Origin of the sequence: Pseudomonas sp. TYF_14, assembly GCF_043105275.1 — a bacterium.
Classification (GTDB): domain Bacteria; phylum Pseudomonadota; class Gammaproteobacteria; order Pseudomonadales; family Pseudomonadaceae; genus Aquipseudomonas; species Aquipseudomonas alloputida.
The window spans coordinates 1-56,426 of sequence record NZ_JBICLK010000032.1 but is presented as its reverse complement, the minus strand read 5'-3'; the positions used below and the strand labels follow the sequence as shown (position 1 = coordinate 56,426).

The following is a 56,426-nucleotide window of genomic DNA, read 5'->3' as shown; positions in this document are numbered from 1 at the left end:
CCAGGGCGATGCGCTCGCTGGCCTGGGCGGTGAGGTCGCGGGTGTAGGCTTCGACGCGGTTGCGGCCCTTGGCCTTGGAGCGGTACATGGCGGCGTCGGCGTTGCGGATGAGTGTGGAGACGTCGGTGCCATCCTGTGGGTAGAGGCTGATGCCGATGCTGGCGCTGGTGAAAAACTCATGCTCGCCGGCCTGGAACGGTGCGTTGAAGCAGGCCAGTAGTTTGTTGGCGATAGTGCTGGCGTCACTGGGCTTGTGCAAGCCGGGCAGCAGAATGATGAACTCGTCGCCACCCAGGCGGGCTACGGTGTCAACGTCGCGTACCTGCTCTTTCAGGCGCTGGGCGATGCCCTTGAGCAGCAGGTCGCCGACCGGGTGGCCAAGGCTGTCGTTGATGTGCTTGAAGCGGTCGAGGTCCAGGAACAGCACTGCGCCCTGGCGGTTGGACACCTGCGCACAGGTGAGTACGCCCTGTAGCCGGTTTTCGAACAAGGTGCGATTGGGCAGGCCGGTCAGCGGGTCGTGGTGGGCTTGATAGTCGAGTTTGGCCTGGGCGTGCTTGATGCTGGAGATGTCTGCAAAAACCGCCACGAAGTGGGTGATCTCGCGGTCGCTGTTGCGCACGGCGCTTATGGTCAGCCAGCTTGGGTAAAGTTCGCCGTTCTTGCGCTTGTTGTAGATTTCGCCCTGCCAGTGGCCCTCGGCGGTAAGCTGGTGCCACATGGCCAGGTAGAAAGCGCTGTCGTGCTGGCCAGAGGCGAGCAGGCGCGGGGTCTGGCCGAGGGCCTCGATCTCGCTGTAGCCGGTGATTTCGCTGAAGGCGCGGTTGACGGCACTGATGCGCTGGTCAATGTCGGTAATCAGCACCCCTTCGGCAGTGTTCTCGAACACCGTGGCGGCCAGCTGCAGTTTTTCTTGCATCAGGTGACGCTCGGTGATGTCGCGGGCGATGGTCAGCATGCAGTCGACGCCGGTAATCGGCAGGGGCCGGGCGGACAGCTCGCACAGTCGGATCTGCCCGTCGCTGCGGCGGATATGACAGGTGAAGTCGCGCACGAAGCCGTCCCGGTTGAGCTGGTCGACCAGGCGTTTGCGCTCGTTGAGGTCGACCCAGATGCCCAGGTCCAGCGAGGTCTGGTCGATGGTTGGGTTGAGGTCGTAGCCGGTGAGGCGGCAGAAGCCTTCGTTCACCTCCAGCAGCAAACCGTCGCTCTGGCGCGACAGCAGCAGGCCGTCGGGCGAGGCGTGGAAAGCCTTTGCGAACTTTTCTTCTGAAGTTTGCAGCTGCTGCTGGGTCTCCTTGAGCTGACTGATGTCGCGTACTGCCACTACCAGCGCGGGCGTGCCGTCCAGTTCGAAGGTTTCAGCCGAAGTCAGGCCAGTGAACAGTTGGCCGTTGCTGCGGCGGAAGCTCATTTCCAGGTTACGGATACCACCTTGGTGCAACCTTTCAAGCAGGACCGGGCCACTGCCCTCTACGCCCCACAGGTCAAGGTCGGTGGCAGTGCGGCCAATGACCTGGTCTGGGGGCAGTCCGATCTGCTCTTCGAAAGCCTCGTTCACCTCCAGCAGGCAGCCATCGCTGTGGCGAGCGATCAGCAAGATATCGGGGCACTGCTGGAATACCGAGGCGAACTTCTGTTCGGACAGGCGCAGGGCGTCCTCCGTGCGCTTGGTTTCACTGATGTCGATCATCAGCCCGCGCATCACTGGCTGGTGGCCGTGCTCGATCATGCTGACGATATTGCGTACCCAGAGGGGCTGACCGTCAGCCCGGATCACCCGGTAGTCCAGGCTGTGGTCGCGCCCCGCTGCGGTCTCGCTGTCGCAGTAGGCCTGAGCCCAGAGCGCGTCCTCCGGGTGCAGGATGCTGCGCCAGAAACCGGGCCTGAGCCAGTCACTCAATGGGTAGCCAAGCAGGTCTTCGGCATGGGGTGAAACGTAGCTGTAGGTGAAGTCGTTGGCATCGGCTTCCCAGGCGATGGCTGACAGGCTCTCGACCAGGCCGCGGTAGTGGTACTCGCTGCTGCGCAGTTCTTGCTCAAGGGCGATGCGCCGGGAAATTTCCGAGCTGAGCCGGCGGTTGATGCGAATGACCACTGCCAGCACAGCCATCAGCAGCAGCACCGTTGGCAGGCCATACACCAGCAGGTCGGACCAGAACATCCGCTGGTCGACCACATTGCCCACCCAGTGTTGCTGGATCTGGCTGATTTCGCTGCTGCTCATGTCGGCCATCACTTTGTCGAGGATGCCGACCAGCACGCTCTTGTCGCGGGGAACGGCCATCGCCAACTGGTAGCGGTAGGGCGTTTCGCCGCTGACGTAGAGGCCGTCGAGCTTGAGTTGGCGCAGGCTCCAGATACTGGAAGCGAGGTCGCCGACCACGGCATCCACTTGGTCGGTGGCCAGGGCTTGCAGCGTGGAGCTGACGTTTGGCAGGGCAACCAGGTTGAGGTCCGGGTGGTGGGTACGCAGCAACTCGTGCGGGGCGTAGTTCTCGACCACGGCAATTTTCAGGCCGTACAGGTCAGCCAGCTTGCGCGGTTGTGCGCCGCCTTTGTGCGCGAGGATCACAATGGGGAAGTCGAGGTACGGGCGAGTGAAAGCCAGGAAGCCCTGGCGTTCGGGGGTGGACATGATGCCGGGCAGCAGGTCGATACGGCTTTCCCGCGCCTGCGCCAGCACCTCGGTCCAGCTGCTGGGTTCGACCGGTTTGAACGTCACGCCCAGGCGCTGCTGGATCATGGCGATGTAGTCGGCGGCCAATCCCTGGTACCGGCCCTCCTGGTCGCGAAACTCGAACGGTGGCCAAGAGGCGTCTACGCCAAGTTTCAGCTGCGGGTGGGCAGCCAGCCAGGCGTTCTCCTCATCTGTCAGGGTCAGGGCGCCGGCCGTTGTGTTCCACAAAATCAGGATCAGCAACAGAATGGCCGGCTTCAAGGACATGGCAGCCTCGCACTCAGGTGGTCTGAAGTCGAGTGTAGACGGGCATTGCCGCAGGTGTGCAACGGAAGGCGGGCTTTATGTCACGGGCCACTAAAGAAAAACCCCGGCCTGGGCCGGGGTTTTGTCATCACTCGTCGAGGAAGGAGCGCAGGTGCTCGCTGCGAGTCGGGTGGCGCAGCTTGCGCAACGCCTTCGCTTCGATCTGACGGATCCGCTCACGCGTTACGTCAAACTGCTTGCCCACCTCTTCGAGGGTGTGGTCGGTGTTCATGTCGATACCGAAACGCATGCGCAGCACCTTGGCTTCACGTGCGGTCAGGCCCGAGAGCACGTCACGGGTGGCTTCCTTGAGGCTTTCGACCGTGGCCACGTCGATCGGGGACTGCATGGTCGAGTCCTCGATGAAGTCGCCCAGGTGCGAATCTTCGTCGTCACCGATCGGGGTTTCCATGGAGATCGGCTCTTTGGCGATCTTCAATACCTTGCGGATTTTGTCCTCAGGCATTTCCATGCGCTCGCCCAGCTCTTCCGGAGTCGGTTCGCGACCCATTTCCTGCAGCATCTGGCGGGAAATACGGTTGAGCTTGTTGATCGTCTCGATCATGTGCACCGGAATGCGGATGGTGCGTGCCTGGTCGGCGATCGAACGGGTGATCGCCTGACGGATCCACCAGGTGGCATAGGTCGAGAACTTGTAGCCGCGACGGTATTCGAACTTGTCCACCGCTTTCATCAGACCGATGTTGCCTTCCTGGATCAGGTCGAGGAACTGCAGGCCACGGTTGGTGTACTTCTTAGCGATGGAAATCACCAGACGCAGGTTCGCCTCGACCATTTCTTTCTTGGCGCGGCGGGCCTTGGCTTCACCGATCGACATGCGACGGTTGATTTCCTTGATCTCGGCAACGGTCAGGCCGGTTTCGGTCTCAAGGTCGATCAGCTTCTGCTGGCAAGCGACGATGGCAGCGTTCTTTTCACCCAGGGCGGCAGCCCACTTGGTGTTGCGCTTGGCCAGGTCACCGCTCCAGGTCTGGTCGGTTTCGTTGCTTGGGAACATGCGCAGGAAGTCGGCTCGCGGCATGCGGGCGTCACGTACGCAGAGCTGCATGATGGCGCGTTCTTGCTGCCGCAGACGGTTCAGGGCATCACGTACACGCTCGACCAGTACCTCGAACTGCTTTGGTACCAGCTTGATCGGCATGAACAGGTCAGCCAGGGCCTGCAGGGCCTCGATGCTTTCCTTGTGGTTGCGACCATTTTTCTTCAGGACCTTGGAGGTTGCCTGAAGCTGATCGGATACCGCACCGAAGCGTTGGGCTGCGACTACCGGATCCGGGCCGCTCTCGGCCTCTTCCTCGTCGTCACCGCTTTCGGATTCTTCTTCGTCGTCGTCGGACTCTTCCTTCGCCGCAGCGGCCTTAGCACCTGGGATCGGCACTTCTTCGGTTGGCGCGGCAATGTTGTCGTCAGGGTCGATGTAACCGCTGAGAACGTCCGACAGGCGGCCACCCTCGGTGGTGACGCGGTCATATTCGCCGAGAATGTAGTCGACAGTGCCCGGGAAGTGGGCGATAGCGCCCATGACTTCACGAATGCCTTCCTCGATACGCTTGGCGATTTCGATCTCGCCTTCGCGGGTCAGCAGCTCGACAGTACCCATTTCGCGCATGTACATGCGCACCGGGTCGGTCGTGCGGCCGATATCGGTTTCAACTGCCGCCAATGCAGCAGCGGCTTCTTCGGCCGCGGCTTCATCGGTGTCGGCTTCCGCCAACAGAAGGGCATCCGCATCCGGAGCACTCTCGAATACGTTGATCCCCATGTCGTTGATCATGCGGATGATGTCTTCCACCTGTTCCGGATCTGAAATATCCTCAGGCAGGTGGTCGTTGACCTCCGCGTAAGTCAGGTAGCCCTGCTCACGACCGCGGGTGATCAACTCTTTGATACGAGACTGCTGTTGCGCTTTTCCGGACATAACACCCTATCCACTGAAGGTCTTGGCGGGCAAAAAACAAGCCGAGGATTATACCCGAGCATGGGCCTCACGCGCCAGATGAGGTCGGCGTTTGTGCGGGAACATTTCGGCTCAGCAGGGCGAGGAGCTGGGTTTTTTCCTCGCTGGTCAATTCGCTTTGACGTGATTTCCTGAGCAGTTGTTCCAGGCTGCGCTCGCGTTGGCGGGCGGACAAGCTAGTTATAGTGTCGAAAAACTGTTGTTCAAGGTTGTCGGCCACGATAAGCCATTCCTTTTCCGCCAGGGCGCGTAGCAGGCGGCCCTGTTCGGTGCCATGCCAACGTGCGATCAACTGCATTGAGCTTAGCCCAGGATTTTTCTGCGCGGCTTCGATCAATGCCACCAGCAGCTGGCTGTACAGGTGTTCTTCGTCGGCGAAGTGGCTGGCATCTTCCACCTTGCCGGCCAGCAGTGGGTGGTGCAGCAGGGTGCGCAGGGCGGCCAGCGTGGGCGGCTCGACCGGCGCTGGCACGCGGGGAGGCGCTTCGTCGCGTTGCTGCCAGGGCTTGCCGCCCTTGCGGTTCTTGTCCCAGGGTTTGTCGCTCCACGGCTTCTTGCTGCCCCCCTTGTTGGGCTTCCATGCCTGCTCCTGATGAACGGGGGCATAGTCGTGCTGCGGCATGTCGCCGTAGTCGGGGGTGTAGCTGGCCATGGCGTCGTAATCGTAGCCAGGGTCGTAGTCCGGCATGCTGCTGGTCGCCGGCGCTTGTTGCGCCAGCTGCTCGACCTGCTGCGGGTCGAGGCCGGTGATTTCCTTCAGGCGGTTGCGCATCAGCTGACGCAGGTTGGCGCCGGGGATCTTTTCGATCAACGGTGCGGCCAAGGTCGCCATATGCGCCTTGCCTTCCAGCGAGCGCGGGTCGGCTTCTACGCCAAGTTGCTCGAAGAAGTAGTCGGCCAGCGGTTGGGAATGCTGGTTGATACGGGCCATGAAGGCGTCGGTACCTTCGGCGCGCACCAGGCTGTCCGGGTCTTCGCCTTCGGGCAGGAACAGGAAGCGCGCGCGACGGCCGTCCTGCAGGTTCGACAATGTCGATTCCAGTGCGCGCCAGGCGGCCTTGCGCCCGGCCTGGTCGCCGTCAAAACAGAACAGCACGCTGGGCACCACGCGGAACAGGCGCTTGAGGTGCTCTTCGCTGGTGGCGGTGCCAAGGGTGGCCACGGCATTGCGCAGGCCTTGCTGGGCCAGGGCAATGACGTCCATGTAGCCCTCGACGACGATGATCTCGTCGAGGTTGCGGTTGTGCTTGCGCGCCTCGTACAGCCCGTACAGCTCCTGCCCCTTGTGGAAAACCGGGGTTTCCGGGGAGTTCAGGTACTTGGGCTTGTCGTCGCCGAGCACCCGGCCACCGAAGGCGATGATGCGCCCGCGGCTGTCACGTATCGGGAACATCACCCGGTCGCGGAAGCGGTCGTAGCGCTTGCCGCTCTCGGCGTTCTCGATCAGCAGGCCGGCATCGATCATCACCTTCTGCTGCAGGGTGTCGGCACCCAGGTGCTTGAGCAGGTTGTCCCAGCCGGGCGGGGCAAAGCCCAGGCCGAAGTCGCGGGCAATTTCCCCGGACAGGCCGCGGCCCTTGAGGTAGTCCACCGCTGCCTTGCGGGACGGGTGGCTGCGCAGGGCCTGGCGGTAGAACTCCGAGGCGGCGTCCAGTAGCGGGTACAGTGGCGAGTCAGTGGGCTGGCGCGGCTTCTGGTCGCGGCGGCCTTGCTCGCGGGGCACTTCCATGCCGGCGGCGCGGGCCAGTTCCTCGACGGCCTGGGGGAAGTCCAGGTTGTCGTGGTCCATGACAAAGCCCAAGGCGTTGCCACCGGCGCCACAGCCGAAGCAGTAGTAGAACTGCTTGTCGGGGCTGACCGTGAAGGACGGGGTTTTTTCTTTGTGGAACGGGCAGCAGGCCGAGTAGTTCTTGCCGGTTTTTTTCAGCTGGACGCGCGAACTCACCACGTCGACGATGTCGAGGCGGTTGATCAGGTCGTCAATGAAACTCTGGGGAATCAGCCCGGCCATGGCAGTCTCGTTATCTGGCAACTGGCAAGTCTAATCGCTCACGCGCCGAAGGGGGCGAGTGCTGCTTGGGGAAGTGCGAGGGAATGTGTGCTCGTCGCCAGCCCTTAAGGGCTCGTCAGTCGGACGTGCACGTCTGGTCATACAGCAAGGAGGACCAGCTCTGACGTTTCAGGCAGGTTGCCCATGATGCAGTTCGCATGAAGCTTGTGCAGGGCCTTGAGCTAGCTGCTCAAGTTTGAAACGACCACTGCCATCGCCCGGGGGTTAGCCGGGCAGGGCAGAAGCTTTGCGTTGAACGCCTGTATTAGTACAGACGAACGGCGCGGCGCTGTTCGCGCTGAACTTTCTTGGCGTGACGCTTAACAGCAGCAGCTGCTTTGCGCTTACGCTCTGCGGTCGGCTTCTCGTAAAACTCGCGGCTACGAACTTCAGCCAGTACACCGGCTTTTTCGCAGGAGCGCTTGAAACGACGCAGAGCTACGTCGAAGGGTTCGTTCTCTTTAACTTTGACGGCTGGCATCCAGGGCTACCTTAATTCATTACCGGGGTAGACGTGCTCCTGGCAAAACAAAGGTGTGCTGGAGAACGTCGGTTTTCAAGGGTTGCGGATGTTAACCCTTAGCAAGCCGGAATGCAAAGCCTCTGATCGAAAACCGCTGGTCGGCACCCGACACGGGGACTATCATGCGCGGCTTCGAATTCAGCCCCCACAAGGGACGAGCCCATGCTAGTACTGGGATTGGAAACATCCTGCGACGAAACCGGCGTCGCATTATACGACAGTGAACGCGGTTTGTTGGCCGACGCACTGTTCAGCCAGATCGACCTGCACCGCGTCTTCGGCGGCGTGGTGCCCGAGCTTGCCTCGCGTGATCACGTCAAGCGCATGCTGCCGCTCATCCGCCAGGTGCTGGACGAGGCAGGTTGCGTTGCCACCGAAATCGACGCCATCGCCTACACCGCAGGCCCCGGCCTGGTCGGCGCCTTGCTGGTGGGCGCTTCCTGCGCCCAGGCGCTGGCCTTTGCCTGGGACATCCCGGCGATCGGTGTGCACCACATGGAGGGTCACCTGCTGGCACCCATGCTGGAAGAAAACCCGCCAGAGTTTCCGTTCGTCGCTTTGTTGGTTTCCGGTGGACATACCCAGCTGGTTCGGGTCGATGGCATCGGTCAGTACGAACTGTTGGGCGAAAGCCTGGACGATGCTGCCGGTGAAGCGTTCGACAAGACCGCCAAGCTGATCGGCCTCAATTATCCTGGTGGTCCGGAAATCGCGCGTCTGGCCGAGCAAGGTGTGCCTGGGCGCTTCGTGTTCCCGCGGCCAATGACCGATCGGCCAGGCCTGGAATTCAGCTTCAGTGGCCTCAAGACCTTCGCCCTGAACACCTGGCAGCAATGCAAGAATGCTGGCGACGACAGTGAGCAAACCCGTTGCGACCTGTCCCTGGCATTCCAGCAGGCGGTGGTGGAGACTTTGACCATCAAGTGCAAGCGGGCGCTCAAGCAGACCGGCCTCAAGCGGCTGGTCATCGCGGGTGGCGTGAGTGCCAACAAGGCCCTGCGCGCGTCCCTGGAGGACATGCTCGGTAGCATCAAGGGCAACGTGTACTACGCGCGTCCGCAATTCTGTACCGACAATGGTGCGATGATCGCCTACGCCGGTTGCCAGCGCCTGCTGGCGGGGCAGCAGCAAGACCTGGCGATCAGCGTGCAGGCACGCTGGCCGATGGAGCAGTTGCCGCCGCTGTAAGGCAGCGCGTCGAAGGTTCAGAAGTGCCGTTCGCGCCCTGCAAACAAGTCGCGCAGGTTGTTGCGGTGGCGCCACACGATCATCACTGTCAGTACGCTGATCGGTAGCAGGGCTTCGGGCTCGCGCCAGGCCAGCAATGGCAAGGTGAGTGGCGTGGCAATCAGCGCGGCCAGTGAGCTGGTGCGCGTGAGGTAGAAGGTCAGCAGCCAGGCGCCGATGGCCAGCAGCGCGGCCGGAAAGTACAGGGCCATGAGCATGCCGGCAGCCGTCGCCACGCCCTTGCCGCCCTTGAAACGGAAGTACAGGGGGAACAGGTGGCCCAGCACTGCGCATATGCCCACCCAGGCCTGCGCGTGCAGGTCCAGCCCGGCAGCGCGGGCGAGCAATACAGGCAAAAGGCCCTTGCACAGGTCGCCAAGCAGGGTCAGGATCGCCAGTTTACGGCCTGCCAGGCGTAGCATGTTGGTGGCGCCGGCATTGCCTGAGCCGCCGGAACGCGGGTCCGGGCTGCCCGAGAGGCGGCTGAGAACAATGGCGAAGGACAGCGAGCCGAGCAGGTAGGCGAGCAACGCCAGTAACCAAAACATGCTAACTATTCCGGGCGAGGACGCCCTGATTCTAACGGCGCCAGTCGCCCTTGTCGTGCTGTGGAGAGAAGTGCTTGGACAGAGTGTTCATCGAAGGCCTGGAAGTCGATACCGTCATCGGTGCCTATGACTGGGAGCGGGATATTCGCCAGTGCTTGCGCCTGGACCTGAGCTTTGCCTGGGACAACCGCCCGGCCGCCGCCGGAGACGACCTGAACCTGGCGCTGGATTACGCCAGTGTGTCGGCGCGCATCCAGGCGTTTGCCGAACAGGCCCGTTTCGAGCTGGTTGAGACATTTGCCGAGCGCCTGGTGGCAACCCTGATGGACGAGTTCCACATCCCCTGGGTGCGCTTGAAGCTGACCAAGCCGGGCGCGGTGCCGGCGGCCCGTGGTGGTGTTGGCGTGGAGATCGAGCGCGGATGTCTCTGAGCACGGTTTACCTGGGCCTGGGCAGCAACATCGACCGTGAGGCGCATTTGTGCGCCGGGCTCGATGCGTTGGCTGGCATCCTGACTGACATGCGCTGTTCGCCGGCCTTCGAAAGCCAGGCGGTGGGCATCAAGAGCGGGCCGTTCATCAACTTCGTGGTGACGGGGCAAACCGCGTTGCCGTTGATCGAGCTGGACCGCCGGCTGAAGTTCATCGAGGCCGACAATGGCCGCTATGCACCGGACCGCAAAGGGTTGCCGCTGGATATCGACGTGCTGATGTATGACGATTTGCACGGTACCTTCGATGGGCTGGTATTGCCCCGGGCCGAGATTCTGAAGAACGCTTTTGTGCTGTGGCCGCTGTCGTTGCTGGCGCCCGACCTGGTGCATCCGGGTGTGGGCAAGTGCATGGCGCAGCTGTGGCAGGAAGCGCAGATCGATCAGGTACTGGCCCCCGTGGCCTTTGAGTGGCGCGGGTTGCAGTTGACGCCCGCTTGAGCCTGTATCGGCCTCTTCGCGGGTAAACCCGCTCCTACGACGGGCTGAGCCCAACCTCTGATGTGTGCCCCCTGTAGGAGCGGGTTTACCCGCGAAGAGGCCGGTAGGTCTAACCGCGCTGGTAAGCCTCGAGCGCTTTCAGCCGTTCACCTTTGAGTGCTTCGCCCAGTGCCTGACCGGTCAGCCCGGCTTGCACCAACGGCTTCACATCCACCGCTCGCGCCGCCGCTGCTGCGCCTCGCAGGTAATCGGCCTGTGGGTAACCCTGCTCGCCATCGCCCCGCGCCGCCATCTCGCAAACGGTCAAAAAATCCTCAAATCGCTGCGGCCGTCGGTAAACATCGAATTTCTGCAACAGCTCCAGCAGTGCCGTGGCAGGCAGTTCGAGCGCCTGATTACCCTGCGCCAGGCATTCCCCGGTCAGCATGGCCAGTTCCTGGCACTCTCGCGGTGCCTTCAGGCGCTGGTTGACGGCTTTGATCGATGTCGGTGGCAACCCCCGCAACAGGCAGGCCCAGCGCACGTTCAGCGGTTGTTCGTGCGCCGCCGCCTGCTCCAGCGCCGCCAATGTCCGGGAGCCGTCATCGAGCTCAGGCAGCAGCTCCTGCAGGGCCCCACACGCGCTCAGCACCTTGAAGAATACCTGCGGTTGCACTTCCATCAGCGCGCGCTCGATTTCCTTCCAGCTGCGCTCGGCAGTGAGTGCCTGCAGTTCGCCTGAGGCGCTGATCTGGCGCATCAGCGCCAAGGTTTCATCGGCAACCCGGAACCCCAGTGGTGCGTAACGGGCAGCAAAGCGTGCAACGCGCAGCACCCGCAAAGGATCTTCGGCGAATGCCGGGGAAACATGGCGTAGCAGGCGTTGATCCAGATCGTTCTTGCCTTGGTAGGGGTCGTAGACTGTGCCCGCCTCATCCTCGGCCATCGCATTGATGGTGAGGTCGCGGCGGATCAGGTCTTCTTCCAGGGTAACGTCGGGGCTGGCGTGAAAAGTGAACCCGCCGTAGCCTCGCCCACTCTTGCGCTCGGTGCGCGCCAGGGCGTATTCCTCACCGGTTTTCGGGTGCAGGAACACCGGGAAATCGGCTCCCACCGGCCGATAGCCATTTGCTAGCATTTCTTCGACGGTGGCGCCCACCACCAGCCAGTCGATATCGCTGACAGGGCGGCCGAGCAAACGGTCGCGCACGGCGCCGCCAACTTTGTAGATGTGCATGTGCAGCTCTCCATAACTGCCGACAGGATAACCCGTCGGCAGGCATGGGGTTGCATCAGAGGTGGTGGATAACAGCCAGGTCCATGCGGCCGTAGTCGGCGCTTTCGCTATGTTCGCCGCGTGGCGGCATGTGGTGAGTACTCATCACTTGCTCGCCTTGCACGGTCTCCAGGTGGATATCGAAGCCCCACAGGCGATGCAGGTGCTTGAGCACTTCGTCGGTCGAGTCGCCCAGCGGTTTGCGGTTGTGTTGCTGGTGTCGCAGGGTCAGCGAGCGGTCTCCGCGGCGGTCGACGCTCCAGATCTGAACGTTCGGTTCACGGTTGCCCAGGTTGTACTGCGCTGCCAGCTGCTCCCGAATCACCCGGTAGCCGGCCTCATCATGGATGGCGGGCACCAGCAGGTCGTCGCGCTGGTCGTCATCGAGGATGCTGAACAGCTTGAGGTCGCGCATCACCTTGGGCGACAGGTACTGCAGGATGAAGCTCTCGTCCTTGAAGCTGCTCATGGCGAACTTGATGGTAGAAAGCCAGTCGCTGCCGGCAATTTCGGGGAACCAGTGGCGATCTTCCTCGGTGGGGTTTTCGCACATGCGGCGGATGTCGGTGTACATCGCAAAGCCCAGTGCGTAGGGGTTGATGCCGCTGTAGTACGGGCTGTCGAAGCCGGGCTGGAACACCACGCTGGTGTGCGACTGCAAGAACTCCATCATGAAGCCTTCGGTAATCAGCCCTTCGTCGTACAGGTCGTTCATCAGGGTGTAGTGCCAGAAGGTTGCCCAACCCTCGTTCATGACCTGGGTCTGGCGCTGCGGGTAGAAGTACTGGGCGATCTTGCGCACGATGCGCACTACTTCACGCTGCCAGGGTTCGAGCAGTGGGGCGTTCTTCTCGATGAAATACAGGATGTTTTCCTGCGGTTCGGCGGGGAAGCGCCCCTCATCGCGGTCGTTACCCTTTTCGGCGTTTTTCGGAATTGTCCGCCAAAGGTCGTTGATCTGACGCTGAAGATGCTCTTCGCGCTCCTGTTGCCGGCGCCGCTCTTCTTCCGCAGAAATAGGGTAAGGCCGCTTGTAGCGGTCGACACCGTAGTTCATCAGGGCATGGCAGGAGTCGATCAAGTCCTCCACAGCATCGATGCCGTGGCGCTCTTCGCACTGGGCGATGTACTGCTTGGCGAACACCAGGTAGTCGATGATCGAACTGGCGTCAGTCCAGGTACGGAACAGGTAATTGCCTTTGAAAAAACTGTTATGGCCGTAGCAGGCGTGCGCAATCACCAGTGCCTGCATGCACATGGTGTTTTCTTCCATCAGGTAGGCGATACAAGGGTCGGAGTTGATTACGATCTCGTAGGCCAGGCCCATCTGGCCGCGGCTGTAGGACTTTTCCGTACTGAGGAACTGCTTGCCGTAGGACCAGTGGTGGTAGCCCAGCGGCATGCCGACCGAGGCGTAGGCGTCCATCATCTGTTCGGCAGTGATGACCTCGATCTGGTTGGGGTAGGTGTCCAGGGCGTAACGCTCGGCCAAGCGGCTGATTTCCCGGTCGTAGGTCTGGATCAGCTCGAACGTCCACTCGGACCCAGTGGAAATGGGTTGGCGTCTCTGTGCTCTGGCGGTCATGTGGCTAACCTGCGCTGGAAGAGTTCACGGAAGACCGGGTAGATATCGCCGGCCGATACCAACTGCTGCTGGGCGAACGTGTCGGGGAAAGCATCTCCGATACGCTCGTATTCATACCACAGCGCCTGGTGTTCACGGGGGGTGATCTCAACGTAAGTGTAGTACTGCACATGCGGCATGATCTGTTTGGAGAGGATGTCGCGGCAGATGGGTGAGTCGTCGTTCCAGTTGTCGCCATCAGAAGCCTGCGCGGCATAGATGTTCCAGTCGCTGGCCGGGTAACGCTCGGCCATGATCTCCTGCATCAGCTTTAGGGCACTGGAGACGATGGTGCCGCCGGTTTCCCGCGAGTAGAAGAACTCTTCTTCATCGACTTCCCGGGCACTGGTGTGGTGGCGAATGAACACGACTTCGATGCGCTCGTAGTTACGCTTGAGGAACAGGTACAGCAGGATGAAGAAGCGCTTTGCGATGTCCTTGGTGGCTTGGGTCATCGAACCGGATACGTCCATCAGGCAGAACATCACTGCCTTCGAGCTGGGGTTGGGTTGCTTGACCAGCAGGTTGTACTTGAGGTCGAAGGTGTCGAGGAAGGGCAGGCGGTTGATACGTGCCTTCAGGCGCTCGATTTCCTGTTCGACTTCCTGGATATCGGTGAAATTGTCCGGCTCTTCGACCCGCAGGCGATCGAGTTCCTTTTGTGCTTCGCGCAGCAGGGCGCGGCTGCTGCCGGTCAGGGCGATACGCCGGGCATGGGCCGAGCGCAGGGTGCGCACGATATTGATGCGTGACGGGTTGCCTTCGTTGGCGATGCCGGCGCGAACAGTCTTGAAGGTGTCGGCGCCAGTCAGGTGACGTTTGACCAGGTTGGGTAGCTCAAGGTCTTCGAACATGAATTCGAGAAATTCTTCCTGGGTGATCTGGAAGACGAACTCGTCCATGCCCTCGCCGGAATTGCCGGCCTTGCCGCGACCGCCGCCACCTCCACCGCCTTGTGGCCGTGGGATGTGTTCACCGGCAGTGAATTCTTTGTTGCCAGGATGCACGATGGTCTGTTTGCCCCCACGACCATGATGCAAGACCGGTTCGTCGATGTCGCGCCCGGGAATACTGATCTGCTCGCCATGTTCCATATCCATGATGGAACGGCGGCTCACCGCCTCTTCGACGGCCTTCTTGATATGTTCGCGGTACCGCCGCAGGAAGCGCTGGCGGTTGACCGTGCTCTTGTTCTTGCCGTTCAGGCGTCGGTCTATAACGTAGCTCATGGTCCCTCCGGTGACTGGATGCAGCTGCAACCCACAAGCTGCAAGCCACAAGCTTCAAGCTGCAAGAAAGAGCAGCCACCGCCGCTGCAAGCTGTGACGCGGGCAGCAATGCCAACGCCAGGCAGCTTGCAGCTTTCGGCTCGTAGCTTGCCGCTTTATTGCGATTTCCTGACCCGCAGGTACCATTCCGACAGCAGGCGCACCTGTTTGTCGGTATAGCCACGCTCCACCATCCGGGTGACGAAGTCGTTGTGTTTCTTCTGGTCCTCTTTGCTGGCCTTGGCGTTGAAGCTGATGACCGGCAGCAGGTCTTCGGTGTTGGAGAACATTTTCTTCTCGATCACGACCCGCAGCTTTTCATAGCTCAGCCAGCTTGGATTCTTGCCATTGTTGTTGGCGCGTGCGCGCAGTACGAAGTTGACGATCTCGTTGCGGAAGTCTTTCGGGTTGCTGATGCCAGCCGGTTTCTCGATCTTCTCCAGTTCCTCGTTGAGCGCAATGCGGTTGAGAATTTCGCCGGTTTCCGGGTCGCGGTATTCCTGATCCTGGATCCAGAAATCTGCATACAGCACGTAGCGGTCGAAGATGTTCTGGCCGTATTCGCTGTAGGACTCCAAGTAGGCAGTCTGGATTTCCTTGCCGATAAACTCGATGTAGCGAGGTGCCAGGTATTCCTTCAGGTAGCGCAGATAGCGTTCGCGCACTTCAGCCGGGAATTGCTCCTGTTCGATCTGCTGTTCGAGGACATAGAGCAGGTGCACCGGGTTGGCGGCAATTTCGTGTGGGTCGAAGTTGAACACCTTGGACAGGATCTTGAAGGCGAAGCGAGTCGACAGGCCGTTCATGCCTTCGTCGACACCCGCAGAGTCCCGGTATTCCTGGATCGACTTGGCCTTTGGATCGGTGTCCTTGAGGTTTTCCCCGTCGTAAACGCGCATCTTGGAATAGATATTGGAGTTCTCGGGCTCTTTCAGGCGCGAAAGCACTGTGAACTGAGCCAGCATCTTGAGCGTATCTGGCGCACAGTGGGCCTTGGACAGCGAGCTGTTGACCAGCAGTTTGTCGTAGATCTTGATTTCATCGCTGACCCGCAGGCAGTACGGCACCTTGACGATATAGATCCTGTCGATGAACGCTTCGTTGTTCTTGTTGTTACGGAAGGTGTGCCACTCCGATTCGTTGGAGTGCGCCAGCAGAATGCCGGTATAGGGGATCGCCCCAAGGCCTTCGGTACTGTTGTAGTTGCCTTCCTGGGTGGCGGTGAGCAAGGGGTGCAGGACCTTGATCGGCGCCTTGAACATTTCGACGAATTCCATCAGGCCCTGGTTGGCCCGGCAAAGCGCGCCCGAGTAGCTATAGGCGTCGGCGTCGTTCTGTGGGTATTCCTCAAGTTTGCGGATATCGACCTTGCCGACCAGGGCCGAGATGTCCTGGTTGTTTTCATCGCCGGGTTCGGTCTTGGCAATGGCGATCTGGTTAAGAATCGACGGGTACAGCTTCACCACCTTGAACTTGGAGATGTCACCGCCAAACTCCTGCAGGCGCTTGGTGGCCCAAGGCGACATGATGGTGTTGAGGTAGCGCCGTGGGATGCCGAACTCTTCCTCGAGAATGGCCCCATCTTCGGTGGCATTGAACAAGCCCAGAGGTGACTCGAATACCGGCGAGCCCTTGATCGCGTAGAAGGGCACCTTTTCCATCAGCTGCTTGAGTTTTTCCGCCAGCGAGGACTTGCCGCCGCCTACCGGGCCCAGCAGATAGAGGATCTGTTTCTTCTCTTCCAGGCCTTGGGCGGCGTGGCGGAAGTACGACACGATCTGGTCGATGCACTCTTCCATGCCATGGAAGTCGGCAAAGGCCGGATAGCGGCGGATAACCTTGTTGGAGAAGATGCGCGACAGCCTGGAGTTGGTAGAGGTGTCGATCAGCTCTGGCTCACCGATGGCCAGCAACAGCCGTTCGGCCGCCGATGCGTAGGCACTGCGATCCTCTTTGCACAGCTCGAGGTACTCCTGCAGCGAGAGTTCTTCCTGGCGCGTAGACTCGAAACGTTGTTGGAAGTGGCTAAAAATACTCATGACGTCACCTCGCTCGATACGTGGAGACGACGCCGGATCAGTCAGCTGATGCTGGCATGCAACCGGGTTGGCCGATTGCTGTATACCCCCCAGAACACCCTGTAACGCTACCGATGACCCGCACGCCGGTGTACCGGCTCTCCCCTTTTTGGATGGCCTGAGCTTAAGCGTAGTTGGTTATCTGCAAGGTAAAGGGGTGAGAAAGGCAGAAGTTACGAACGACCGTTCGTCAGATAAGCCGCAAGCCCGCGCGGCGCACGGGCTGCAGGGGAAAATAAAAAATTATTCAGCGTTGCCCTGGGCGGTCTCGGCCGGGTAGGTCGCGCGCCACAGTTCGAAGCCGCCGTCCACGCTGTACACGTCGGAGAAACCCTGGCCTACCAGGTAGGCGGCGGCACTTTGGCTGGAATTGCCGTGATAGCAGACCACCAGGGTTGGCGCGTCGAGGTCGGCGTTGCGGATGAAATCAGCGACCGAGTGGTTATCCAGGTGCCGGGCGCCGGTGATGTGGCCGGCGGCGAAGGCCTGCGGGTCGCGAATGTCGACGACGACCGCACCTTCTTTCTTGCGAAGCTCCAAGGCCTGCTCAGGAGGGATGCGCTTGAATTCGCTCATGGGTACTACTTCCTTCAGGTGTGGTCGTTGAGTGTAGTGGGTTGTGCCGGCTGGCGCAGGGTGCCGTCGTCGGCGCAATCGCAGCGGTGGTATTCGCCGCTGTCGACGTTGTACAGGGTCATGGCGCCACCCCATACGCAGCCAGTGTCCAGGGCGATGATGTCGGGCTCGGTGACCTCACCCTGCAGAGCGGCCCAATGGCCAAAGATGATCTTCACGTGGCGTGAGCGGCGGTCCTTGTGCGCGTACCAGGCTTTGTAGCCTTTGGGCGCGCTACCCAGGCCTTCCTTGCTCTTGAGGTCGAGTTTGCCATCGGCCGTGCAGAAGCGCATGCGGGTGAAGTAGTTGGTGATGACCCGCAGGCGTTCGACGCCGGCGAGGTTCTTGCTCCACTTGTTCGGCTCGTTGCCATACATGCCGTCGAGGTACAGCTGCAGGCGGGTGTCGTCACGCAGCACTTCCTCGACCTCGGCGGCGAGTTCCAGGGCTTTGCCAAGGGTCCATTGTGGCGGTATGCCGGCGTGAACCAGGGCGATGCCGCGGGGCTCGTCGTAATGCAGCAGCTTTTGCTGGCGCAGCCAGTCGAACAGTTGGTCGGCGTCCGGCGCTTCGATGATCTCGCGCAGTGTGTCGCTTTTCTTGAGGCGCTCGACGTTGTGCCAGGCGGCCAGCAGGTGCAGGTCATGGTTGCCCAGCACGCAGACCAGTGAATGACGAATCGAGTACAGGAAGCGCAGGGTTTCCAGTGACTCGGGGCCGCGGTTGACCAGGTCGCCGACCAGCCACAGGCGGTCGACGGCGGGGTTGAAACTGACGCGATCGAGCAGGCATTTGAGCGGCTGCAGGCAGCCCTGCAGGTCACCGACGGCGTAGGTGGCCATCAGTGCAGCGCTCCGGGCACTGCCAGCCGGAAGGGGGCAATCTCGGCGTCGAAGCGCTTACCGTCCTCGGCGAACATCTGGTAGCTGCCCTGCATGGTGCCAACGCGGGTGCTGATGACGGCACCACTGCTGTAAGTGTGGCTCTGGCCAGGGTCGATGTTGGGTTGCTGGCCGACCACGCCGGCGCCGCGTACTTCCTCTACCTCGCCGTCACCGTTGGTGATCAGCCAGTGGCGCGACAGCAACTTGGCACTGAGCGAGCCGTTGTTCTGCACGGTAATGGTGTAGGCGAAAGCGAAGCGACTGTTTTCGGGGTCGGATTGTTCTTTCAGGTAGCGGGTCACGACGCTGACGTCGATTTGATAGCGGGGGTCGGACATGCAAGGGCCTTGGGCGAACTGACGCAATAATGCAGTCTAGGCCATTGGGAGGGGGGAGGGCCAGCGGTGATCGGGCTTGGGGGGGTGTTGTCTGTGCCGGCCTCTTCGCGGGTAAACCCGCTCCTACAAGGGGTCGCACAGGATTTGAGGGTTGTGCGATCCCTTGTGGCCCGCGAAGAGGCCGGTACGGGCTAAATCAGGCTTGTTGCTGATCCGCCAGCTGGTCAGCCAGGCGCACGAAGGCTGCCAGGTCGAGCTGTTCAGGGCGCAGGCTGCCATCAACGCCGGCAGCCTCGATGGCGGCGCTGTCCAGCAGGCCTTTCATGGTGTTGCGCAGGGTCTTGCGGCGCTGGTTGAACGCTTCGCGAACGACACGCTCCAGCAGCAGGTGGTCCTTGGCCGGGAACGGCAGCACTTCGTGCGGCACCAGGCGGACGATTGCCGAATCCACTTTCGGAGGTGGGTTGAAGGCACCAGGGCCGACATTGAACAGGTGCTCCACGCGGCAGTGGTACTGCACCATGATCGACAAGCGCCCCCAGTCACCGCCGCCAGGGCCGGCGGCCATGCGCTCGACCACTTCCTTCTGCAGCATGAAATGCATGTCGCGGATCAGCCCGGCGTGGCTGAGCAGGTGGAAGATCAGCGGGGTGGAGATATTGTAGGGCAGGTTGCCAACCACCTTGAGGCTGCGCGGCGGCACACCCAACTGGTTGAAGTCGAACTTCAGGGCATCGCCCTGGTGCAGGCGGAAGTTGCTGCGATCGGCGAACTTGTGCTGCAGGATCGGCACCAGGTCTTTGTCCAGCTCCACCACGTCCAGCTGTGCGCCACTGCCCAGCAGGCCTTCGGTCAGGGCGCCCTGGCCCGGGCCGATTTCCAGCAGGTGTTCGCCGGCCTTGGCGTTGATGGCACGCAGGATGCGGTCGATGATACCGGCGTCGTGCAGGAAGTTCTGGCCGAAGCGCTTGCGCGCCCGGTGTTGGTATTGCTCGTTCATGGTCGGTTCTCGGCCATCTGGTAGGCGGTTTCCAGTGCGACGCGCAGGCTGCCGGTGTCGACTTTGCCAGTGCCGGCCAGGTCCAGGGCGGTGCCGTGGTCAACCGACGTGCGGATGATCGGCAGGCCCAGGGTCACGTTCACTGCTGCGCCGAAGCCTTTGTACTTGAGTACGGGAAGGCCCTGGTCGTGGTACATCGCCAGCACCGCATCGCAGTGCTCCAGATATTTGGGGGTAAACAGGGTATCGGCCGGCAGCGGCCCGCGCAGGTCCATGCCTTCGGTGCGCAGGCGGGCCAGGGTCGGCTCGATGATGTCGATTTCTTCGCGGCCCAGGTGGCCGCCCTCGCCCGCATGCGGGTTGAGGCCGCACACGAGGATACGCGGGTTGGCAATGCCAAACTTGTCGCGCATGTCGGCATGCAGGATACGGGTTACACGTTCGACGCGCTCTGCAGTGATAGCGTCGGCAACATCACGCAGTGGCAGGTGCGTGGTCACCAGGGCCACGCGCAGGCCGCGGGTGGCCAGCATCATTACCACTTGTGCGGTGCGGGTCAGTTCGGCAAGGAATTCGGTATGCCCGGAAAAGGCGATACCGCTTTCGTTGATCACACCCTTGTGCACCGGGGCCGTGATCATCCCGGCGAAGTGCCCGTCCAGGCAGCCTTGCCCGGCGCGGGTCAGGGTTTCCAGCACGAACGCTGCGTTGGTCTTGTCGAGCTGGCCTGGCACCACCGGGGCCGCCAAGGGGGTATCCCAGACGTACAGGCTACCTGCGGGTGCCGGGAGGTCAGGCCATTGGCCCGGGGCTACCGGCAGCAGGCTGACGGCCAGCCCCAGCTGCGTGGCCCGCTCGGCGAGCAGGTCACGGCTGGTGATGGCGATCAGGGGGTGAGGCTGGGCGTCTGCGGCGAGCAGCAGGCACAGGTCGGGGCCTATGCCGGCCGGCTCGCCGGGGGTGACGGCGAAGCGCAGGGGCTTCACTGGGCGGCCTGGTCAGCGCCAGGCAGCTTGATTTCAACGTAGGCTTCGTCGCGGATCTGGCGCAGCCAGGTTTGCAGCTCTTCGTCATACTTGCGGTTGCGCAGTACGCTCAGGGCCTGCTGTTCGCGAGCTTGCTCGGTGCTGTCGGTGGCGCGGCGGCCCAGCACTTCCAGAACGTGCCAGCCGTACTGGGTCTTGAACGGTTTGGTCACTACGCCTTGCTGGGCATTGGCCATCTGTTCACGGAACTCCGGTACCAGGCTGTTCGGATCGACCCAGTTGAGGTCGCCGCCGTTGAGTGCCGAACCCGGGTCTTCCGAGAAGCTCTTGGCCAGTTCGCCGAAGTCTTCGCCGTTCTTGATCCGATCATAAAGGCGCTCGGCCAGCTGCTGGGTGGCCGCCTCGCTGCGGATCTCGCTTGGCTTGATCAGGATGTGGCGTACATGCACTTCGTCGCGCAGCACGTTCTCGCTGCCGCCGCGCTTCTCCTCGAGCTTGAGGATGATGAAGCCGTTGGGGATGCGAATAGGCTGGGTAATTTCGCCCACTGGCATGCTGCTGAGCATCTTGGCGAAGTCGGGTGGCAGCTGACCGGCTTTACGCCAGCCCATCTCGCCGCCTTCCAGGGCGTTTTCGCTGGCCGAGTTGGCAATCGCCATCTGGCCGAAGTCGGCACCCTGGCGCAGTTGCTGGTACACGTCACCGACCTTGCGCGCAGCCTTCTGGATATCGTCCGAGTTGGCGGCTTCCGGGGTCGGGATGAGGATGTTGGCCAGGCGGTACTCTTCCGACATCTGCATCTTGCCCAGGTCCGAGGCCAGGAAGTTCTTCACTTCCTGCTCGGACACCTGAATGCGCTCGGCAACGCGGCGTTGGCGCACGCGGCTGATGATCATCTCGCGCTTGACCTGCTCGCGAGCGTCGTCGAACGACAGGCCGTCACGGGCCAGCGCCGCGCGGAACTGGTCCAGCGACATGCCATTGCGCTGGGCAATGGTGCCAATGGCCTGGTTCAGCTCTTCGTCGGTGATGCGGATACCAGAGCGCTCGCCGATCTGCAGCTGCAGGTTCTCGACGATCAGGCGTTCCAGGACCTGCTGTTCCAGGGCGCTGGTCGGCGGCACGCCGCCGCCGCGCTTGGCGATGGTTTGCTGGACCTCATGGACACGCTGGTCCAGCTGGCTTTGCATGACCACGTCGTTGTCGACGATAGCCACCACGCGATCAAGAGGTTGCACCGCGGCATGCACCGCGCCACTCAGCAAAGCGACGCCCAGCAACACTGGGCGCAGACGATCAATAAGCTTGGTCTTCACGTTCACGGTAACCTTGAATGCCTTGGTCGAGGAAAGACTCGACCTTGTTGCCAACTACGCCGCCGAGACCTTTCAGGACGATCTGAAGGAAGACACCGTGGTCGCCTTTTTCGTTCTGTGGAAGGGCCTGGCTGAAATCGTCGTAGTCGATCCAGTAACGGTTGATCAGGCGCAGCTTCCAGCAGCAGTTGTCGTATTCGAAACCACCCATGGCTTCCAGGGTACGGTTGCGGTTGTAGTCATGCTGCCAGCGGGCGATTACGTTCCACTGCGGCACGATCGGCCAGATGACCGAGAAGTCGTGCTGCTGGATCTTGTAGTAATCCTTGATGTAGTTCGGATCGCCCGGGGTGCCATAGTCACCGCCGCCCACTTTCCAGGTACCCGTGGTCGAGTCGTAGGCAATGGTGTCGTTACGGTAGCGATAGCCGAGGTTGACGATCTTGTTCGGGTTGTCTTCAGGCTGGTAGTGGAACATCGCGCTGCCCGAGCGGGTGCTGCGGCTGTCCGGGTCCCAGTTGAAGTCCGAATTGAAGCGCCAGTCGCGGTTGAAGTAGTAGTTGTACACCAGAGCGTATGGCGATACATCGGACTGCGCGTCCTTGCGGGTGCGGTAGTCGATGCCTGGCAGCTGGACCTTGCGGTCCTTGAAGTAGTAAGCCTGGCCGATGCTGAAGTTCTGACGCTCGAAGCCGTTCTCCTCGATCCAGCGGGTGGTCACGCCCAGCGACAGCTTGTTCTCGTCGCCGATGCGGTCGGTACCGCTGAAACGGTTGTCACGGAACAGCGAGTCGTAGCTGAACAGGGTTTCACCCGTGTCGAACAGCGGGATGTCCATCTGGTCCTTGTACGGGACATAGAGGTAGAACATGCGCGGTTCGAGGGTCTGGCGGTAGTTGGTGCCGAACAACGAGGTGTTGCGGTCGAAATACAGGCCGCTGTCGACGCTGAAAATCGGGATATCGCGGTTCAGGTTGCTTTTGTAGTCGCCGAACACGTCCAGTGTGTCTGCGTTCGCGCCTGCAATGTCGCTCTTGCCCTTGCTATCCAGGTCAAGGTCGTAATGGGTATACATGTACTTCAGCTTCGGCGTGATGTAGCCGTAGCTGGCCTCCATCGGCAGGCTGATGGACGGGGCGACGTTCAGGCGGGTACCGTTGGCACGCGCTACACCGAAGATGTTTTCGTCAAGACGACGACCGGGTACGCCGGCGCTGGCGTCTGGATTGCCATCTTCGTCCAGAACGAAATCGTCCTTCAGGTCACGATCAAAGCGAACAGCTTCAGTCTCGTACCCAAGGTTCAAACCGCCAGGCTGGAACGGCAGCGTACCGTTCAGGGTCAGCTGCGGCAGGCGATCATACGGCGTGATCTGCGAGATGGTCGCCATCTCGTAGGCATGCACATTCAACCGCGCGGTGTAGCTGTCGCCTCGGTAGGTCAACGCACCCTGCTGGTTCAGCAGGTCGCGGCTTTCCACGCCAATCTGGTCGGATTCCAGGTCCTGGAAGTAGAACGGGTCGCTGATGTCGGTGTAGTCCACCTCGGTCATCAGGCGTTCATCCAGGCCACCCTTGTGCTGCCAGTTGACCATCCAGCGCTGATCTTTGTAATCAGTCTGATCTTTGCGGTCGTCGTTCTTGTCGTTCAAGTAGGCGCCGCCGAACTGGCCTTCGCTGGAAGGTGTCAGGTAGCGGAACTCGCCTTCCATCAGCAGGCCGCGCTTGGCCATGTAACGCGGGTACAACGTGGCGTCGTAGTTAGGCGCCAGGTTGAAGTAGTACGGCGTGACCAGCATGAAGCCGGTGTCGCTGCTGGTGCTGAACGAGGGCGGCAGGAAACCGGACTGGCGACGGTCGTCAATCGGGAAGTAGATGTACGGTGTATAGAACACCGGGAAATCCTTGACCCGAAGCGTAACGTTGGTCGCAGTACCGAAACCGGTGGCCGGGTTCAGGGTGATGTTGTTGCCCTTCAGCTGCCAGGCGTTGCTGCCCGGTTCGCAGGTGGTGTACGTACCGTCCTTGAGGCGGATGATGGCGTTTTCGCCACGCTTGGCGTAAAGGGCACTGCCGCGGATGTGCGACTTGTGCATCACGTATTCGGCGTTGTCGACCTGGGCTTCGCCAGTGTCGAGCTGGATCTGGGCCTCGTCACCGACCACCAGGGAACCGTTGTCACGGATCTTGACGTTGCCCTTGAGCTCGCCACGGTTTTCGGCCTGGTAGAGGTTGGCCTCGTCGGCTTCGGCCTGCATGCTGCCCTGGCGCATCACCACGTCACCGGCGAGGGTGGCGATCTGCTGCTCCTGCTGGTACTTGGATACCTTGGCATTGATGTAGGTCGGCGACTCGTCCTTCGGCGTGGTGTCGGCCATGCCCGGGCGGGTTGGCTCGATATACGCGCCACCGCAGTACGGGCCGGTTTCAGCCAGCTGCGCGGCGGTGAGCTTTTCACGCGGCACCCAGTCCAGGTGGCTGTAGTCTTCGCTGCGCGACTTCAGACCACGGCCCTTGGCCTCGGTAACCAGCACGGGCCGGTCCGCAGTTTCGGCTTCGCCCGCCGCTTCGGTGCCGGAGCTGACGGCTGCACCTTCGTGCACCGGGCGCGGTGGCAAGTTGTTGACTGGGGTTTTGGGCTTGCAGTCCCAACCACCGGCGGCGGACACTTGGCAGTCGAACTGTTCGGCTGCCACTACGTATGAGGTGGCCAGAGGTTGCAGGGCCAGCAGACCGCCGGTTACCAGCAACGGAAACTTTCTACGAAACGCGGGGGATTTCAATGCCATCTTATTAGTCCGGGCTTCCTGCGTGCCATCTGCCCGCGTGTGGGGCCGCACGCCTCTCGATGGTCTGAAAAAGATGCTGGATAATAAAGCATGACCCGCTTGACGGCTAGGGCCGTCGGAGACCCTTGCAATGCCTGAACACGATGTACGCCTGCAACAACTGACGGTCTGGCTCGATGAGCAGCTCAATGATCTTTTCCGTGACAACGCCTGGGGCGAGGTGCCTGCAGGCAGCCTGACCGCTGCCAGCAGCGACGCCAGCTTCCGCCGCTATTTCCGCTGGCAGGGCGCTGGCCACAGTTTCGTGATCATGGATGCGCCCCCCCCGCAGGAGAACTGCCGACCGTTCGTCGCCATCGACCACCTGCTGGCCAGCGCTGACGTACATGTGCCGCTGATCCACGGCCAGGACCTGGAACGCGGCTTTTTGCTGCTTGGGGATCTGGGCACTCAGACATACCTTGACATCATCAATGCCGACAACGCCGATGGCCTGTTCGCCGACGCCATCGATGCCCTTCTGAAGTTCCAGCGTTTGCCAATGGACGCGCCGCTGCCCAGCTACGACGACGCCCTGCTGCGCCGTGAAGTGGAACTGTTCCCCGAATGGTACGTGGGGCGTGAGCTGGGCCTGACCTTCACCGATGCACAGAAGGCCACCTGGCAGCGCGTCAGCCAGTTGCTGATCGACAGCGCCCTGGCGCAGCCCAAGGTGCTGGTACACCGTGACTACATGCCGCGCAACCTGATGCAGAGCACCCCCAACCCTGGTGTGCTGGACTTTCAGGATGCGGTATACGGCCCGGTCACCTACGACATTACCTGCCTGTTCAAGGACGCCTTTGTCAGCTGGCCGCAGGCGCGGGTCGAAGGTTGGCTGGGCGACTACTGGCAGCAGGCGCAGGCGGCTGGCATCCCGGTGCACGCCGAGTTCGAAGCCTTCCACCGCGCCAGTGACCTGATGGGCGTGCAGCGGCACCTGAAGGTGATCGGCATCTTTGCCCGCATCTGCCACCGCGACGGCAAGCCGCGTTACCTGGGCGACGTGCCGCGTTTCTTCGCCTATATAAATGAAGTGATCGGTCGCCGGCCCGAATTGGCGGAGCTGGGTGAACTGATTGCCGAGTTGCAGGCCGGAGCGCGTGCATGAAGGCCATGATCCTGGCTGCGGGGAAGGGCGAGCGCATGCGCCCGCTGACCCTGCACACCCCAAAACCGTTGGTCCCGGTCGCCGGCCAGCCGCTGATCGAGTACCACTTGCGCGCCCTGGCGGCAGCGGGCGTGACCGAAGTGGTGATCAACCATGCCTGGCTTGGCCAGCAGATCGAAGACCATCTGGGCGACGGTAGCCGCTTCGGCCTGAGCATTCGCTATTCACCTGAAGGTGAACCGCTGGAAACCGGCGGCGGCATCTTCAAGGCCCTGCCTTTGTTGGGTGATGCGCCGTTCCTGCTGGTGAATGGCGATGTGTGGACCGACTACGACTTCGCGCGTTTGCAGGCTCCCCTGCAAGGCCTGGCTCACCTGGTACTGGTCGACAACCCTGGCCATCACGGCCGTGGTGACTTCCGCCTGGTGGGCGAGCAGGTCGTTGACGGCGATGACGCGCCCGGCACGCTGACCTTCAGCGGCATTTCCGTGCTGCACCCGGCGCTGTTCGAAGGTTGCCAGGCGGGTGCCTTCAAACTGGCACCGTTGCTGCGCCAGGCGATGGCGGCCGGCAAGGTATCTGGCGAACACTACCGTGGGCACTGGGTGGATGTTGGCACGCTTGAACGCCTGGCCGAGGCTGAGTCTCTGATTGGCGAGCGCGCCTGACATGTGGTGGCCAGGCACGGTGATAGGCGTGGGTGCCGGCTTTGCCGTTGCGAGCATACCGGGTGCCTTGCTCGGTGCGTTGCTTGGGCAGGCCATCGACCGCCGGCTGCGCTTGCAAGGCTGGGAAGACATGCGCGAACGCCTGGGTGGGCGCCCTGCATTACGCGACGACGAGTTGTTGTTCGTGATGCTCGGGCGCCTGGCCAAGTGCGATGGCCGGGTAGCCGAGCAGCATATCCAGCAGGCGCGTCAGGAGATGGTGCGCCTGGACCTGGCCGAGGCAGCCCGGTTGCGCGCCATCAATGCGTTCAACCGTGGCAAGGCGGGCAAGGACCGGCTTGGCGGGCACCTGCGGCGCATCAGTCAGCAGCCCCACGCGGCGGAAGGTACCTTGCGGGCCTGTTGGCGCATGGTCTGGGCTGACGGCAAGATGGGCAACAAGGAGCGTGAGTTGCTGCTGGACTGGGGGCAGAAGCTGGGCATGAGCCGGCGCCAGGTGCAGGCCATGTCCCTGGAGTACGAGCCGCGCAAGGCCACGGGAGCAGAAAGCGTGCCCATGACCTACGCGGCAGCGTTGCGCTTGCTGGCGGTGGACGCAGACACCGACACCGATAAGGTCAAGCAGGCGTATCGTCGGCTTGTCAGCCGGCATCACCCGGACAAGCTGGCAGGTACCGGTGCCAGCGAGGCGCAGGTGCGTGAAGCAACCGCGCGTACCCGTGAGTTGCACCAGGCCTATGCCATGATCCGCAAGCGGCGCGGCCTTTGACGCCCCGCCACAGGGATCAAGCCTGACTCAGCCCTGAGGGCTCATCCACCCCCGCACCCGGCGGAACAATTGCTCTTGTTCCGCCGCTTTGTTTGCTGGCATGGCAATCAATGACAATTGTCGGTACTGGCTATCCTTCTGCCGTTTGCTGGCCTGCAGCCGTTGCTGGGCTGCGTTGCGGTCAGCGCTGCGGGTGGCGTAGTAGATATCGGCCGTGGGTACCTTCAAGGTTGGGGCCAGGCTTTCCAGGTCCTGCTCCACCCGTGCAGGGGTCTGTGCAGCGACCATCACCAGTTTTTGTACCTGTGGTGGCTGCTTCTCGCTCAGGTAGCGCGCCGCCCAATACGCACCGCTACCATGGCCGATCAGTACGATGCTGCGGGCGTTGTGTTGCTGGGCGAACGCCACGGCGGCATCCAGGCGGGCGAAGATGCGTTCGGCATCTGCCGGGTCGGCCTGCTCGCTGGCTTGTTCGGCATCGGTGCTTTCTGCTGTGTCGGCATCGGCTGCGGTGGCTTGGGCCACGTTGGCGTTGGCGTCGGCCGGCACGTCCTTGGCCGGTGCGCTTTCGCCTTTGTCTGGCGCAGGCGCTGCCGGTGGTGTGGCTTCGACCCGCGCTTGCGGGCTGTCTGCGAGTAGGTCGGGCAGGCTGACGCTCAGGCTGTGCCAGCCGATATCAGGGAATTTTTGCCGCAGTGGGCCGACTGCATTTGGCCAGTCGGCCGTTTCGCCTGCACCAGGGACAATGATCACCGCCCCTTGCGGATCGTTGTCGTTGGCCGGCTTCCACAGGGCCAGGAAGCTGTCGGCACCGGCCTGCAGGGTCTGCTGCTCAGCCTTGGGCAGCAGCCGTTCCAGCGCCAGTGCATCCTCCTGGCTGCGTTCCAGCAAGGGTGGGCGTGGGGCCTCGGCAGCCGGTGCCATGGCATTTGCAGGTGGTTTTTCGGCATCGGCGGCCAGGGCGCCGAGTGGAAGGACCGAGGCCAGGCAGCACATTGCCAGCGTCGTGCGATAAAGTGTGGACATGAGTCAACCCAAGGCCAGAATGAAACCGGCAGCCTAATAGTATTTGCCCGTGACGGCCATGCTGCATGGCCGTCTTTGCCAAGTCGAGCGTATAGATGAAGCGAGTGCGTCGCCTGTTGGTTATCGGCTGCTTGTGGCTGCCCTTGATTGCCTGGGCCAAGCCCGAGGCGCTGCCCTCTGTGGTGCTGGAGCCTGACCAGCAGCAGTGGCTGGACACCCACCGCAGCCTGCGTGTCGGCCTGGTGTTGCAGGCGCCCTACGCCCAGTTCGACCGGCGTCTGCAGCAACTGTACGGGGCCAATGTGGAGCTGGTGAACAGCCTGGCGCAGACGCTGCGGCTGGACCTCACCTGGCGTAACTTCACTGACCAGGCCAGTTTGGAACATGCCCTGCAGAGCGGCGAAATCGACTTCGCCCCTGGCCTTACCCAGACGCCGGCCAGCCTGCGCCTGTGGCTATTCAGCGACCCGTACATGCGCGTGCCACAGCTGGTGGTGGGGCCGCGCACCGGGGCCATGGCCGTGGAACTGGAAAAGCTTGAAGCCGAGCAACGCGTCGCGGTGCGCATGCCCAGCCCGCTGGCGGATTACCTGCGCGGCAACTACGGCAACCTCAACCTGCAGGGGGTGCCCGACGATCGTGAGGCCTTGCAACTGGTGGTAGGTGGCCAGGCCAGTTTCGCCGTGCTGGATGAAGCGCAGCTCAGCCGCCTGTCGCGCGAGAGCGAGTTCGGTGAGCTGGCGGTGGTCGGCGATATTGGCCTGCCGCAACTGTTGCGTATCGGTTCGCGGCGCGACTGGCCGATGCTGGCCGATGTACTTGAACGTGGCTTGCAGGCCGTGCCGGCCAAGGAGCTGGAGCAACTGCATCAGCGCTGGTTGCAGCCGAAATACCCGCGCCTGAGCGAGTCGCCGGGCTTCTGGCAGAACATGGCCTTGTTGTTCGGTCTGTTGCTGTTGTGTGCCTTGGCCACGCTGGTGTGGCAACGCCGTCAGCAGCGCCAGCTGGAGCGCAGCCTGCTGGCCGCGCGAGAAAGCCTTGTTGAACGCCAGGTGCGCGAAGAGGCGTTGCGCCTGAGCCAGTTCGCCATCGACCAGAGCACCGTGGGTATCCTCTGGGTCAACTGGGACAGCCATGTGCGTTACGCCAACCATGCCGCCGAGCGCATGTTGGGCTACAGCGAAGGGGCGTTGCTGGAGCGGCCGCTGAGCGACTTCGAGCCAAGCCTGAACATGGACCGTTGGCTAGAGCTGTGGAAGGGTGCGCGGACAGGGGCGGGGGGTGTCGGTCAGTTTGAGACGCAATGCCGGCGGGCTGATCAAAGCTTGCTACCCGTGGAGCTGTCGCTGAGCTTTCTGCGCTTTCGTGATTCCGAATATCTGGTGGTCTACCTCGCCGATGTCACCGAGCGCCACCGTGCCTTGGCGGCCCTTCGCGAAAGCGAGGCGCGGCTTAAGGGCATTGCTGGCAACGTACCAGGGTTGGTGTTTCGCCTGGAGCGTGACCCGGCCGAGGGCGATCTGGAGTTCCCCTATATCAGTGAGGGTAGCGAGGCTTTGGTGGGTTATGCACCCAGCGAGATCCAGCACCCGCAGATGGGCCTGCGCAACCTGGTGCACCCCGAGGACCGTGCTGATTATCACAGGGTGCAGGACCTGGCCCTGGCCAGCGACCAGGACTGGTCCTGGCAGGGGCGCATCCTCACCCGGCAGGGCGAACAGCGCTGGGCCGATATCAAGGCCAGCGCCCGGCATCTGGGCAACGGCCAGGTAGTGTGGGACGGTGTAGTCTGGGACATCACACAGGGCAAGCGGGCCGAGCTGGCGCTGGCGAAGTCCCAGGAGCAGCTGCGCGAACTCTCGGCCCACCTGGAGAGCGTGCGTGAAGAGGAAAAAGCCCGTATCGCCCGGGAAGTGCATGATGAACTGGGGCAGATGCTGACCGTGCTCAAGCTGGAAGTGTCGATGTGCGAGCTGGCCTATGCCGAGCTGGACCCTGGCCTGAATGATCGCCTGGCGAGCATGAAACGCCTGATCGCCCAGTTGTTCCAGTTGGTACGCGATGTCGCCACTGCCTTGCGTCCGCCGATCCTCGATGCCGGCATTGCCTCGGCCATCGAATGGCAGGCGCGGCGTTTCGAGGCACGTACGCAAATCCCCTGTCTGGTGCAAGTACCCGATAATCTGCCAGCATTGAGTGATGCCAAGGCCACCGGGCTGTTTCGTATCCTCCAGGAGGCGCTGACCAATGTGATGCGTCACGCCCAGGCGCACAGCGTAGAGATTGAGCTGGTACGTGAGGGCGGACAGTTGCGCATGACGGTCAGTGATGATGGCCAAGGCTTTTGCCGCGAGCAGACCCGGCCCACCTCATTTGGCCTGGTGGGTGTGCGCGAGCGGGTGCTGATGCTGGGGGGGAGCATGACGCTGGAAAGCGAGCCGGGCGAAGGCACCAGCCTGAGTGTGGCCATTCCGTTGGAGTAGGAGAGCAATCGTGATTCGAGTACTGGTGGCCGAAGACCACACCATTGTCCGTGAAGGCATCAAGCAGTTGATTGGCCTGGCCAAGGACATGCAAGTGGCGGGGGAGGCCGGTAATGGCGAGCAGTTGCTCGAAACCCTGCGCCACACACCGTGCGAGGTGGTACTGCTGGACATCTCGATGCCGGGTGTGAACGGCCTGGAGGCGATCCCGCGTATCCGTGCGCTGCACGATGCTCCAGCGATCCTGATGTTGTCGATGCACGATGAGGCACAGATGGCGGCGCGGGCGCTGAAGGCCGGTGCGGCGGGCTATGCCACCAAAGACAGTGATCCGGCGTTGTTGTTGACAGCGATTCGTCGGGTGGCCGGTGGCGGGCGTTATATTGACCCGTCGCTGGCCGACCGCATGGTGTTCGAAGTAGGCCTCACCGAATCCCGGCCGTTGCACACACTGCTCTCGGAGCGGGAGTTTTCGGTGTTCGAGCGCCTGGCCCAAGGCGCCAACGTCAACGACATCGCCCAACAGTTGGCGCTGTCGAGCAAGACCATCAGCACCCACAAGGCGCGCCTGATGCAGAAGTTGAAAGTGAACTCGCTGGCGGAGCTGGTGAAGTACGCCATGGAGCACAAGCTGATCTGATTGCGACATACGGGTGCCCGAAACTTGCCGAAGCCTATGTGGGAGCGGGCATGCCCGCGAACGGGCCTGGCCTGCTGATCTCTATGGCTGAGCCGGCCTCTTCGCGGGCATGCCCGCTCCCACAGGTTCGTGGTTGGCTCGCAAGGGCATTCCAATCCCGCCATCGTTGTAGGGCGATCCCTACAACAAATCTTCCATCCGGATGATGGCATTCTCTCAGTACCCCCGATTTTCGGGCGCTTGCGTCTCTTCTACTCTTTTGCCTACGCAGTCATCCAACAAGAAGGTGCAGGCATGAGCGAGGCGAAGTCGAACGCTGCAACCGGCGAAACGCTGGTCAGCTTCCGTGGTGTGCAGAAGAGCTACGACGGCGAGTCGCTGATCGTCAAAGACCTCAACCTGGATATCCGCAAGGGCGAGTTCCTCACCCTGCTTGGCCCGTCCGGCTCGGGCAAGACCACCAGCCTGATGATGCTGGCGGGCTTCGAAACGCCCACCGCCGGTGAAATCCAGCTTGGCGGGCGCTCGATCAACAACGTGCCGCCGCACAAGCGTGATATCGGCATGGTGTTCCAGAACTACGCGCTGTTTCCGCACATGACCGTGGCTGAGAACCTGGCCTTTCCGCTGACCGTGCGCAACCTGAGCAAGACCGACATCAGCGAGCGGGTCAAACGCGTGCTGAACATGGTGCAGCTCGACGCTTTCGCCAAACGCTACCCCGGCCAGCTGTCTGGCGGCCAGCAGCAGCGTGTGGCGCTGGCCCGGGCATTGGTGTTCGAGCCACAACTGGTACTGATGGACGAGCCACTTGGCGCGCTGGACAAGCAGCTGCGCGAACACATGCAGATGGAGATCAAGCACATTCACCAGCGTCTTGGTGTGACCGTGGTGTACGTGACCCACGACCAGGGCGAAGCGCTGACCATGTCCGACCGCGTGGCGGTGTTCCACCAGGGCGAAATCCAGCAGATCGCCGACCCGCGCACGCTGTACGAAGAGCCCTGCAACACCTTCGTCGCCAACTTCATCGGCGAGAACAACCGCATCAGCGGCACCCTGCTGGCCAGCGATGGCAAACGTTGCCAGGTGCAGTTGCCTCGCGGCGAGCGGGTCGAGGCGCTGGCGGTGAATGTCGGCCAGGCCGGCGAGCCGGTGACCCTGTCGATACGCCCGGAGCGCGTGCGCCTGAACGGCCACAGTGAAAGCTGCGTGAACCGGTTCTCTGGCCGGGTGGCCGAATTCATTTACCTGGGCGACCACGTGCGGGTGCGTCTGGAGGTTTGCGGCAAAGGCGACTTCTTCGTGAAGCAGCCGATTGCCGAGCTCGACCCGGCGTTGGCCGTGGGCGATGTAGTACCGCTGGGCTGGGAGGTGGAGCACGCCCGCGCGCTCGATCCGATTGCCGAAGCCCATTGATGGATTGCTTCACCAACCCTGTACTGTGGAGAGAATAATAATGCGCAAGCAGTTGAAACTGACCGCCCTGGCTTTGGGGCTGTTCACCGCTGGCCAGGTCATGGCCGCAGACCTCACCGTGATCTCGTTCGGGGGCGCCAACAAGGCTGCCCAGGTCAAAGCGTTCTACGAACCCTGGGAAAAAGCGGGTAATGGCAAGATTGTCGCGGGTGAGTACAACGGCGAAATGGCCAAGGTCAAGGCGATGGTCGACACCAAGAGTGTGTCGTGGAACCTGGTAGAGGTTGAGTCGCCAGAGCTGGCGCGCGGTTGCGACGAAGGCATGTTCGAAGAGCTCGACCCGGCCCTGTTCGGCAACGAGGAAGACTACGTGCCTGGTGCCATTCAGCCTTGCGGTGTGGGCTTCTTCGTCTGGTCCACGGTCATGGCCTACAACGCCGACAAGCTCAAGACCGCCCCCACCAGCTGGGCCGATTTCTGGGACACCAAGCAGTTCCCGGGCAAGCGCGGCCTGCGCAAGGGCGCCAAGTACACGATGGAATTTGCACTGATGGCCGACGGTGTTGCGCCCAAGGACGTCTACAAAGTGCTGGCAACCAAGGAAGGCCAGGACCGCGCCTTCAAGAAACTCGACGAACTCAAGCCCAGCATCCAGTGGTGGGAAGCGGGTGCACAGCCACCGCAGTTCCTGGCCTCTGGCGACGTGGTCATGAGCTCTGCCTACAACGGCCGTATCGCCGCTGTGCAGAAAGAGAGCAACCTCAAGGTGGTGTGGAACGGCGGCATCTACGACTTCGATGCATGGGCAATACCCAAAGGCGCCAAAAACGTCGAAGAGGCGAAGAAGTTCATCGCCTACAGCGTCAAGCCCGAGCAGCAGAAGATCTACTCCGAAAACATCGCCTATGGCCCGGCCAACTCCAAGGCCGTGAGCCTGCTGTCGGACGAAGTGAAGAAAGACATGCCGACCACGCCTGAGAACATTGCCAACCAGGTGCAGATCGACGTGGCGTTCTGGGCCGACAACAGCGAGCAGCTGGAGCAACGCTTCAACGCCTGGGCGGCGAAGAAGTAAACGTCCAGTGTGTGGGGCCGCAAAGCGGCCCCCAATTCAGCCTGTATTGCGGAGTTCGCCATGGCCATTGCAGTGCCCCTCAACGAAGGCGCAGGTCCAAGTCTCAAGCAGCGCCTCAAACACGCCGAGCGGGTCAACCGCTGGAAGGCGCAGGCGTTGATCGCGCCGCTGGCGCTGTTTCTTCTGCTGGTGTTCCTGGTGCCGATTGCGGCGCTGCTGTACAAGAGCGTCGGCAACCCTGAAGTGGTCGGCGGCCTGCCGCGCACGGTGGAAATCATCAGCCAGTGGGATGGCAAAAGCCTGCCAGGCGAGGACGTTTACAAGGCGTTGAGCCAGGATTTGGCCGAGTCGCGCAAGAACCAGACCCTTGGTGACCTTTCCAAACGCTTGAACATGGAGCTGGCCGGTTACCGCAGCTTGTTGACCAAGACTGCCCGTGCGCTGCCCTTCAAGGCTGAGCCTGCCTCTTATAAAGAGGCGTTGCAGGCTGTCGACGAGCGTTGGGGCGACCCGGCTTATTGGCAGGCGATACGCCGCAATACCAGCTCGGTGACTTCTTTCTACCTGCTGGCCTCGGTGGATCATCGCATCGATGACCTTGGTGAGCTGGCCAAGGCCACCCCGGACCAGGCCATTTACCTGGACATTTTTGTCCGTACCCTGTGGATGGGGGTGGTGATTACCACTATCTGCCTGGTACTGGCCTACCCACTGGCCTACTTGTTGGCGAACCTGCCGACCCGGCAGAGCAACCTGCTGATGATTCTGGTGCTGTTGCCCTTCTGGACATCGATCCTGGTACGAGTGGCGGCGTGGATCGTGCTGCTGCAGTCGGGCGGGCTGATCAACAGTGCGCTGATGGCCATGGGCATCATCGACCAGCCGCTGGAACTGGTGTTCAACCGCACAGGCGTCTACATCTCGATGGTGCACATCTTGCTGCCGTTCATGATCCTGCCGCTGTACAGCGTGATGAAGGGTATTTCCCCGAGCTACATGCGTGCGGCGATCTCGCTGGGCTGCCACCCGTTCGCCAGTTTCTGGCGGGTGTACTTCCCGCAGACTTACGCCGGTGTGGGCGCCGGTTGCCTGCTGGTGTTCATCCTTGCCATCGGTTACTACATCACCCCGGCGCTGCTGGGTAGTCCGAACGACCAGATGGTCAGCTACTTCGTCGCCTTCTACACCAACACCAGCATCAACTGGGGCATGGCCACCGCATTGGGCGGGCTGTTGCTGCTGGCGACCGTGCTGTTGTACCTGATCTATAGCTGGCTGGTCGGCGCCAGCCGTCTGCGCCTGAGCTGAGGAGCCTGTCATGCTGAGCCCATACATGTCGCCCGTGGAGCGGGTCTGGTTCTACAGCCTGCGTATTCTCTGCGGCTTGATCCTGCTGTTCCTGATCTTGCCAGTGCTGGTGATCGTGCCGCTGTCGTTCAACAGTGGCAGCTTCCTGGTGTACCCGCTGCAGGGCTTCTCGCTGCAGTGGTATCAGGACTTCTTCGGCTCGGCCGAATGGATGCGGGCGTTGAAAAACAGCATCATCGTTGCCCCAGCGGCCACGGTGCTGGCCATGGTGTTCGGCACCTTGGCGGCCATCGGCCTGACCCGGGGCGATTTCCCCGGCAAGTCGCTGGTGATGGCGCTGGTGATCTCGCCCATGGTGGTGCCGGTAGTGATCATCGGGGTGGCCAGTTACCTGTTCTTCGCCCCTCTGGGTATGGGCAACAGTTTCACCTCGCTGATTCTGGTGCATGCGGTGCTGGGGGTGCCGTTCGTCATCATTACCGTGTCGGCGACGCTGCAGGGGTTCAACTACAATCTGGTGCGTGCGGCGGCCAGCCTGGGCGCTTCACCTCTGCTGGCTTTCCGCCGGGTGACCCTGCCGCTGATTGCGCCCGGTGTCATCTCGGGAGCCCTGTTTGCCTTTGCCACCTCGTTTGACGAGGTGGTGGTGACGCTGTTCCTCGCCGGGCCGGAGCAGGCAACACTGCCGCGGCAGATGTTCAGCGGTATTCGCGAGAACCTGAGCCCGACCATTGCCGCGGCGGCGACCTTGCTGATTGCGTTCTCGGTGTTGTTGCTGCTGACCCTGGAGTGGTTGCGTGGGCGTAGCGAGAAGCTGAGGACTCAACAGCCGGCTTGATGATGGCTTGCCTGTACCGGCCTCTTCGCGGCTAAAGCCGGAAGAGGCCGGCACAGGTTGCGTTGGTCGACACCAATTGATACCAATCAGCCTTCATCGCTTTCCCTGAGTTACAATGCGCGCCACCGTGAATTTGCCAACAGGTGCGCCATGCAGCCCTACGCTATTGCCCCCTCCATTCTCTCTGCCGATTTTGCCCGCCTGGGTGAGGACGTCGACAAGGTATTGGCTGCGGGTGCAGACATCGTCCACTTCGATGTCATGGACAATCACTATGTCCCCAACCTGACCATCGGTCCGATGGTTTGCACCGCTCTGCGCAAGTACGGCGTTACTGCGCCGATCGACGTGCACCTGATGGTCAGCCCGGTTGACCGCATCATTGGCGACTTTATCGAAGCGGGTGCCACCTACATCACCTTCCACCCTGAAGCCACGCAGCACATCGACCGTTCGCTTCAGCTGATCAAGGATGGTGGTTGCAAGGCCGGCCTGGTGTTCAACCCGGCCACCAGCCTGGACGCCCTGAAGTACGTGATGGACAAGATCGACATGGTGCTGCTGATGAGCGTCAACCCAGGCTTCGGCGGGCAGAAGTTCATCCCCGGCACCCTCGACAAGCTGCGCGAAGCGCGTGCGCTGATCGACGCCAGTGGCCGTGATATCCGTCTGGAGATCGATGGTGGCGTGAACGTCAACAACATCCGCGAGATCGCTGCGGCTGGCGCCGACACCTTCGTGGCCGGCTCGGCGATCTTCAACGCCCCGGACTATCAGGAAGTGATCGCCAAGATGCGCGCCGAACTGGCCCTGGCCCGCCCATGAGTGGCTTCGAGCAGCTGTTCCCGGGGACGCTGCCAAGGCTGGTGATGTTCGATCTGGACGGTACCCTGATCGATTCCGTGCCTGACCTGGCCGCCGCCGTGGACCGCATGCTGCTCGAACTGGGGCGCCCGCCTGCTGGCCTTGAGGCCGTGCGCCACTGGGTTGGCAATGGCGCCCAGGTGCTGGTGCGCCGCGCGTTGGCGGGCGGCATCGACCATGCCGACGTGGACGATGCGCTGGCAGAACAGGCGCTGGCGCTGTTCATGGACGCTTATGCCGAAAGCCACGAACTTACCGTGGTCTACCCCGGTGTGCGCGACACCCTGCGCTGGCTGCGCAAGCAGGGCGTGGAGATGGCGCTGATCACCAACAAGCCTGAGCGCTTTGTTGGCCCGCTGCTGGACCAGATGAAGATCGGTAATTTCTTCCGCTGGATCATTGGTGGCGACACCTTGCCGCAGAAAAAGCCCGACCCGGCGGCGTTGCTGTTCGTCATGCAGATGGCCGGTGTCACCCCGCAGCAGTCCCTGTTTGTCGGTGATTCGCGCAGTGACGTGCAGGCGGCCAAGGCGGCTGGCGTGCAATGCGTGGGCCTGACCTACGGCTATAACCATGGCCGGCCGATCGACGCCGAATCCCCCAGCCTGGTAATCGACGACCTGCGCGCATTGCTGCCCGGTTGCGCAGACCCGGCCACTGGGATAACGTTGGCGGACCTTCAAGCCTCACAAGACAGAGAGTCCACCGTGGCGGTTACTGGCAAATTCTGGATGAAAGTCATCAAGGCCTTGGCCCGTTGGCGTTGGCGCGCCTGACTTCAGCCTGCCGGCGTGTGCCGGCCCGTCCGTTTGCCTGACCTATTGCTGCTTGCCACGAGACTACTCATGAACCGCGAAGAATTCCTGCGCCTGGCCGCTGCCGGCTACAACCGTATTCCCTTGGCCTGTGAAACCTTGGCCGACTTCGACACGCCGCTGTCGATCTACCTGAAACTGGCTGACCAGCCCAACTCGTACCTGCTCGAATCGGTGCAGGGCGGGGAGAAGTGGGGCCGTTACTCGATGATCGGCTTGCCATCGCGCACCGTGATGCGTGTGCATGGCTACCGTGTCAGCATCCTGCACGATGGCGTCGAGTTGGAAAGCTGTGAGGTCGAAGACCCGCTGGCATTCGTTGAAACCTTCAAGGACCGCTACAAAGTTGCCGATATCCCAGGCCTACCGCGTTTCAATGGCGGCCTGGTCGGCTACTTTGGCTACGACTGCGTGCGCTATGTAGAAAAGCGCCTGGGGGCCAGCCCCAACCCAGACCCGCTGGGCGTACCGGATATCCTGCTGATGGTGTCCGACGCGGTGGTGGTGTTCGACAACCTGGCGGGCAAGATGCACGCCATCGTGTTGGTCGACCCAGCTGAAGATCAGGCCTTCGAACAGGGCCAGGCACGCCTGCAAGGCTTGCTGGAAACCTTGCGCCAGCCAATCACCCCGCGCCGCGGCCTGGACCTGAGTGGCCCGCAGGCGGCCGAGCCGGCGTTCCGCTCCAGCTACACCCGCGAGGATTACGAAAACGCCGTCGGTCGTATCAAGGAATACATCCTGGCCGGGGACTGTATGCAGGTGGTGCCGTCGCAGCGCATGTCGATCGATTTCAAGGCTGCGCCTATCGACCTGTACCGCGCGCTACGCTGCTTCAACCCGACGCCATATATGTACTTCTTCAACTTCGGTGACTTCCATGTGGTCGGCAGCTCGCCCGAAGTGTTGGTACGTGTCGAGGACAACCTGGTCACCGTACGCCCGATTGCCGGTACCCGCCCGCGTGGTGCGACCGAAGAGGCCGATCGTGCGCTGGAAGATGACCTGCTGTCGGACGACAAGGAAATTGCCGAGCACCTGATGCTGATCGATCTGGGCCGCAACGATGTCGGCCGTGTGTCTTCGACCGGCAGTGTGCGCCTGACCGAGAAGATGGTGATCGAGCGTTACTCCAACGTGATGCACATTGTTTCCAACGTTACCGGCCAGCTGCGTGAAGGCCTGACGGCGATGGATGCACTGCGGGCGATTCTGCCGGCTGGCACCTTGTCGGGTGCGCCCAAGATCCGTGCGATGGAGATCATCGACGAGCTGGAACCGGTCAAGCGTGGGGTTTACGGCGGTGCCGTCGGCTATTTTGCCTGGAACGGCAACATGGATACCGCAATTGCCATTCGTACCGCAGTGATCAAGGACGGCGAGCTGCATGTGCAGGCCGGTGGCGGCATCGTTGCCGACTCGGTGCCGGCGCTGGAATGGGAAGAAACCATCAACAAGCGCCGGGCGATGTTCCGTGCGGTGGCGTTGGCCGAGCAGACTTCCGCCAGATAAATTGATTGGGGCTGCTGCGCAGCCCATTCGCGGGTAAACCCGCTCCTACAAGGTTGCGCAAGCCTCAGGCATACGAGGCCGTCGTAGGAGCGGGTTCACCCGCGAATGGGCCGCAAAGCGGCCCCCAGCAATTCAGAAGTCCACGCTAACCCCCACGCTAATACCCTGTTGCGTCAACTCATCACTCTTGCGCCAGTTGTAGTTCCCGCGCAAATGCACCCCTGCCACCAGTTCATGGCTCACACCCAGGCTCGCCCGGGTCAGGTCGCTGTGCGGCGTATACCCGGTCAGGGTGAAGTCATTCGCCGGCAAGCTGGTCAGGTGCATCGTCACATCCTGCTCGTCGTCCTCGAACTCATGCTCCTGCGCCACCTCGGCGAAAAGCCGGGTACTTGGCAGTACCTGCACACTGCCCAGCAGCCCCACGCCCAGGCGGCGTGACGTGCGCTTCTGGTCATCGAAGCCAAGCGCCGTCGAACGTCCGCTCTTCTCGTCGTAGCCATCCACCTTCACCCGCGCATAGTCGGCACTGATGAAAGGTGCCAACTGCCAGTTGCTGGTGTCGGCCGCCAGGTTGTAGCCCAGCCGCCCGGACATTGCCCAGGCCTCGCCGTCGGTGTCGCCCTTCTCACTGCGGTCATTCACGCCCAGGGCGAAGGTACGCTTGAGGTCGCTGTAATCCAGGTGCCCGGCGGTCAGCGCCGCGTCGGCCCACCAGCGGTCCTGGCGGTATTGGGCAAAGGCACTGGCCATATAACTGTTCAGCTTGTAGTCCGAGTCCTGTTCACCAGCTTCCAGCTTCTGCCGGTTTGCACCGCCGGCCAGGCCCAGGCGCCAGGCGTCGTTCAGGCGATAGCTGCCGCCCACGGTCAGGTTGTAGCCGCGGCCGTCACCGCTGGCCGCGCTGTGCTGGCCGTCGAAGTCCAGGTCCTGAGCGCCGCTGGCGACAAAGGCTTGCCATTGGCCAACTGCTTGCCAAGGCGTCTGCCACTGATTACGCAACTCATCCTGGTGAGCCCGCAGGCTGGCGTGGGCCATTTCCGGTAGCAGGGTCAGTTCCCAGGGGGCCGCGAGGATCGAGTAGGCGTAATCGGCAATCAGCTGCTGACCCGCGATGGTCGGGTGGACCGAGTCGTTGAACAGCAGTTTGGTCGGGTCTGGCGTTGTGCCGTTGATCCCGTACACCGGGTTTTCCACGCAGCTATCGCCGCTGTAGCAGGTGCCGACCAGGTTCTGGTCGCTGGCCAGGCCGAACTGACTGGGGCTGGCCAGCGCCTCGCTCAACAGCAAAGGGATGTTCAGTGGAATGATCTGGGCATCGATCTGCCCTAGCTGGCTGATCAGTGACTGGTTGAACGCAGCGGAGAGCAGTGACAGTGGGTTTTGCTGTGGCGTGCCACTGAAATTGGGCGTTTGGCCGAGGTCAGGTAGCAGCCAGACCATGATGTAGCGCGCGCCTCCTTGCTGAAGCGCTTGGGCGCTGGCAGCCAGGCGGGCGCCGGCGGCTACGGCGTCGGCCGGGCTATTCACCAGGCCCTGAAGGAAGTCGTTGCCGCCGCCTGTCAGGTAGTACAAGGCATTGGGGTCGGCGCGCAGGCCGTTGGCCAGGTAGCCGGGGCGCTCGCGCAGCACCAACCCGGCATTGGGGTTTCCTGGGGGGATGACGGTCTCGGACGTTGTCGTGATCGAGTCCAGGATCTGCTGGGTGGTGTACCCGCCGACTGCCCAGTTATTACCATCGGGCTGGATACCTACGGATGTCGACGGGTTAAGGTCGCCTGGCGCAACGCCCAGGCGGCCACCGAGGATCATCGGCGACACCGGGGCGAAGTTGCCGTCGGCGTCACGGTTGGTGAAACGCGCGCCTGGGGTACCGCCAACAAGATCGGGAAACTGCCCGGCATCGGCGAGGCTGTCGCCAAACACGATCAGGGTTGAATAGGGCGAAGGGCCGGCCAACGCCTGGCTGCAGGCCAGGGCCAGTGAAGCGAGGGTAAAGCGCAATAACGGGGCTTTTCGCATCGGGGAACATCCTTTTCTTTGTTTTTATCAGGGCAAGCCCATCGACCTTAGCAAATCGTCGTGCTTCGCTCCCAAGTCCATTCGTTTCCCCGTGTTTACAGGCATATTGCGCCCGTCGCCCCGGTAGGCTACTGTGCCGGGACGTATGAGCGAGACCTATCCTGTGTTGATCGTCAGCAAACTCTTGATGCGCGTAATCAAGGCCCACGCCCGTTGGCGTTGGCGCGCCTGACTTTATCTCCTGCCGGCCCGCCCGGCCCGTCCCCGTTTGCCTTCTCGTTTACCGCCCGTTGTGGCAAAGCCGCGCCTGTGGCTGGTGCCGGAAGGTTCGAATCATGAAGTCAGTAGATTCAAGAGGTTTAACACCATGTTACTGATGATCGACAATTACGACTCATTCACTTACAACGTTGTTCAGTACCTTGGCGAGCTGGGTGCCGAGGTCAAGGTCATTCGCAATGACGAAATGACCATCGCCCAGATTGAGGCCCTCAACCCTGAGCGCATCGTCGTATCTCCGGGCCCGTGCACCCCAAGCGAGGCAGGCGTGTCCATCGAGGCCATCCTGCATTTCGCCGGGAAGTTGCCAATCCTTGGTGTATGCCTGGGCCACCAGTCAATCGGGCAGGCTTTTGGCGGCGACGTTGTACGTGCACGTCAGGTCATGCACGGCAAGACCAGCCCGGTATATCACCGCGACCTGGGCGTGTTCGCCAGCCTTAACAACCCGCTGACCGTGACCCGTTACCACTCTCTGGTGGTAAAGCGTGAAACCTTGCCCGACTGCCTGGAAGTTACCGCCTGGACCTCCCATGCTGACGGCTCGGTCGATGAGATCATGGGCCTGCGCCACAAGACGCTGAATATCGAAGGGGTGCAATTCCACCCTGAGTCGATCCTGACCGAGCAGGGCCACGAACTGTTCGCCAACTTCCTCAAGCAGACCGGCGGCCGCCGTTAAGGATCGAACATGGATATCAAGAGTGCGTTGAGCCGTATCGTCGGGCAGTTGGACCTGACTACCGAAGAAATGCGCGAGGTCATGCGCCAGATCATGACCGGTCAGTGCAGCGAGGCGCAGATAGGCGCTTTCCTGATGGGCATGCGCATGAAAAGCGAAAGCATCGACGAAATCGTCGGTGCGGTGTCGGTGATGCGTGAGCTGGCCGAAAAGGTCGAGCTGCAAAGCCTCGATGGTGTCGTCGATATTGTCGGGACCGGTGGTGATGGCGCCAACATCTTCAACGTGTCCACCGCTTCGTCCTTCGTCCTGGCGGCGGCGGGTTGCCCGGTGGCCAAACATGGTAACCGCGCAGTATCGGGCAAGAGCGGCAGTGCCGACCTGCTGGAAGCTGCCGGCATCTACCTGAACCTGACGCCAACTCAAGTGGCACGCTGCATCGACAGCCTGGGCATCGGCTTCATGTTCGCGCAAAGTCACCACTCGGCCATGAAACATGCCGCTGGCCCACGTCGAGAACTGGGGTTGCGCACCCTGTTCAATATGCTCGGCCCGCTTACGAATCCGGCCGGAGTGAAGCACCAGGTGGTCGGTGTGTTCGCGCAAACCCTTTGCCGCCCGCTGGCTGAGGTGCTGCAGCGCCTGGGGAGCAAGCATGTGCTGGTCGTGCACTCGAAGGATGGTCTGGACGAGTTCAGCCTGGCTGCACCCACCTTCGTCGCCGAACTGAAAAATGACGAAATCACTGAATATTGGGTCGAGCCGGAAGACCTCGGCATGAAGAGTCAGAGCCTTCATGGCCTGGCTGTCGAGAGCCCGCAGGCTTCGCTGGAGTTGATCCGCGATGCGCTGGGCCGGCGCAAGACCGAGAACGGTCAGAAGGCCGCCGAGATGATCGTGCTTAATGCTGGCGCGGCACTGTATGCAGCCGACCATGCCATGAGCCTGAAAGCCGGTGTAGAACTGGCCCATGATGTACTGCACACCGGCCTGGCCTGGGAAAAGCTGCAGGAATTGGGTGCCTTTACTGCAGTATTCAAGGTGGAGAACGAAGCATGAGTGTGCCGACGGTGCTGGAAAGGATCATTGCCCGCAAGTTTCAGGAAGTGGCCGAGCGCAGTGCGCGCGTCAGCCTCGCCGAACTGGAGGGCCTGGCCAAGGCCGCTGACGCCCCGCGAGGCTTCGCCAACGCGCTGATCGAGCAGGCCAAGCGCAAGCAGCCCGCGGTGATTGCCGAAATCAAGAAAGCTTCGCCAAGCAAGGGCGTGATCCGCGAGCACTTCGTGCCAGCGGAAATCGCGGTCAGCTACGAGAAGGGCGGGGCCACCTGCCTGTCGGTGTTGACCGATGTCGATTATTTCCAGGGTGCCGATGAGTACTTGCAGCAGGCCCGCGCGGCGGTTTCGCTGCCGGTGATCCGCAAGGACTTCATGGTCGACCCTTACCAGATCGTCGAAGCCCGGGCCCTGGGGGCAGATTGCGTACTGCTGATCGTGTCGGCGCTGGATGACGTGAAGATGGCTGAACTGGCCGCCACTGCCAAGGACGTCGGCCTCGACGTGCTGGTGGAAGTGCACGATGGCGATGAACTGGAGCGCGCGCTGAAAACCCTGGATACGCCGCTGGTGGGGGTGAACAACCGCAACCTGCACACCTTCGAGGTCAGCCTGGAAACCACCCTTGACCTGCTGCCGCGCATTCCGCGTGACCGTCTGGCGATCACCGAAAGCGGTATTCTCAACCGGGCCGATGTGGAGCTGATGGCAATCAACGAGGTTTACTCGTTCCTGGTGGGTGAGGCGTTCATGCGCGCCGAGCAGCCTGGCCTGGAATTACAGCGGCTGTTCTTCCCCGAGCAGGTGAAGAAGACTGTTCAGCAACTGGACTGATCAAATGAAGCCGGCGTTTTTGCCGGCTTTTTTGTACCTGTAATGGCCTCTTCGCGGGCAAGCCCGCTCCTACACGGGTACGCGCCCTGTCGTAGGAGCGGGTTTACCCGCGAAGAGGCCAGTGAAATCAACATCATAGGTGGATCAATGACCGATCAACCCCTGGCCCTGAGCGTCGAACAAGGCCTGCACGCCGAGCAGGAACTGCTGGCCGCCGTCTGCCGTGGCGAACGCGAAAGTGGCGTGCTGTTCTGGCGCCCCACCGACCACGCGCTGGTCATGCCTCGGCGCATGAGCCGGCTGGGCAACTTCGAGGTCGCCTGCGCGGAATTGGCTATTGCTGGCTGGCCGGTGCTGCTGCGAGAAACCGGCGGCGAGCCGGTGCCTCAGTCGCATTCGACGGTGAACGTTGCACTGGTCTACGCCGCACCGCGCAGTGAAGGCGACCACGGCCGTATCGAAAATGCCTACGAGCGCCTGTGTCTGCCGCTGTGTGATGTGCTGCGCGAGTGGGGCGGCGTAGCGTCAGTCGGGGAAATCGACGGGGCCTTCTGCGATGGCCGCTACAACGTCAACCTCAATGGCCGCAAATTGGTGGGTACCGCCCAGCGCTGGCGTCAGGGCCTGGGTGGCAAGCGTCCGGTGGTGCTGGTGCACGGTGCGCTGCTGCTGGACAACGAGCGTGAGTCGATGGTGGCGGCGGTCAACCGCTTCAACGAGTGCTGTGAGCTGGAGCAACGCTGTCGCGCCGATGCGCACATCGCCTTGCACGAAGTGGCGCCGGCAGCACCTTGGTTCGAGCGCCTTTCGCAGGCCTACGCCAAGGTACTGGCCGAGTTGCCCAAGGACTAGCGGGTACCGTGGACTACCATGGTCTTGCCTTTGACCTGCACCAGGCTGCGTTCCTCGAGGTCCTTGAGAACGCGGCCGACCATTTCCCGAGAGCAACCGACGATTCGGCCGATTTCCTGACGGGTAATCTTGATTTGCATGCCATCGGGGTGGGTCATGGCGTCGGGCTGCTTGCACAGTTCCAGCAGGCAACGGGCAACTCGCCCGGTCACGTCGAAAAATGCCAAATCGCCAACCTTGCGCGTAGTGTTGCGCAGGCGCTGGGCCATCTGGCTACCCAGGGCATAGAGGATTTCCGGGTCCTGGCGCGCCAGCTCGCGAAACTTCTCGTAGCTGATTTCGGCCACTTCGCATTCTGTCTTGGCGCGTACCCAGGCACTGCGCTGCTGCTCGCCATCAACGGGCTCGAACAGGCCTAGCTCGCCAAAGAAATCGCCATGGTTGAGGTAGGCGATGATCATTTCATGGCCGTCGTCGTCCTCGATGAGGATGGTGACCGAACCCTTGATGATGAACGACAGTGTCTCGGCCCGGTCGCCGGCGCAGATGATATTGCTTTTGGCGGTGTAGCGGCGGCGCTGGCAGTGTACCAGCAGCTTGTCGATGTTCTTTATCTTGGCGGGTAGGGCGGAGGCAACCATCACGAAATCCTGTTCGATATGACGCATAGGCTTTTTTAGAGGTTGGCTGACGGAGAGCGCCAGTCATTTGGCGCCAGCTTATCAGACACTACGAGATGTTTCGGTACTAAACCGACACATCTCGTGCTTTTCCCACAGCCGCACAAGGTCTAAGCTGACACCCTTTTCCGAAAATCAGGAGTCCGGGTAGATGAAGGCACGTATCCAGTGGGCCGGTGAGGCAATGTTCCTCGGCGAATCGGGGAGCGGCCATGTCGTCGTAATGGACGGCCCGCCCGAGGCCGGCGGCCGCAACCTGGGCGTGCGACCGATGGAAATGCTGTTGCTGGGCCTGGGTGGCTGCAGCAGCTTTGACGTGGTGAGCATTCTGAAGAAGTCGCGCCAGGCAGTGGAAAGCTGCGAGGCATTTCTGGAGGCGGAGCGCGCCAGCGAAGACCCTAAGGTGTTCACCAAAATTCACATGAACTTCGTGGTGAAAGGGCGTGGGCTGAAAGAAGCGCAGGTCAAGCGGGCGGTGGAGCTGTCGGCGGAAAAGTATTGCTCGGCTTCGATCATGCTCGAGCGTGCCGGGGTTGAGATTACCCATGGGTATGAAATCGTAGAGCTGGGTTAAGGCTGAGATTCCGGGGCCGCTTTGCAGCCCTTGTGGAAGCGGGTGAACCCGCTCCCACCCGCGGCCCGGGCGAGTTTCAGTTGCGCAGGGCCGGAAGGGCCATCCGCAACCATTGCGGAAGACGGCTTCTTAGCGCCTGGCTCAACCGCTCCCGGCGCTTTTGGTAAACCAGGCCAAGCCAGATAACCCCCAGCCCGATCATGGTCAGCACCACCGGGAACAGCAACGACTGGGCAAACACCTCGTACGACAGATATCCCAGATAAGCCGCCACCCCCAGCGCACCAAACACCATGAACACCGGCCGACGCAGCAGCACCGCCATGCCCATCAGCGCAATGTTGATCAGGCAGTACATGGCCTTGCCCAACTCACTGCCGCTGTCCAGTAGCGTCAACCCGCCCCAGAACGCTGCCAGCCCGGCGAGGTAACCCCAACGGGCGTAGTCCTCACGTGTGCGGCCGTCTATCACGAGGAAAACCACCAGCAAGCCCAGCCCAAACCACAGGGAGACGTGGCGACGCTGCTCCCAACTGAACGGTGAGCCGAAGAACCACTCGCTAAGGTCCATCGACATGAACCACAAGGCCACGGCCATTGGCATGACGACGAACGGGTAGGGGATCAGTCGCAGCATTAGCAGCCCGGCAAGCACCGTGGCTGCTTCCATCGCCAGCCAGCCGCCTTGCACGTAGGTGTAGTACTGGTGGTAGTCAGCCTGCGCATCGTCCAGTGGCCACCAGCCGAGCATGCGTTCGATAGCGAATACCGCCAGCGGCACGATGCTGACGGCTACTGCTGCCAGCACGCCAGCAGCGACGGGCTGGACGCGGCGTTGCAGATTGAGGGCGAACAAGGTGATCAGCAGGATATAGAGGCTGGCGATGATCAACAGCGCGCCGTCACCGAGGCTCATCCATGCCTCGGTGAGCAACCAGCCCATTGCCGCCATGATCAGCATGGCGCCAAAGTAGAAGGCAACATGGGCCAGCTGAAAGCTGCCACGTGGTGCGGGTTGCTGGCGCAGGAATGCCAACAGGCTTTGGTCCTGGCCTGGTTGGAGAATGCCTGCTTGCACGGCGCGCGCCAGGTCCTTGGCGTCGAATCGATCCGTCATGGCGATGCCTTCAGATGCGGTATGTGCTCTTGGTCATGACCTTGGCCAGCAAGCTCATGCCAAAGCGGACGGGGGCCGGGAAGCGATAACCACCGGCTTCCAGTGCAGACTCGGCGTGCTGTTCTTCGTCGATGCGCATCTGCTCGAGAATGGCCCGGGATTTTTCATCTTCGTGCGGGAGCTGCTCCAGGTGCTCGTCGAGGTGCTTGCACACCTGATGTTCGGTAGCGGCGACGAAGCCCAGGCTGACCTTGTCGCTGACCAGCCCGGCCAGTGCGCCAATGCCGAACGACATGCCGTAGAACAGAGGGTTGAGCACGCTCGGGTGGCTGTTCAGCTGGCGAATGCGCTGTTCGCACCAGGCCAGGTGATCCACTTCTTCCTCGGCGGCATGCTCCATGGCCTTGCGCACTTCGGGCAGCTTGGCGGTCAGGGCCTGGCCTTGGTACAACGCCTGGGCGCAGACTTCACCGGTATGGTTGATGCGCATCAGCCCGGCAATATGACGGGCCTGCTGCTCGTCCAGGTCAGCGTCTGGCTGGACGATGGCCGGCGATGGCCGGGTGGGTTGGCCGCTGAAGGGCAGCAAGGTGCGCATGGCGGTATCGGCCTGCAGCAACAAGCGGTCGAGCGGCGAGTAGTGACGTTCGGTAGCCATCGGGCACCTCCGCAAGAATGTGCCCGACAGTTTACCGCAATAGCGGCGGGGTCGCTTGCCGTGGGTCAGCCCGGAGGCCAGTTCATCTGGCGCTGGCCAAGCACGTGCATATGGATGTGGTAGACGGTCTGGCCGCCTTTGGGGTTGCAGTTCATGACCACACGGAAACCTTCCTCGCAACCTTGTTCGACAGCCAGGCGCTGGGCGGTGAACAGGATGTGGCCAGCCAGGGCCTTGTCTTCTTCGGTCAGGTCATTGAGGGTGCGAATGTGCTTTTTCGGGATGACCAGAAAATGTACCGGTGCCGCGGGTGCAATGTCCTTGAAGGCCAGGATCTGGTCGTCTTCATAGATGATATCTGCCGGGATTTCCCGGTTGATGATTTTGAGGAATAGATCGTCCACAGCACTTGCTCCATGGTGAGGGTCGGGCCGAGTGTACTCAGCCGTGAGCCGCTCGCCCAGTGGCTATTCCATGCCTGAGGGGCAATAGCGGCGGTGGATGGCCCCGGCCAGCTTGCGCACCAGCCAGCGCGGCAGCAGCCGCGGTGCGAACGCCAGCCAGCGGTTGCGCCGGCCGGGCATGATCAGTGCGCGGTTCTTGTCCAATGCCCGCACGGTGTACAGCGCCACTTCCTCGGGGCTGAGGCAGCGCGGCTTGCCATCGAGCCGCGCAATGCGCCGGCGTGCGGAACGTACCGGGCCAGGGCACAGTACCGAGACCTTGATGCCGGTGCGCTTGAGTTCTTCGCGCAGGGCCTGGGAAAAGCTCAACACGTAGGCCTTGCTGGCGGCATAGGCGGCCATCCATGGGCCAGGCGCCACCCCGGCCAGGCCGGCGACGTTGAGAATCTGCCCGCCACCCTGTACAGCCATCAGGTTACCGATGGCGTGACACAGGCGGCTCAGGGCCAGCACGTTGACTTCCAGCAGATCCTGTTCGTCGGCCCATTCATGGGCCAGGAACGGCCCATAGGTGCGCAAGCCCGCGCAGTTGACCAGCAAATCGATACGCCGCTCGCCTTCTTCCAGCTCTAGCACGAAGCCTGAAAGGCGCAACGGCTGGCTGAGGTCGCAGGCGCGGAACAGCACCTCGACGCCGAAACGCTGGGTCAGTTCGATGGCAACAGGCTCCAGCGTTTCTCGTTGGCGTGCCACCAGGATCAGATTGCGCCCGCGCCGTGCCAGCGCTTCCGCCAAGGCCAGGCCCAGGCCGCTGGAAGCACCAGTGATCATGGCGTAACGGGTCATGCAAGGCTCCTGGGGGCGGAAGAGGGCGCCTAGTGTACAACTTGCCCGTGCAAGGTGTTGCCTTTTGCTACAAGGCGCGGGCGCGCAGAACCTGGCAGTGCTCCAGGGCTTGCCGGTACTCGCCATGCAGGCGCTCGATCAATGCGCTGGCGCTGGGCAGGTCATGGATGGCACCGACGCCCTGGCCCGCTGACCATACGGTCTTCCAGGCCTTGGCTTCGTCATCGATCGGCTTGAGCTTGCCTTGCACCTGCCCCGCTTTGAGGGCGTTCATGTCGTAGCCGGCCTGCTCCAGGCTCTGGCGCAGGAAGCTGGCGGGGATGCCGGACACCACGGGTGTGTGGATGATGTCGGCGGCATGGGCATCCAGCAGCATCTGTTTGTAGGCGCCCTGAGCCTGGCTTTCTGTGGTGGCGATGAAGCGCGTGCCCATGTACGCCAGGTCCGCCCCCAGCAGTTGTGCGGCCAGGATTTCGTGGCCGTGGTTAATGCAGCCAGCCAGCAGCAGGGTCTTGTCGAAGAACTGGCGAATTTCTGCGGCCAGGGCGAACGGGCTCCAGGTGCCGGCATGGCCGCCCGCGCCTGCGGCGACGGCGATAAGGCCATCGACACCGGCTTCGGCGGCCTTTTCGGCATGCCGGCGGGTGGTGACATCGTGGAGCACCAGGCCGCCGTAGCCGTGTACGGCATCGACCACTTCCTTTACTGCCCCCAGGCTGGTGATAACGATTGGTACACGGTGTTCGACGCACAAGGCCAAGTCGGCCTGCAGGCGCGGGTTGGTCGGGTGGACGATCAGGTTGACGGCGTAGGGCGCTGGCGCCTGCAGTTGAGCCAGGCCAGCCTCGATCTCTTCCAGCCAGGCCTTGAAGCCAGCGCTGTCGCGTTGGTTCAGGGCCGGGAAACTGCCAACCACGCCGCTGGCGCAGCAGGCCAGCACCAGTTGGGGGTTGGAGATGAGGAACATCGGCGCGGCAACCACGGGCAGCCGCAGGCGTTGTTCGAGCGAGGCAGGTAGCGACATGGCAAGGCTCCTTGAGCGGGTGGCTATGTCAGAACGGTTTCACCACCACCAGAATGACGATACCCAGCAGGATCAGCACGGGCACTTCATTGAACCAGCGATAGTAGACGTGGCTGCGGGTGTTGGTGCCATTGGCGAAGCGTTTGCGCTGGGCACCGCACACGTGATGGTAGCCGGTCAGCAGGATGACCAGGGTGAGCTTGGCATGCAGCCACCCCTGGCTCAGCCAGCCGGGGGTGAGGTACAGCATCCAGGCGCCAAAAACGTAGGTGGCGATCATCGCCGGGTTCATGATGCCGCGGTACAGCTTGCGCTCCATGGTCACGAAGCGTTCCTGGCTGATGCTATCCTGGCTCTGGGCGTGGTAGACGAACAGCCTGGGCAGGTAGAACAGGCCGGCGAACCAGCAGACCACGCTGACGATATGCAGCGCTTTGATCCATAGGTAAAGCATGGAGGGAGTTCCTTCAGATAGTCACGGTCGTCAGATAGTAGTGGTCAGGCGCCCGAAGGGTCACCCGAAGAGTTGTTACAGGCGCCCTGCGCCCCTATTATCGTGCGCTTTCCAGACGGCTCGTTGATAAGGGGCAAGCGTTATGATCAAGGTCGGTATCGTCGGCGGCACGGGTTACACCGGCGTCGAACTGTTGCGTCTGCTGGCACAGCATCCACAGGCCGAAGTGGCGGTCATCACTTCGCGCTCCGAGGCGGGCGTGGCGGTGGCGGACATGTACCCGAACCTGCGCGGCCACTATGACGGGTTGGCGTTCAGCGTGCCGGACAGCAAGGCTCTGGGGGCCTGCGATGTGGTGTTCTTCGCCACTCCGCATGGTGTTGCACACGCCCTGGCCGGTGAGCTGCTGGCGGCTGGCACCAAGGTGATCGACCTGTCGGCCGACTTCCGTCTGCAGGATGCCACTGAGTGGGGCAAGTGGTACGGTCAGCCCCATGGCGCGCCAGAGCTGCTCAAGGACGCAGTCTATGGCCTGCCCGAAGTCAACCGCGAGAAGATCCGCCAGGCACGCCTCATCGCTGTGCCGGGTTGCTACCCGACTGCAACCCAGCTGGGCTTCCTTCCGCTGCTGGAGGCGGGCCTGGCTGACCCGTCGCGCCTGATCGCCGACTGCAAGTCGGGTGTCAGCGGCGCTGGTCGTGGTGCGGCAGTGGGCTCGCTGTTCTGCGAGGCCGGCGAAAGCATGAAAGCCTACGCGGTAAAGGGCCATCGCCACTTGCCGGAGATCAGCCAGGGCCTGCGCCTGGCCGCGGGCAAGGACATCGGCCTGACTTTCGTGCCGCACCTGACGCCGATGATCCGTGGCATCCACGCCACCCTGTACGCGAACGTGGTCGATACCTCGGTCGACCTGCAGGCGCTGTTCGAGAAACGCTACGCCGATGAACCGTTCGTCGACGTGATGCCAGCAGGCAGCCATCCGGAAACCCGTAGCGTGCGTGGTGCCAACGTCTGCCGCATTGCCGTTCATCGTCCGCAGGGTGGTGATCTGGTGGTGGTGCTTTCGGTGATCGACAACCTGGTCAAGGGTGCCTCCGGCCAGGCGGTGCAGAACCTCAACATTCTGTTCGGTCTGGATGAGCGCATGGGCCTGTCCCATGCCGGCTTGCTGCCGTAAGGCCGCCAGCATTGGAAAAGGCCCGCGTCGTGCGGGCCTTTTTGCAGGTCGCGACTAAAGCCGCACAATTCTTGACCGATTTTCTCGGGAAAGCGGATAATGCGCGTCATCGAGTTTTATGGCGGCTACCGCGCCGGGAGAATCAACATGAGCGTCGAAACCTTCACCCCTACCGGTCTGGAGTTCACCCATGGGGCAGCCCAGAAGGTGAAAAACCTGGTCAATGAGGAAGGCAATGAACGTCTGAAACTGCGGGTGTTCGTGACCGGTGGTGGTTGCTCGGGCTTCCAGTATGGCTTCACCTTCGATGAAGACGTGGCCGAAGATGACACCATTGTCGAGCGCGAGGGCGTTTCCCTGGTGGTCGACCCGATGAGCTTCCAGTACCTGGCGGGTGCCGAAGTGGACTACCAGGAAGGCCTGGAAGGCTCGCGCTTCGTGATCAAGAACCCGAATGCCGCGACCACCTGCGGTTGCGGGTCGTCGTTCTCGATCTAAGGGCTGGGCATACGAAAACGCCGCGCAATTGCGCGGCGTTTTGCTTTCTGGCGTAGTGGCTATGCCGGGTAGATTGCGCCCAGTACGCGCAGGCCCTTGGCGGCAGTGACGCTGGGGCGGTTGGCGGCGATACCCTCCAGGCAGCAGTGAGCCAGCCAGGCGAAGGCCATGGCTTCGACCCAGTCCGGGTCTACGCCATAGGCGCCAGTGCTTGCGACACGGGCCGCAGGTAGCAGCTGGCCAAGACGGGCCATCAGCGCGCCGTTGCGGGCGCCTCCACCACAGACCAACAGCGCCTCGGTGCCTTGCTGGGCTTTGCCAAGCGAATCGATGATGCTGCGTGCGGTCAGTTCCAGCAGTGTCGCCTGCACGTCCTGGGCCCGGTATGCCGGCAGGTTGGCCAGGTGGCGATCCAGCCAAGGCAGGTTGAACACCTCGCGGCCGGTACTCTTCGGGCCGCTGCCGGCAAAGAACGGGTCAGCCATCAGTGCGCTGAGCAACCCGGGCTGAACCACACCCGAGGCAGCCCAGGCGCCATCTGCATCGTAGGCGTGGCCGTGCTCGCGCTCGATCCAGGCATCCAGCAGCACGTTCCCCGGGCCGCAATCGAACCCATGAACCGGCTTGTCCTGCTCGATCAGGCTGAGGTTGCTGAAACCGCCTACGTTAAGGATTGCCAGGCGTCGGCCAAGCTGGCTGAACAGGGTTTCGTGGAAGGCCGGTACCAGTGGCGCGCCTTGGCCGCCGGCAGCCACATCGCGACGGCGGAAGTCGGCGACCACGCTGATGCCGGTCAGTTCGGCGAGCAGTGCGGGGTTACCGATCTGCACAGTAAAGCCGCGGGCCGGTTCATGGCGAATGGTCTGGCCGTGGCTGCCGATGGCGCGAACGGCTTCGGGCTTCAGTCCCTGGCGAGCCAGCAGTTGGCGGATACCTTCGCCGGCCAGGCTGGCCCAGCGGTTTTCCGCCAGTGCTGCACGGGCAATCTCGTCAGGGCCGCTGCTGCACAGGGCCAGCAGGTCCTGGCGCAGGTCCGGGGGCATGGGCAGGTAGTGGGTGGCGAGCAGTTCAAGCTGCTCGCCTTGTTCGACCAGGGCGATATCCAGGCCATCGAGGCTGGTGCCGGACATCACCCCCAGGTAGAGCGCCATGGCTTAGCGCTTGTTCGCTGCGAGCAGGGTGGCCTTTTCCTGATCCATACGGGCAATCAGCGGCTGGCTCTGCTGCAGGAAGCGCTGACGCTCGTTCTTGGCAATCGGGTCAGCCATTGGCACCTTCTGGCTCAGCGGGTCGACGTGCACGCCGTTGACCTGGAACTCGTAGTGCAGGTGTGGGCCGGTGGACAGGCCGGTAGTGCCGATGTAGCCAATGATCTGGCCCTGTTTGACCGTGCTGCCGGTCTTGATGCCTTTGGCAAAGCCCTGCATGTGGCCATACAGCGTCTTGTAGCGGTTGCCATGCTGAATGATCACGGTATTGCCGTAGCCACCACGGCGCCCGGCCAGTTCGATGCGACCGTCACCGGCTGCCTTGATTGGTGTACCGCGGGGGGCCGCGTAGTCGACGCCTTTGTGGGCGCGGATCTTGTTCAGGATGGGGTGCTTGCGACCGGCGGAAAAGCGCGAGCTGATGCGGGCGAAGTCGACGGGCGTACGGATGAAGGCCTTGCGCAGGCTGTTGCCGTCGGCGGTGTAGTAGGCAGTGTTGCCCTGCTTATTGGTATATCGCACGGCGGTGTAGGTCTTGCCGCGATTGGTGAAGCGGGCGGACAGGATATTGCCGGTGCCGACGACCTTGCCGTCCATCACTTTCTGCTCATAGACCACGTCGAATTCGTCACCCGGACGAATGTCCTGAGCGAAGTCGATGTCGTAACCCAGCACGCGGGCCAGGCTCATGGTCATGCTGTGGGACAGGCCGGCGCGCTGGGCCGATGCCGACAGCGAGCTCTTGATCACGCCGTGGGCATAGGCGGTACGCACCACCGGCTTGCTGATTTCACGATTGAAGGTGTAGCCCTTGGCGGTCTTGGTCAGTTGAATGGTTTCGAGGTTGCTGACCTTGCTGTGCAGGCTGGCCAATTGGCCATCCTTGTCGAGTTCGAACTGCAGCACCTGGCCGTGCTTTAGCTGGCTGAACTGCTTGGCCTGCTTGTTACTTGCCAGCAGGTCATGCACTGCATTGGCTGGCAGGCCAACCTTGGCGAACAGGGTTGACAGTGTATCGCCACGGGCCACGGTAACTTCGCGGTGGCCAGGCTCCTTGGCGGCCTCGGCAACCGGATCAGCGGCCGGGGCCTGCTGATCGGCCTTCTGGGTTTCGGGGGTAGCCTCTTCGATCTGGGCGAAAGGCGAGCCTTGCTCACCTTCACTTTGCACCAGTGGCGCGGCGCGCGATTCGTCTTTCAGCTGCTCGGCAGGGCTTTCGAGCTCGAGGTTGAGGGTGGTTTTCTTGGCTTCCACTTCGCTGGAAGGAAATACCAGCAAAGCCAGGCTGAGCAGGGCGGCGATGCCGCTGGCGGCCAACAGATGGCTCTTCGGATAAAGCGGGGGCGCTTTAGGCGGTTCGTTGGTCATGGGCAAGGTGACTTTGAAAAAAGTGAAATGGAAAAGATGAATGACATGATGAAGATGAAATAACTGTATAAAATATAACCAAATCCATTTTCACGCAAGGGCGCGTAGACGCCGCAAGCCTGTGTTCGGGTCACATTCCTTTGCGAAACTTGTATTTGACGGCCGATCTTGTATGGTTGGCTCCCCCTGAATCTGAGCCTTGCGGGTTTGTCTATGAAGTCGGTTGAAGAGCAGCTGGCGCTTATCAAGCGCGGTGCGGAAGAAGTACTGGTCGAGTCGGAACTGGTGGAGAAGCTCAAGCGCGGCCAACCTCTGCGCATCAAGGCTGGCTTTGACCCGACCGCACCTGACCTGCACCTGGGTCACACGGTGCTGATCAACAAGCTGCGTCAGTTCCAGGAGCTGGGCCACCAGGTCATCTTCCTGATTGGTGACTTCACCGGCATGATTGGCGACCCGAGCGGCAAGAGCGCCACGCGCCCGCCGCTGACCCGCGAGCAGGTGCTGGAGAACGCCGAGACGTACAAGCAGCAGGTTTTCAAGATTCTTGACCCTGCCAAGACTGAAGTCGCGTTCAACTCCACGTGGATGGACAAGCTGACCCCTGCCGACTTCATTCGCCTGGCTTCGCAGTACACCGTCGCGCGCATGCTGGAGCGTGATGACTTCGACAAGCGTTACACCACCAACCAGCCGATTGCCATTCACGAGTTCCTCTATCCGCTGGTGCAGGGGTACGACTCGGTAGCGCTGAAGGCGGACGTTGAACTGGGCGGTACCGACCAGAAGTTCAACCTGCTGATGGGGCGCGAACTGCAGCGGTCTTATGGCCAGGAAGCGCAGAACATCGTGACCATGCCACTGCTCGAAGGGCTCGACGGCGTGAAGAAGATGTCGAAGTCGCTGGGCAACTATGTCGGCATCCAGGAAGCGCCAGGGGTGATGTACAGCAAGCTGGTGTCGATCCCGGATACCCTGATGTGGCGTTACTTCGAGCTGCTGAGCTTCCGTTCGATGGAAGAAATCGAGCAGTTCCGTGCCGACGTCGCCAACGGTGCCAACCCGCGTGACATCAAGATCAAGTTGGCAGAAGAGATCGTCGCGCGCTTCCATGGAGAAGAGGCTGCGGCCAATGCTCACCGTGCTGCCGGTAACCGTATGAAGGAAGGCGAGCTGCCGGAAGACTTGCCGGAGATCGAAGTGGCTGCGGCGGAAGACCTGCCAATTGCTGCGGTGCTGAACCGGGCTGGTCTGGTCAAGAACTCGGCACAGGCGCGAGACTTGCTGAATAGCGGCGCGGTGAAAGTTGATGGTGCAGTGGTCGACAAGGACTTCATGTTTGTCCTTGGTGCTACCCATGTGTGCCAAGCGGGCAAGAAGTCGTTTGGCCGGGTTACCCTCAAGGCTGAGTGATTGCCTGGATGGTGTAGCTATATAGAAGCGGGGAGGCCGGTAGGCCTCCCCGCTTTGTTTTTGGGGTTTGGTGGTTGCTGTTGTAGGGGGAGGGGGCTGTTTTGAGAGGGTGTTGGCGGTGAGATGTGTCCGCCACAACCCTTGCAGCGCCTGTGAGATCGAGCGCCGCCCGCGTCCGGCTTGAGACATTCAGCGCCTATGAAACCGAGCGCCGCGCGGGCGGCGCTCGGTCTCATAGGCGCTGAAACTGTCGTGGCGAACACTTGGCAGCCTCGATACGGTCTTTTCCCCTTATATTTCACTTTCTTGAAATTAAAGG

The 56,426-nt window shown here is 61.9% G+C and carries 50 protein-coding genes (1 of these 50 running past the window's edge); 23 read left to right on the top strand and 27 right to left on the bottom strand.

Going from position 1 to position 56,426, the window contains the following annotated elements:
* The 4 genes from ACF8O8_RS09360 to rpsU form a co-directional block, all read right to left on the bottom strand.
* Positions 1-2,947: the 5' portion of an EAL domain-containing protein gene (locus ACF8O8_RS09360; RefSeq protein WP_392509580.1), read on the bottom strand. The gene continues 797 nt to the left of window position 1, outside the view; the window shows 2,947 of its 3,744 coding nt (coding positions 1-2,947); the start codon lies at positions 2,945-2,947; its stop codon lies beyond the left edge, outside the window.
* Between the two features lie 127 nt (positions 2,948-3,074).
* Positions 3,075-4,925, bottom strand: coding sequence for an RNA polymerase sigma factor RpoD (rpoD, locus tag ACF8O8_RS09355; protein WP_003255578.1), 1,851 nt, complete (start codon positions 4,923-4,925; stop codon positions 3,075-3,077).
* A gap of 67 nt (positions 4,926-4,992) precedes the next feature.
* Complete coding sequence (gene dnaG / locus ACF8O8_RS09350) at positions 4,993-6,975, bottom strand: DNA primase (protein WP_010951735.1); 1,983 nt, start codon at positions 6,973-6,975, stop codon at positions 4,993-4,995.
* A 304-nt stretch (positions 6,976-7,279) separates the two neighbouring features.
* Complete coding sequence (gene rpsU / locus ACF8O8_RS09345; RefSeq protein WP_003255575.1) at positions 7,280-7,495, bottom strand: 30S ribosomal protein S21; 216 nt, start codon at positions 7,493-7,495, stop codon at positions 7,280-7,282.
* Positions 7,496-7,699: 204 nt separating this feature from the next.
* Here rpsU and tsaD point away from each other — a divergent pair, with 204 nt between their 5' ends.
* Positions 7,700-8,725, top strand: coding sequence for a tRNA (adenosine(37)-N6)-threonylcarbamoyltransferase complex transferase subunit TsaD (tsaD, locus tag ACF8O8_RS09340; protein ID WP_010951736.1), 1,026 nt, complete (start codon positions 7,700-7,702; stop codon positions 8,723-8,725).
* 17 nt (positions 8,726-8,742) lie between these two features.
* Here tsaD and plsY read toward each other — a convergent pair whose 3' ends face one another.
* Positions 8,743-9,312, bottom strand: a complete 570-nt coding sequence (plsY, locus tag ACF8O8_RS09335; RefSeq protein WP_392509579.1) for a glycerol-3-phosphate 1-O-acyltransferase PlsY — start codon at positions 9,310-9,312, stop codon at positions 8,743-8,745.
* Positions 9,313-9,386: 74 nt separating this feature from the next.
* Between plsY and folB the strand changes: the two genes are divergently transcribed.
* Both folB and folK read left to right on the top strand, forming a co-directional pair.
* Entirely contained in the window at positions 9,387-9,743 is a 357-nt protein-coding gene (gene folB / locus ACF8O8_RS09330; protein WP_004576188.1) for a dihydroneopterin aldolase, read from the top strand.
* Complete coding sequence (gene folK / locus ACF8O8_RS09325) at positions 9,734-10,243, top strand: 2-amino-4-hydroxy-6-hydroxymethyldihydropteridine diphosphokinase (RefSeq protein WP_010951738.1); 510 nt, start codon at positions 9,734-9,736, stop codon at positions 10,241-10,243. The genes folB and folK overlap by 10 nt, the downstream gene beginning before the upstream one ends.
* 109 nt (positions 10,244-10,352) lie before the next feature.
* On the opposite strand, the gene ACF8O8_RS09320 is transcribed toward folK, so the two are convergent.
* From ACF8O8_RS09320 to ACF8O8_RS09270, 11 genes are all read right to left on the bottom strand, one after another.
* Positions 10,353-11,459, bottom strand: a complete 1,107-nt coding sequence (locus tag ACF8O8_RS09320; protein ID WP_010951739.1) for a multifunctional CCA addition/repair protein — start codon at positions 11,457-11,459, stop codon at positions 10,353-10,355.
* Positions 11,460-11,514: 55 nt separating this feature from the next.
* Positions 11,515-13,083, bottom strand: a complete 1,569-nt coding sequence (locus tag ACF8O8_RS09315) for a SpoVR family protein (RefSeq protein ID WP_010951740.1) — start codon at positions 13,081-13,083, stop codon at positions 11,515-11,517.
* On the bottom strand, positions 13,080-14,351 hold the full coding sequence (locus tag ACF8O8_RS09310) for a YeaH/YhbH family protein (protein WP_003255564.1): 1,272 nt from the start codon (positions 14,349-14,351) through the stop codon (positions 13,080-13,082). Before ACF8O8_RS09310 ends, ACF8O8_RS09315 begins: the two co-directional genes overlap by 4 nt.
* Before the next feature lie 155 nt (positions 14,352-14,506).
* Entirely contained in the window at positions 14,507-16,429 is a 1,923-nt protein-coding gene (locus ACF8O8_RS09305; RefSeq protein WP_003255563.1) for a PrkA family serine protein kinase, read from the bottom strand.
* Positions 16,430-16,711: 282 nt separating this feature from the next.
* A complete protein-coding gene (glpE, locus tag ACF8O8_RS09300) occupies positions 16,712-17,044 on the bottom strand; it encodes a thiosulfate sulfurtransferase GlpE (RefSeq protein WP_010951742.1) in 333 nt (110 codons plus the stop codon).
* 14 nt (positions 17,045-17,058) lie between these two features.
* Entirely contained in the window at positions 17,059-17,925 is an 867-nt protein-coding gene (locus ACF8O8_RS09295; protein WP_054888490.1) for a symmetrical bis(5'-nucleosyl)-tetraphosphatase, read from the bottom strand.
* A complete protein-coding gene (gene apaG / locus ACF8O8_RS09290; protein WP_003255559.1) occupies positions 17,925-18,305 on the bottom strand; it encodes a Co2+/Mg2+ efflux protein ApaG in 381 nt (126 codons plus the stop codon). Before apaG ends, ACF8O8_RS09295 begins: the two co-directional genes overlap by 1 nt.
* A gap of 196 nt (positions 18,306-18,501) precedes the next feature.
* Complete coding sequence (gene rsmA / locus ACF8O8_RS09285; protein ID WP_003255558.1) at positions 18,502-19,305, bottom strand: 16S rRNA (adenine(1518)-N(6)/adenine(1519)-N(6))-dimethyltransferase RsmA; 804 nt, start codon at positions 19,303-19,305, stop codon at positions 18,502-18,504.
* Positions 19,302-20,291: a 4-hydroxythreonine-4-phosphate dehydrogenase PdxA gene (gene pdxA / locus ACF8O8_RS09280; RefSeq protein ID WP_392509578.1), complete on the bottom strand. Its 990-nt coding sequence runs from the start codon at positions 20,289-20,291 to the stop codon at positions 19,302-19,304. The genes rsmA and pdxA overlap by 4 nt, the downstream gene beginning before the upstream one ends.
* Complete coding sequence (gene surA, locus ACF8O8_RS09275) at positions 20,288-21,607, bottom strand: peptidylprolyl isomerase SurA (RefSeq protein WP_011953306.1); 1,320 nt, start codon at positions 21,605-21,607, stop codon at positions 20,288-20,290. Before surA ends, pdxA begins: the two co-directional genes overlap by 4 nt.
* The gene (locus tag ACF8O8_RS09270) at positions 21,588-24,395 is read right to left on the bottom strand and encodes an LPS-assembly protein LptD (RefSeq protein WP_350298355.1); all 2,808 of its coding nucleotides are present in this window, start codon (positions 24,393-24,395) and stop codon (positions 21,588-21,590) included. Before ACF8O8_RS09270 ends, surA begins: the two co-directional genes overlap by 20 nt.
* Before the next feature lie 130 nt (positions 24,396-24,525).
* Here ACF8O8_RS09270 and ACF8O8_RS09265 point away from each other — a divergent pair, with 130 nt between their 5' ends.
* Genes ACF8O8_RS09265 through ACF8O8_RS09255 form a run of 3 tightly spaced genes read left to right on the top strand, consistent with a single transcriptional unit; the run spans position 24,526 to position 26,982 of the window.
* Complete coding sequence (locus ACF8O8_RS09265; protein ID WP_392509577.1) at positions 24,526-25,545, top strand: aminoglycoside phosphotransferase family protein; 1,020 nt, start codon at positions 24,526-24,528, stop codon at positions 25,543-25,545.
* Complete coding sequence (gene murU / locus ACF8O8_RS09260) at positions 25,542-26,213, top strand: N-acetylmuramate alpha-1-phosphate uridylyltransferase MurU (RefSeq protein ID WP_010951745.1); 672 nt, start codon at positions 25,542-25,544, stop codon at positions 26,211-26,213. The genes ACF8O8_RS09265 and murU overlap by 4 nt, the downstream gene beginning before the upstream one ends.
* A gap of 1 nt (position 26,214) precedes the next feature.
* Positions 26,215-26,982 (top strand): TerB family tellurite resistance protein, encoded by a 768-nt coding sequence (locus ACF8O8_RS09255; protein ID WP_010951746.1) that lies wholly within the window; start codon positions 26,215-26,217, stop codon positions 26,980-26,982.
* A gap of 27 nt (positions 26,983-27,009) precedes the next feature.
* Here ACF8O8_RS09255 and ACF8O8_RS09250 read toward each other — a convergent pair whose 3' ends face one another.
* A complete protein-coding gene (locus ACF8O8_RS09250; protein ID WP_010951747.1) occupies positions 27,010-28,008 on the bottom strand; it encodes an alpha/beta hydrolase family protein in 999 nt (332 codons plus the stop codon).
* A gap of 95 nt (positions 28,009-28,103) precedes the next feature.
* Here ACF8O8_RS09250 and ACF8O8_RS09245 point away from each other — a divergent pair, with 95 nt between their 5' ends.
* The 9 genes from ACF8O8_RS09245 to trpE all read left to right on the top strand — a co-directional run bounded on the left by ACF8O8_RS09245 (position 28,104) and on the right by trpE (position 38,962).
* Positions 28,104-30,491, top strand: coding sequence for a PAS domain S-box protein (locus ACF8O8_RS09245; protein ID WP_350298354.1), 2,388 nt, complete (start codon positions 28,104-28,106; stop codon positions 30,489-30,491).
* 7 nt (positions 30,492-30,498) lie between these two features.
* Positions 30,499-31,131 (top strand): response regulator transcription factor, encoded by a 633-nt coding sequence (locus tag ACF8O8_RS09240; RefSeq protein ID WP_172830947.1) that lies wholly within the window; start codon positions 30,499-30,501, stop codon positions 31,129-31,131.
* A 294-nt stretch (positions 31,132-31,425) separates the two neighbouring features.
* A complete protein-coding gene (locus ACF8O8_RS09235; RefSeq protein WP_003255547.1) occupies positions 31,426-32,550 on the top strand; it encodes an ABC transporter ATP-binding protein in 1,125 nt (374 codons plus the stop codon).
* 40 nt (positions 32,551-32,590) lie between these two features.
* Positions 32,591-33,625 (top strand): ABC transporter substrate-binding protein, encoded by a 1,035-nt coding sequence (locus tag ACF8O8_RS09230; protein ID WP_350298353.1) that lies wholly within the window; start codon positions 32,591-32,593, stop codon positions 33,623-33,625.
* Between the two features lie 60 nt (positions 33,626-33,685).
* Positions 33,686-34,933 (top strand): ABC transporter permease, encoded by a 1,248-nt coding sequence (locus tag ACF8O8_RS09225; protein WP_010951751.1) that lies wholly within the window; start codon positions 33,686-33,688, stop codon positions 34,931-34,933.
* Between the two features lie 10 nt (positions 34,934-34,943).
* Positions 34,944-35,771 (top strand): ABC transporter permease, encoded by an 828-nt coding sequence (locus ACF8O8_RS09220; RefSeq protein WP_003255542.1) that lies wholly within the window; start codon positions 34,944-34,946, stop codon positions 35,769-35,771.
* A gap of 150 nt (positions 35,772-35,921) precedes the next feature.
* Complete coding sequence (gene rpe / locus ACF8O8_RS09215) at positions 35,922-36,596, top strand: ribulose-phosphate 3-epimerase (protein WP_003255539.1); 675 nt, start codon at positions 35,922-35,924, stop codon at positions 36,594-36,596.
* Complete coding sequence (locus ACF8O8_RS09210) at positions 36,593-37,411, top strand: phosphoglycolate phosphatase (protein WP_010951753.1); 819 nt, start codon at positions 36,593-36,595, stop codon at positions 37,409-37,411. The genes rpe and ACF8O8_RS09210 overlap by 4 nt, the downstream gene beginning before the upstream one ends.
* Before the next feature lie 69 nt (positions 37,412-37,480).
* Positions 37,481-38,962, top strand: coding sequence for an anthranilate synthase component I (gene trpE, locus ACF8O8_RS09205; RefSeq protein ID WP_392509576.1), 1,482 nt, complete (start codon positions 37,481-37,483; stop codon positions 38,960-38,962).
* Between the two features lie 132 nt (positions 38,963-39,094).
* On the opposite strand, the gene estP is transcribed toward trpE, so the two are convergent.
* Positions 39,095-40,984: an esterase EstP gene (gene estP, locus ACF8O8_RS09200; protein ID WP_392509575.1), complete on the bottom strand. Its 1,890-nt coding sequence runs from the start codon at positions 40,982-40,984 to the stop codon at positions 39,095-39,097.
* Positions 40,985-41,351: 367 nt separating this feature from the next.
* Here estP and ACF8O8_RS09195 point away from each other — a divergent pair, with 367 nt between their 5' ends.
* The 4 genes from ACF8O8_RS09195 (at position 41,352) to ACF8O8_RS09180 (ending at position 44,686) form a co-directional block, all read left to right on the top strand.
* Complete coding sequence (locus tag ACF8O8_RS09195) at positions 41,352-41,945, top strand: aminodeoxychorismate/anthranilate synthase component II (protein WP_003255531.1); 594 nt, start codon at positions 41,352-41,354, stop codon at positions 41,943-41,945.
* A 9-nt stretch (positions 41,946-41,954) separates the two neighbouring features.
* Positions 41,955-43,004 (top strand): anthranilate phosphoribosyltransferase, encoded by a 1,050-nt coding sequence (gene trpD / locus ACF8O8_RS09190; protein ID WP_010951756.1) that lies wholly within the window; start codon positions 41,955-41,957, stop codon positions 43,002-43,004.
* Positions 43,001-43,834, top strand: coding sequence for an indole-3-glycerol phosphate synthase TrpC (trpC, locus tag ACF8O8_RS09185; RefSeq protein ID WP_003255528.1), 834 nt, complete (start codon positions 43,001-43,003; stop codon positions 43,832-43,834). Before trpD ends, trpC begins: the two co-directional genes overlap by 4 nt.
* Positions 43,835-43,981: 147 nt before the next feature.
* A complete protein-coding gene (locus ACF8O8_RS09180; protein ID WP_014589460.1) occupies positions 43,982-44,686 on the top strand; it encodes a lipoate--protein ligase family protein in 705 nt (234 codons plus the stop codon).
* On the opposite strand, the gene crp is transcribed toward ACF8O8_RS09180, so the two are convergent.
* The gene (gene crp / locus ACF8O8_RS09175) at positions 44,683-45,327 is read right to left on the bottom strand and encodes a cAMP-activated global transcriptional regulator CRP (protein WP_010951759.1); all 645 of its coding nucleotides are present in this window, start codon (positions 45,325-45,327) and stop codon (positions 44,683-44,685) included. The two genes, ACF8O8_RS09180 and crp, sit on opposite strands and share 4 nt — an antisense overlap.
* Positions 45,328-45,517: 190 nt before the next feature.
* Between crp and ACF8O8_RS09170 the strand changes: the two genes are divergently transcribed.
* The gene (locus ACF8O8_RS09170; protein WP_004376171.1) at positions 45,518-45,940 is read left to right on the top strand and encodes an OsmC family protein; all 423 of its coding nucleotides are present in this window, start codon (positions 45,518-45,520) and stop codon (positions 45,938-45,940) included.
* A gap of 76 nt (positions 45,941-46,016) precedes the next feature.
* Here the strand turns inward: ACF8O8_RS09170 and ACF8O8_RS09165 are convergent, their stop codons facing one another.
* The 6 genes from ACF8O8_RS09165 to hemJ form a co-directional block, all read right to left on the bottom strand.
* Positions 46,017-47,057: a DUF2157 domain-containing protein gene (locus tag ACF8O8_RS09165; RefSeq protein ID WP_350298351.1), complete on the bottom strand. Its 1,041-nt coding sequence runs from the start codon at positions 47,055-47,057 to the stop codon at positions 46,017-46,019.
* 10 nt (positions 47,058-47,067) lie between these two features.
* Positions 47,068-47,715, bottom strand: a complete 648-nt coding sequence (gene coq7 / locus ACF8O8_RS09160) for a 2-polyprenyl-3-methyl-6-methoxy-1,4-benzoquinone monooxygenase (RefSeq protein WP_010951761.1) — start codon at positions 47,713-47,715, stop codon at positions 47,068-47,070.
* Positions 47,716-47,780: 65 nt separating this feature from the next.
* Positions 47,781-48,119 carry a histidine triad nucleotide-binding protein gene (locus ACF8O8_RS09155; RefSeq protein ID WP_003255518.1) on the bottom strand — a complete coding sequence of 113 codons (339 nt, stop codon included), beginning with the start codon at positions 48,117-48,119 and terminating at the stop codon, positions 47,781-47,783.
* A 63-nt stretch (positions 48,120-48,182) separates the two neighbouring features.
* Complete coding sequence (locus ACF8O8_RS09150; protein ID WP_010951762.1) at positions 48,183-48,965, bottom strand: SDR family oxidoreductase; 783 nt, start codon at positions 48,963-48,965, stop codon at positions 48,183-48,185.
* A 67-nt stretch (positions 48,966-49,032) separates the two neighbouring features.
* On the bottom strand, positions 49,033-49,989 hold the full coding sequence (locus ACF8O8_RS09145) for a nitronate monooxygenase family protein (protein WP_010951763.1): 957 nt from the start codon (positions 49,987-49,989) through the stop codon (positions 49,033-49,035).
* A gap of 28 nt (positions 49,990-50,017) precedes the next feature.
* Entirely contained in the window at positions 50,018-50,443 is a 426-nt protein-coding gene (gene hemJ, locus ACF8O8_RS09140) for a protoporphyrinogen oxidase HemJ (RefSeq protein WP_392509574.1), read from the bottom strand.
* A 142-nt stretch (positions 50,444-50,585) separates the two neighbouring features.
* On the opposite strand from hemJ, the gene argC reads away from it, so the two are divergent.
* Both argC and erpA read left to right on the top strand, forming a co-directional pair.
* Positions 50,586-51,620: an N-acetyl-gamma-glutamyl-phosphate reductase gene (gene argC, locus ACF8O8_RS09135; RefSeq protein ID WP_010951765.1), complete on the top strand. Its 1,035-nt coding sequence runs from the start codon at positions 50,586-50,588 to the stop codon at positions 51,618-51,620.
* Positions 51,621-51,767: 147 nt separating this feature from the next.
* On the top strand, positions 51,768-52,118 hold the full coding sequence (gene erpA / locus ACF8O8_RS09130; protein ID WP_003255511.1) for an iron-sulfur cluster insertion protein ErpA: 351 nt from the start codon (positions 51,768-51,770) through the stop codon (positions 52,116-52,118).
* Between the two features lie 59 nt (positions 52,119-52,177).
* On the opposite strand, the gene ACF8O8_RS09125 is transcribed toward erpA, so the two are convergent.
* Positions 52,178-53,269, bottom strand: a complete 1,092-nt coding sequence (locus ACF8O8_RS09125; protein ID WP_104960685.1) for an anhydro-N-acetylmuramic acid kinase — start codon at positions 53,267-53,269, stop codon at positions 52,178-52,180.
* A 3-nt stretch (positions 53,270-53,272) separates the two neighbouring features.
* The gene (locus ACF8O8_RS09120) at positions 53,273-54,694 is read right to left on the bottom strand and encodes a peptidoglycan DD-metalloendopeptidase family protein (protein WP_392509573.1); all 1,422 of its coding nucleotides are present in this window, start codon (positions 54,692-54,694) and stop codon (positions 53,273-53,275) included.
* Between the two features lie 213 nt (positions 54,695-54,907).
* Here ACF8O8_RS09120 and tyrS point away from each other — a divergent pair, with 213 nt between their 5' ends.
* Positions 54,908-56,107, top strand: coding sequence for a tyrosine--tRNA ligase (gene tyrS, locus ACF8O8_RS09115; RefSeq protein WP_104960687.1), 1,200 nt, complete (start codon positions 54,908-54,910; stop codon positions 56,105-56,107).
* Positions 56,108-56,426: the final 319 nt, after the last annotated feature.

What these genes read in the sequence shown, in the direction of transcription:
- coq7 (WP_010951761.1), bottom strand. Translation starts at nt 47,715, where the DNA reads ATGGCTACCGAACGTCACTACTCGCCGCTCGACCGCTTGTTGCTGCAG.
- rpsU (WP_003255575.1), bottom strand. Translation starts at nt 7,495, where the DNA reads ATGCCAGCCGTCAAAGTTAAAGAGAACGAACCCTTCGACGTAGCTCTG.
- rpoD (WP_003255578.1), bottom strand. Translation starts at nt 4,925, where the DNA reads ATGTCCGGAAAAGCGCAACAGCAGTCTCGTATCAAAGAGTTGATCACC.
- ACF8O8_RS09265 (WP_392509577.1), top strand. Translation starts at nt 24,526, where the DNA reads ATGCCTGAACACGATGTACGCCTGCAACAACTGACGGTCTGGCTCGAT.
- ACF8O8_RS09225 (WP_010951751.1), top strand. Translation starts at nt 33,686, where the DNA reads ATGGCCATTGCAGTGCCCCTCAACGAAGGCGCAGGTCCAAGTCTCAAG.
- ACF8O8_RS09295 (WP_054888490.1), bottom strand. Translation starts at nt 17,925, where the DNA reads ATGGCCACCTACGCCGTCGGTGACCTGCAGGGCTGCCTGCAGCCGCTC.
- rpe (WP_003255539.1), top strand. Translation starts at nt 35,922, where the DNA reads ATGCAGCCCTACGCTATTGCCCCCTCCATTCTCTCTGCCGATTTTGCC.
- argC (WP_010951765.1), top strand. Translation starts at nt 50,586, where the DNA reads ATGATCAAGGTCGGTATCGTCGGCGGCACGGGTTACACCGGCGTCGAA.
- ACF8O8_RS09320 (WP_010951739.1), bottom strand. Translation starts at nt 11,459, where the DNA reads ATGCACATCTACAAAGTTGGCGGCGCCGTGCGCGACCGTTTGCTCGGC.
- ACF8O8_RS09125 (WP_104960685.1), bottom strand. Translation starts at nt 53,269, where the DNA reads ATGGCGCTCTACCTGGGGGTGATGTCCGGCACCAGCCTCGATGGCCTG.
- ACF8O8_RS09270 (WP_350298355.1), bottom strand. Translation starts at nt 24,395, where the DNA reads ATGGCATTGAAATCCCCCGCGTTTCGTAGAAAGTTTCCGTTGCTGGTA.
- ACF8O8_RS09150 (WP_010951762.1), bottom strand. Translation starts at nt 48,965, where the DNA reads ATGACCCGTTACGCCATGATCACTGGTGCTTCCAGCGGCCTGGGCCTG.
- crp (WP_010951759.1), bottom strand. Translation starts at nt 45,327, where the DNA reads ATGGTTGCCTCCGCCCTACCCGCCAAGATAAAGAACATCGACAAGCTG.
- trpE (WP_392509576.1), top strand. Translation starts at nt 37,481, where the DNA reads ATGAACCGCGAAGAATTCCTGCGCCTGGCCGCTGCCGGCTACAACCGT.
- ACF8O8_RS09180 (WP_014589460.1), top strand. Translation starts at nt 43,982, where the DNA reads ATGACCGATCAACCCCTGGCCCTGAGCGTCGAACAAGGCCTGCACGCC.
- plsY (WP_392509579.1), bottom strand. Translation starts at nt 9,312, where the DNA reads ATGTTTTGGTTACTGGCGTTGCTCGCCTACCTGCTCGGCTCGCTGTCC.
- ACF8O8_RS09145 (WP_010951763.1), bottom strand. Translation starts at nt 49,989, where the DNA reads ATGTCGCTACCTGCCTCGCTCGAACAACGCCTGCGGCTGCCCGTGGTT.
- ACF8O8_RS09310 (WP_003255564.1), bottom strand. Translation starts at nt 14,351, where the DNA reads ATGAGCTACGTTATAGACCGACGCCTGAACGGCAAGAACAAGAGCACG.
- dnaG (WP_010951735.1), bottom strand. Translation starts at nt 6,975, where the DNA reads ATGGCCGGGCTGATTCCCCAGAGTTTCATTGACGACCTGATCAACCGC.
- ACF8O8_RS09170 (WP_004376171.1), top strand. Translation starts at nt 45,518, where the DNA reads ATGAAGGCACGTATCCAGTGGGCCGGTGAGGCAATGTTCCTCGGCGAA.
- tsaD (WP_010951736.1), top strand. Translation starts at nt 7,700, where the DNA reads ATGCTAGTACTGGGATTGGAAACATCCTGCGACGAAACCGGCGTCGCA.
- rsmA (WP_003255558.1), bottom strand. Translation starts at nt 19,305, where the DNA reads ATGAACGAGCAATACCAACACCGGGCGCGCAAGCGCTTCGGCCAGAAC.
- hemJ (WP_392509574.1), bottom strand. Translation starts at nt 50,443, where the DNA reads ATGCTTTACCTATGGATCAAAGCGCTGCATATCGTCAGCGTGGTCTGC.
- trpD (WP_010951756.1), top strand. Translation starts at nt 41,955, where the DNA reads ATGGATATCAAGAGTGCGTTGAGCCGTATCGTCGGGCAGTTGGACCTG.
- ACF8O8_RS09195 (WP_003255531.1), top strand. Translation starts at nt 41,352, where the DNA reads ATGTTACTGATGATCGACAATTACGACTCATTCACTTACAACGTTGTT.
- ACF8O8_RS09230 (WP_350298353.1), top strand. Translation starts at nt 32,591, where the DNA reads ATGCGCAAGCAGTTGAAACTGACCGCCCTGGCTTTGGGGCTGTTCACC.
- ACF8O8_RS09255 (WP_010951746.1), top strand. Translation starts at nt 26,215, where the DNA reads ATGTGGTGGCCAGGCACGGTGATAGGCGTGGGTGCCGGCTTTGCCGTT.
- glpE (WP_010951742.1), bottom strand. Translation starts at nt 17,044, where the DNA reads ATGAGCGAATTCAAGCGCATCCCTCCTGAGCAGGCCTTGGAGCTTCGC.
- trpC (WP_003255528.1), top strand. Translation starts at nt 43,001, where the DNA reads ATGAGTGTGCCGACGGTGCTGGAAAGGATCATTGCCCGCAAGTTTCAG.
- erpA (WP_003255511.1), top strand. Translation starts at nt 51,768, where the DNA reads ATGAGCGTCGAAACCTTCACCCCTACCGGTCTGGAGTTCACCCATGGG.
- ACF8O8_RS09235 (WP_003255547.1), top strand. Translation starts at nt 31,426, where the DNA reads ATGAGCGAGGCGAAGTCGAACGCTGCAACCGGCGAAACGCTGGTCAGC.
- ACF8O8_RS09250 (WP_010951747.1), bottom strand. Translation starts at nt 28,008, where the DNA reads ATGTCCACACTTTATCGCACGACGCTGGCAATGTGCTGCCTGGCCTCG.
- murU (WP_010951745.1), top strand. Translation starts at nt 25,542, where the DNA reads ATGAAGGCCATGATCCTGGCTGCGGGGAAGGGCGAGCGCATGCGCCCG.
- ACF8O8_RS09210 (WP_010951753.1), top strand. Translation starts at nt 36,593, where the DNA reads ATGAGTGGCTTCGAGCAGCTGTTCCCGGGGACGCTGCCAAGGCTGGTG.
- ACF8O8_RS09245 (WP_350298354.1), top strand. Translation starts at nt 28,104, where the DNA reads ATGAAGCGAGTGCGTCGCCTGTTGGTTATCGGCTGCTTGTGGCTGCCC.
- ACF8O8_RS09220 (WP_003255542.1), top strand. Translation starts at nt 34,944, where the DNA reads ATGCTGAGCCCATACATGTCGCCCGTGGAGCGGGTCTGGTTCTACAGC.
- folK (WP_010951738.1), top strand. Translation starts at nt 9,734, where the DNA reads ATGTCTCTGAGCACGGTTTACCTGGGCCTGGGCAGCAACATCGACCGT.
- tyrS (WP_104960687.1), top strand. Translation starts at nt 54,908, where the DNA reads ATGAAGTCGGTTGAAGAGCAGCTGGCGCTTATCAAGCGCGGTGCGGAA.
- ACF8O8_RS09120 (WP_392509573.1), bottom strand. Translation starts at nt 54,694, where the DNA reads ATGACCAACGAACCGCCTAAAGCGCCCCCGCTTTATCCGAAGAGCCAT.
- apaG (WP_003255559.1), bottom strand. Translation starts at nt 18,305, where the DNA reads ATGTCCGACCCCCGCTATCAAATCGACGTCAGCGTCGTGACCCGCTAC.
- ACF8O8_RS09165 (WP_350298351.1), bottom strand. Translation starts at nt 47,057, where the DNA reads ATGACGGATCGATTCGACGCCAAGGACCTGGCGCGCGCCGTGCAAGCA.
- ACF8O8_RS09305 (WP_003255563.1), bottom strand. Translation starts at nt 16,429, where the DNA reads ATGAGTATTTTTAGCCACTTCCAACAACGTTTCGAGTCTACGCGCCAG.
- estP (WP_392509575.1), bottom strand. Translation starts at nt 40,984, where the DNA reads ATGCGAAAAGCCCCGTTATTGCGCTTTACCCTCGCTTCACTGGCCCTG.
- ACF8O8_RS09315 (WP_010951740.1), bottom strand. Translation starts at nt 13,083, where the DNA reads ATGACCGCCAGAGCACAGAGACGCCAACCCATTTCCACTGGGTCCGAG.